Raw genomic sequence first — 43,371 nt, 5'->3', positions numbered from 1 at the left:
TCGGCCACCAGGACACGCTGTACGCCGACACCCGCGGCCTGGCCACCTTCGCCCGGCAGTACTACCGCCGCTGCCACGTCTTCCGGCTGCGGGCACGGGCCGCGCCAAGGTCTTCCACGCCGAAACCCGGCTTCACCATGAACCACGACACAGAACCGACCGGGCCGTGCGGCGGATATCCGCTCGCAGCCAGGCCCCCATCCCCATCCAGCCGACCGGATACCCATGAGCAGTTGTTTCGCCGTGTACGAGCGAGCACGCGAGTCTTTTCCCGAACAGGCCTGCGTGACCCGGGTCAGGGCCGGCGACTCCGACCCGGCTTTCGCCGCTGCTCCTTGGGAGGTCAGGCAAGGGCCTGACGGTAGGGGACGAGGGCCGCGAGCCATGCGTCCAGGGCGCCGGATTCCTGCCACAGTTCGTACAGCTCGTTGTCGTCGGGGCGGGTCGCGCGGTCGATGGTGACCCTGGCGAGGTCGCGGAGTTCGGCGGACGGTTCGAAGGGATTGTGCTCCAGCCAACGGGCGGCGACGGCGTCCGGCTCGGTGCCGATCACGCGGGCGCCGACCAGACAGGCCACCGCCACGGCCCCGCTCATCTCCGGCCCCTCCACGTAGCCGTCCTCGTCGAGGACCTCCCGCATCGCCACGGCGAGCCGGCGCGCCGTGCTCCTGTCGCCTTCGAGGTCGGCCAGACTGTCGAGAGCCCCGTCGTTGTCGAACGGCCCCATGCCCCACGCGCCCATACCGGTCTCCCGCCTGCCCTTTTGATCGGTCGATCGGATCATAGGGACCGCCTGCGACATTTCAGTTCCGGTCGGCCTGTACCCGCAGGATCCAGCCGATCCGCCTCGATCCGGCGACCGCCTTCTCCTGCCTGTGGATGTCCCTGCGACGCGTGCTGAACAGAGGTTGCGAGGTGCATCTCGCCGCGCGTAGCGAGCGTGCGCTGACCGCCGTCCTTGCTCAGGCGCCCGGTGACATCCCGGAACGGCTCGGCCGCCGCCACCACGCCCGAAATCCGTCCGACCACTTGCGAGCCGAGCTGTAGAGGGTGGTGTCGTGCGCTCTACAGGCCGAACATGTTCGGGTCTGCCGCAAGCTCCTTGAGGTGCTGCCGCGGATCGGCGACCAGTCCCCGCGCCTTCAGGTCCATCAGGCCCACGACCAAATCGACCTCGGCCGCGACCGTGCCGTCGATCTTGCGGATCGTCTGCCGGACCCGGATCGTCTTGCCCTCGCCCCATTCGAAGCCGGACGTCACCTCGATATCGTCGCCCGCGAGCAGTTCTCGCCGGTAGCGGATCGTGGTTTCCAGAACGACGGGACCGATGCCTCTGCTGATGAGCTCGGCCTGACGGACGCCCCCAGCTTGGAGCATCGACCAGCGGGCATGCTCGGCGTAACTCAGATACGCGGCCTGGTTGAGATGGCCCTGCGCGTCGGTCTCGTAGCCACGGACGGTCAAGGGCACGAAGAACGCTTCACTCACGGTATTTCCTTGCATTTTTCGATTCGTAGTCCGGAGCGAACGTTCATCGCTCCGGAACCGGGCGGTGACCGCGATCCAGCGGATTCCGTCGACGTTGATTCAGTGGATTCCATCGACGCTGACGCCAACATTAGGGCACCCGACTTTATTTCAAGTTTAAATCGACTGAATCGCGGCGGCTATTCCATGTGAGAGTGTGTCGTGGACGCGGATCGGGTGGCGTTCCGGCAGGTCGGCCGCTTGATCGAGCAACACGCGCACGGCGGCGACCGTTGCCGGGCGCGTTCGGCACGTGGTCGATTCGGCGGTGGTCGGGCCGTTTGCCGCCTGGGCCGCGCGAAACCTGAGCAGCGTTGCGTCCGGCGCGGAAGAAAGGCCGGCGTCTGGTTGGCATGTTGCGGCGTGGTGGCCGGTGATCCGTCGGAGAAAGGCCCGGGTTCACGCGCGGATGCGGTGCGCAATCGCGAGCGGATCATTGACGCCGCCCGGGCAGACGGGCCGAGTGGTCCGTGTCCGCCCGGGCGGCGTGTGGCTGGGGTTGTCAGCGGTTCGTCGCGCGGGCGACCTTGTCGATGAGGTCGGCGACGGCATGGGACTTGGAGACGTGGACAGCATGGGAGGCCTTGACCTCCACGCTGTGCGACTTCGCCCGCTTGGCCATGAAGCGGCCGGCCTCGCCGGGGATGGCGAGATCGCGCTCGGCGTAGATGAACCAGGAGGGAATTGTCTTCCAGGCCGGCTCGCCGGACGGCTCCTCCAGGGCGTTGCTGTTGACGGGGCGCTGGCCGGCGGCGTCCAAGGCCGCCTGCTCGGTCGGCAGGTCGGCGCAGAAGTGCTCGTGGTAGGCGTCTGTTCGGTTTTTTCCGCAAGTACAGTGAGAAGGCCGTCCAGACGCGGAGTAACTTTCTTGATCCCGTGAATCATGCGTGGCGATCATGGGACGGCCATCTGATCAGGTGTGGCACGTGGTGATCTGAGCGGCGGAGGGTTTGCTGTGCCGGCGACCTCGCCAAGGGCACAGCCAGTGAGTGACGCCCAGTGGCCGGATCAGTGGCAGGCCACCAACGCGGTCCGCTGGATGAAACGCACCGGCTCACCGTGGCGGGACCCGTCGGAACGGCCAACCACCCACGGAGACCGCCTGCCATCGATTCACCCAGGGGGGCGGAACGGCGAATGACCGAGATGGAAAGTCGAGCCGGCTGGGCCGAACCAGCAGCAGGGACAGCACCTCGCACTCGTTGTGACTGTTCGCGACCATTCCGCATGCGCCACTGTGTTGAATCGATTCAGGACAAGCATGCAGAGGTCCGTTCGTGACCGGGATGGCCGGCGGCGTTCCGCGCTTGCGGTTCGAGATTCTGGGGCCGGTCCGGGTCCGGCGCCGCGGCGATGAGCTTGACCTGGGCCCGCGCCAGCAACGTTTGATCCTGGCATTGCTACTGGCTCGGGCCGGTCAGCCCGTGGGAACCGAGGATCTGGTCACGCTGCTGTGGAGGGATCGGCCACCGGCCAGCGCCGTCAACATAGTGCACCGTTATATAGGAGGCCTGCGACGTCTCTTCGAGCCGGATATACGACCTCGGGCCGCAGGGCAGTGGCTGGCTTCCGACGCCGGCGGCTACCGCATGACGGTGGATGCGAAAAACCTGGATCTGCTGGCGTTTCGGAGTCTGGCAGAACAGGCGCGCGTGGCGGCTGGTACGGGCAAGCCGGACGCGGCGATGACAGCGTATGTCGAAGCCCTGGGACTGTGGCGTGGGCCGTGCGCGGGTGCGCCCGAGCAGTTCACGGCGTTCAGCGCGGTGGATTACGAATACGCCGACCTGGCTCGTGAGGCCGCCGATCTAGCACTTCGCTCGAACGGCGCACGGTCCATACTCAGCACACTGCGGCGTGTCGCAGAACAGCACCCCTTCGATGAGTCCATACAGGCCAGGCTGTTGCTGGCGCTGTCCGCGGTCGGACAGCAAGCCGAGGCGATCGCCCTCTATCAACGGCTCCGCCGCGGACTCGCCGAGGAGCTCGGGATCGATCCCGGCGACGAGCTTCGAGAGGCTTACCAAAAAGTACTGCGGCAGCAGGACTCGACCACGCCGGTGGAAAAGGTGGAGGTCACTCGGTCACCCGGCCACTACCGGCAGACCCTCCACGACGAAAACCAGGACCCGACCCCCAGGATCGCCGCCAAACCGCAGAACCGTCCGGACCGACCGGCGAACGCGATACACATCGTCATCAGCGGCGACGACATCGGCACCAACGGACACGTCCGCAGCTCGAAGTATCTCGACTACGCGGTGCACGCCCGATGGGCGGCGCTGGCACAGGCCGGGTTGTCGATCAAGGAACTGACGGCGGCCGGCCTGGGACCGGTGGAGCTGGACGTGTCGATCAGGTACTTCCACGAGCTCGTGCTCGGCGATGAGATCGACGTCGAGACCCGCTACGAATACCCGTCACCGAAGATCGTCCGGCTCGTCCAGTCGCTGGTCCGTCACTCTGACGGGGTCTTGGCCGCCGAGGTGACCAGCGTGACCGGTCTGATGGACCTGCGGGAACGCAAGCTGGTCGAGAACGCCGCCGACGTATGGGCGAAGTTTCTGCGAGATCTGTCCGCTGTCGACCTTCCCGACTCCCTGGAAGGCCGGGTGCGCGACTCGATGTCACCGGAGGCCAGGTAGAAGATCACGCAGGCCGCTGAGGGTGATGGCGATCGGTCAGCGTCACCCACCTACCCGACGGGCTCACCGGTGAAGTCCTGGGCGGAGCGGCCCGTCCACCGGGGCATGGCGACCGCGTTCGTCTCCTCGGTGACGGCGGCGTAGCCGTACCGGTGGCGGCGCGACAGGACGCTCTCGTTGACATGGGGGAATTCCTGCGGGCGGTCGTCGATCGTCCGCCGGCGCATCGTCCCCGCCCCCGGGTCGATCGTCCAGCGTTCCAGCACACCTAGCCCAGGCGCCGCAGCGCGGTCACGGCCGACCTGGCCGCCTCGAGGCCCGCCTGTCGCAAGGCGTCGTCGGAGACGGTCCGCAGATTGGCGTAGTGCAGGTCCGCCACCAGGTTGCCGAGTCTGAAGGTGATCACGATCATGCGGACCCGTCCCTCGGCGTTGGCCGCGTTCCAGGAGAACGCCTCGTCCCCCACGTCCGTGAGCGTGCGGGGAGCGGAGCGGGTCATGCGTTGCCCGTCCTCGATCCCGATCTCGTACCAGATCCACTCCATGTCGCGGGTGCCGTGGATCTGCCGCCGCTCCAGGGCGGCGAAGAGCTCGTGCGCGGACCCGGGGTTCAGCGACCACGGGTCCGGGGTGTCGGAGCCGGTGAGGGCGGTCAGTTCCACCCCCGCTCCGCGGATCGTCCACTCGCAGCCGTTCTCGGACGCGCGCCCGCCGGCCGGAGCGCCGAGAAACCTGGTGACCTGTTCCGGTGACAGCGCCTTGCAGAGGTTCACGGCCTTTTCGAACACCGGTGACACCGGTCTGGCCGCCGGTAAGGGCTCTCTCGTGACCAGAATGGCGGCCGCGGCGGAGACCACGGCCGCCGCCACGGCCAGCAGGACCGTCGGGGTCCACCGGCGCGACCGGCGGCCGATCGTCTGGGGCGCGGTGACGCGTGGTGACTCACCGTCCGCGATCTGCCGCAGCAGCCCCAGCGCGATCTCGGCGTCCGGGCGCGCCTCGGGCTCGCGAGCCATCAGCCACTGCAGGAGTGAGGTCAGCGGACCGGCGACCCGCGGCGGGCGGGGGTCCTGGGTGAGCGTCGCCCGGATCACGTCCGCGGGAGAGCCGTCGTAGGGCGGGACACCCTCCAGCGCGACGAAGAGGGTCGCCCCCAGCGACCACAGGTCCGAGGCGGGACCGCCGTTCTCGCCGGCCAGGCGCTCCGGGGCGATGAACCCGGGCGTCCCGATGACCTGGCTCGCGCCGGTCGGCGTGGGCCGGTCCGGGAAACGGGCGATGCCGAAGTCGGTGAGGACGACGCGGCCGTCGTTGGTCAGGAACACGTTGCCGGGCTTGACGTCACGATGCTGCACGTCGTACGCGTGCGCGGCGACCAGCGCCTCCAGCAGGAAGGCTCCGATCGAGGCCACCTGGAGGGGGAGCCGCGGGCCGCGGGCCGCCAGCTCCTCGGCGAGGTTACGGCCGTGCAGCCGTTCCATGACGATCCACGGCCTGCCGTCCTCCACCAGCACGTCGTGTACGGCGACGATCGCCGGGTGACGCAGCCGCGCCATGACCTCGGCCTCCCGCACGACCCCGGCCACCAGCTCGGCGCGGCTCCGCTCGTCGCCGCCCTCCGGGATCCTCACCTCCTTGACGGCTACCTCACGGTCGAGCATCTCGTCCCTGGCCAGCCACACGGTGCCCATTCCGCCGTGGCCGAGCGGGCGAAGGAGAAGATAGCGAAGAGCCAGCTTCGCCCCCATCGAGTCGGCCATATTCCAACAATAGGCAATTATCCTGCGTCAATCGAACTCGAATGCGACGAGGCGGTACCGAAACCCCTGCCGCGACGCCCTCGCGTCGCGTTCACGAAGTATCACGGTCACGAAGTATCGCGTTCATGAATCGAAGAATGGGCAGCCAGGCGCGTCACGCACCTCGAAGGACGTGGCCGGCGCGAAGGTCTCACGGGCGTCACGGCGAGGAAGAACTTTTTGTTTTCGGCCAGCCTGTGATCAATTTCGGCCATCGAATGAAACCTGATGGTCATGCCGATCGACGCGATCGAGCCGGTGCTGTACCTGCTCCTCGGGCACGGGTGGCGTTTGCGGATCTCGGTCTTGGCGCCGGCCTTGGCGCCGTCCTCGACTCCCGGGCCGTGACGCCGGGAAACCCCGGATACCATTCGAGGGCGCGTCCGGGTAAAAGCGCACACTTCCCCCGCCAGCTTGCAAAGGCCATTCCTTTTCCCCTTTCTCCTATCTTCAAACGTGACACCGAAATCGGTGTCCATTCACGGGGAAAAGGATTTTGACCCGTCCGCCGGCCGATGCCCCCGACGCCATCCGGCACCTCCAGGAGGGACACACCCGGGGAAAGGCCGTCATCACCGTCCGAGCCGGGATGAGGCGGGCGCCGGATCCGACCATGCCTCTCCTCACCGCCGGTGCCGGTAGTGGTGGACGATCAGGGCGGCGACGCACGCGAGAGTGGCCAGTCCGAACCCGACGCCGGCGAGGACGTTGTCACCGACGGACGAGAACACCATGTTGAGAACCGCGCTGATCATCAGCAGAAACCACAGCACGGGACGCACCATCCCGGCCCGGGCGCCGGTGGGCCGTACCGGACGTGGCGCCTCGGAGGCCTGCAGAACGTGGTGGGAATCGGTCACGGTACGCTCCTCGCTCGATGAACTCGACAGATCGTCTGTCGCACCTCGACGCTACGAACGATCACCGCCGGCGGCGATCCCGCCCACGGGACAGCCGAGGTACAGCAGGCTGTACTCCTTGGCCGGCGATCTGACGATGCTCCGGATGGTGCCCTATCGTCTGGTCCAGGAGGTTCGTCTGGTCCAGGAGGTGCGGATGCCGGCCCCTGACCCCGCGACCGGCCGGAAGCCGGAACGTCGATGGGACGTGTTCGCCCGCGCCCGCACCACCCTGGACGCGTTCGAACACCTCGTCGGCGGGCTCGGCACCACCGTCCTGGCGCTGGTCGCGCTCCTCCTGGTGGCCGCCACCGCACTCGCCTGCCTCGTCGGCGTGGGCCTGCTCCTGGTGCCCGCCACGCTGCGCGCGCTGCGTGCCGTCGCCGACCGGGAACGCGCACGCCTCTCCCGCTGGGGCCCGGAGATCATCGGCCCGGAGCCGGTGCCGCCCGGCCTGCGTGCCGCCCTCACCGCTCCGACCACCCGCCGGGAGCTGGGCTGGGTGATCGTCCACGCCACCCTCGGGCTGTTCCTCAGCCTGGCCGGTCTCACGGTGTCCTTCAGCGCGGTGACCAACACCACCTTCCCGCTGTGGTGGCGGCTGCTGCCTCCGGAGGAGGCGTCCAGCTCCGCCATGGGGCTCTGGACCGTGCGGGACCTGCCCAGCGCCCTCGGGGTCGGCCTGCTCGGCCTGGGATGGATCGTCCTCGCCCTCCTCCTCACCCCGGGTATGGCGCGGCTGCAGGCGTGGCCCGGCCGGCGCCTCCTGCCGGCCGACCCCGGCACCGACCTCGCGCTGCGGGTCGCGCAGCTCACCGCGACCCGCGCCGCCGCGCTGGACGCGCACGCCGCCGAGCTGCGGCGGATCGAACGGTCGCTGCACGACGGGACCCAGAACCGCATCGTCGCCGTCACCATCCTGCTCGGCGCGGCCCGTCGTACGCTGGCACGCGACCCGTCCGACGCCGATGCCATCCTCGAACGCGCGCAGAGCGCCGCCGAGCAGGCGCTCGCCGAGCTTCGCGCGGTCGCCCGCAGCATCCTGCCTCCGGTGCTGACCGACCGGAGCCTCGCCGACGCCCTCACCGGCCTGGCCACGACCTGCCCGGTCCCCTGCCGGATCGACGCCGACATTCCCGTCCGGTGCGCCGCCTCCGTCGAGGCCACGGCCTACTTCGTGGCGGCCGAGGCGCTCACCAACATCGCCAGGCACAGCCATGCCCGGACCGCCACCGTCAAGGTCCGCCGCGACGCCGACCGGCTCCACCTCCAGATCACCGACGACGGCCACGGCGGGGCGGACCAGCGCAGCGGGTCGGGGCTCGTCGGCATCCGCCGCCGTACCGAAGCACACGACGGGACATTCATGCTGAACAGCCCTCCCGGTGGACCCACCACCCTCACGGTGAGCCTGCCATGCGGATCGTGATCGCCGAGGACGACCCGCTCCTGCGTGAGGGCCTCGCGCTGCTGCTGCGCGCCGAGGCACTCGACGTCGTGGCCACCGCCGGCGACCCCGACGGCTTCCTGGCCGCCGTCGACGCCCACAGGCCGGACGTCGCCATCGTCGACGTCCGGATGCCGCCGACCCACACCGACGAGGGGATCGTCGCGGCCGTCGAGGCGAGGCGGCGCCGTCCGGACCTGGCCGTGCTCGTGCTGTCCGCCTACGTCGAGCAGGCCTTCGCCACCGAACTGCTCGCCCAGGGCAGCGCCCGCCTCGGATACCTCCTCAAGGAGCGGGTCGGGCGCGTCCAGGAGTTCCTGAACGCGCTGCACCGGGTGGCGACCGGAGGTACGGCCATCGACCCCGACGTCGTCGCGCAACTCCTCACCCGCACCCGGCCCGACACGCGGCTGGACCGCCTCAGCCCTCGCGAGCGCGACGTGCTGGCCCTGATGGCCGAGGGGCTGGGCAACACCGCCATCGCCGAACGGCTGTTCGTCACCGACGGCGCCGTCCACAAGCACATCCGCAGCATCTTCGCCAAGCTCGACCTGCCGCCCACCGACCGGGCGGACCGGCGCGTCACCGCCGTCCTGCACTACCTCGAGGACGTCCACCGCCGCGCCTGACCCGTCCCCTGGATGCCCGGACGCCCGGTGCCACATGATCGGGGGCGGTGCCGGGGCGCCTCGTCGCGCTTGCGCCGCTCCTCGGCCTTCCATTCCGGCATCTCGCGTCCCTCCACGTCACCGCGGCCCCCGTCCTCACCGAGCCCGCCGGAGACGTCCGATGAGATTCCCCAGCCGCCTTCTGGGCGCCCCCCTGGTCTACACCGCCTTGCTGTGGGCGGGGTTCTACGTGCTGATCGTCCTGATCACGGTCGGCGTGACGATGTTCGGAACACTCGACGTCAGCGTGTGGGAGGCCGCCACGCAGCTCCCCCGCTGGCTCGTCCTGTTCGTCGGTGTCTCCTTGATGAGGGAGTTCCTCCCGCTCTACATCGCGCACGGACAGACCCGCAGGCAGTTCGGCGCGCAGGCCGCGGTGACCGTCGCGCTGTACGCGCCGGCGTTCTCCGCCCTGATCACCCTCGGCTACCTGCTGGAAGCCCTCCTGTACAACCTGCTCGACCGGCCGCAGACTCTGATCAGCGTCCACCTGTTCTCCTCGCCGGCACAGGTGCCGCTGATCTTCGCCGAGTACCTCGTTCAGGGCCTGGCCTGGGTCGTCGCGGGAGCCCTCATGGGGGCGGCGTTCTACCGCTGGCAGGCCGGTGGGCTGCTCTCCCTGCCGTTCGGCGTCGCGCTGGTCGCGCTGGGCGAGTCGGCCATCGGCGGGAACCTGAGGCTGCCGTTCTTCGGCTCGATACTGGACTTCGACCTCACGCCGAGCGTCACGACGGCCCTGGGAGCCGGTCTTGCCTGCCTTCTGCTCGGCCTGGCGATGACCTGGCCGCTCATCCGCGACGTCCCGCTTCGCAACAGGGCCTCTTGAGCACGGGCCGCTTCCCGGCGGGGCCCGGTGGCGTGGCACCCGGACCTCTGGCTGAGATGAATGAGGCCCCGTCCAGTGGGCGGGGCCTCCAGGCTTCCATCGGGCAAAACGATATCTACAGGCCATGCATCCCATATTGGACAACCGCATTTCTTATTCGGCATGACGTCCCCGGACAGGTCAAGGTCCCAGGCGATCTCCACGCTGAATGAAAATCGCTCATTCTGGAACTAGAGTGAAATAACTGAAAATAGGGCGAGAGGGGCGGTGGAGGCGATGTCGCCGGGAGCGGGGCCCACGTCGCCGGACTTCACCGGAATCGACCCCGAACTGATGCGGGGTTTCGTCACCGCGCTCGAACGCGGTCGCGATGTGATCGGTGAGCAGTCCGAGCGGATCCGGCAGCTGCTCGCGGCGGCCGAGGTCTCTGCGGCGGGGCTGGGGCCGATCAGGGAGATCGACGGCTGGGTCGGCGACGAGCTCCCGAAGCTGCGCGAACGCCTGGAGACGATCGACCAGGACCTCCCCATGCTGGGAGGGGCGCCCCACATCCCGAAGCAGGGCTCGCTGTGGACCGGCGACCCGCTCCAGGACCCGTTCCAGTGGGGGCTGCTGCCCTACGACGAGAAGACGGGAAAGTCCCCGGCGGGCAACGCCAGGAAGGGCACCGACCTCGCCGCCGAGTTCCGCCGTCTTCCCGAGTCATCCCTCGGCCTGCCCAACGCCGCCTACGACCGGATCCTCGAAAAGCTCGCCGACGGGCGGAAGGACGCCTACCTCACCGCCGGGTTCTTCCGGTCCATCGGCCCCGAGGGCATGCTCAGCATGGTCAGCCGCCTGGAGAGGTACGACAAGAAGGCGGCCGACAAGCACCGCAAGGTCATGGGCGACGCCCTGGCCACGGCGGTCGGCGCGCAACCGGCCCTCCTCGGCTCGGCCTGGCAGGCCGGCAATCTCAAGAAGGCGTCGGACCACGAGCTGACGACCCTGCTCCGGCACGGCATGTTCCCCGCCGCGTGGCTCACCGAGATAGCGCGGAGCAGGGTGGGCAAGCCGGTCGGCGCCGGCGACGGCTCCCGCCCCCGGCGCTGGGAGACCGACCTCGCCCCGCTGCTGCCGACCCTGGCGAACAATCCCGACGTGGCCAGGGGCCTGTTCAACGCCATGTCCCGCGAAGACCTCAGGGACCTGTTCACCGAGCTCAACCGCATGAGAAGCCCCGAAGAGCCCTGGAAGCGGGTGGAGGGCATGGACTTCGACGTCAGCGCGGAGTTCGGCCGGATGCTCGCCGCCGGGGGCGGGGCCTACGAGAAGGGACCGCACAGCCCCGAGGCCGCGAAGTTCGCCTTCAACGTCATGACCATCATGGGAGACCTCAAGGACACCGACGGCACCGCGGACTCTCCGGCCACCCCGATGGAGGTCGCGCCGAAAGTCCGGCCCTTCATGTCGGCGCTGGCCGGCGCCTACGCCGCCGAGATCACCGAGGGCGCGAACATCGGCGACACGAACATGATCGAGGAGAGCGCGCTGAAGCCCTTCACCTCGGCCTTCGGCACCACGTCCGCGTTCACCCTGAGCCCGGAGGACACCTACCGCTTCCTGAAGACCTTCGCCGACTCCCCGGCGAACCTCGCCCCGTTCGACCGGGCGATGGGCGGCTTCTCCCAGAAGCTCATCGCCGGCGCCTCGGAGAAGGCCAGGCGCACCGGGGACGTCGACCACCTGGACCGGGTCTTCACCGCCCTGGGCAACGTACGCGGCTTCGAGCTGGCCGCCGTAGAGAAGGTCCAGGGCAACCTGGACATGATCGACAAGCAGCAGAAGGACACGTTCAACTTCTTCCGCGACGCCACCATCGGGCTGGTGAGCATCTACGCCTCCCCCGTAAAAGCCGCGGATTTCGCCTGGTACGCGCTGAGCACCGGCCTCTCCGGCCACGGCGCCTTCATCGACGAGGACGTGACCCGGATGGACCAGGTAACCAAGGACGAAAGAGCCGCGACCCTGGGCCGTCAGCACACCTACGCGCACATCCTCATGGCCAACGGCTTCGACTTGAAGGTGACGCCCGCCGAGTTCCAGGCCACCTGCCCACCGGGCGTGGCCATCGCCGACGCCAAGGGCAACCTCAAGCCGTTCTCCGAGTTGATCAAACAGGGGAACGAAGGGCTTGAGGCGTTCGAGAAGTGGGCGGTGCTCAACGGGATGGGCAGTAGGGAGAAGACGTCCATAGGGAAACTGTCCGATGACACCGCGAACTGGTTCGAGGGCGGCAACAAGCGAGGTAGAGAACGCAGTCTGGCATTCGACAGTTAGCTCATGAGATCGGCAAGCACTCGGTCTCACCGCTGACCGCATACTGTCCGTTACCTGGTGATTCCAACGTCATCCTTGTCTTGTACCTGTCGTTGGCGAGCTTGAGAGGAGCGTCACCACGATCTTCAATGATGCGATAGTCGGCCACTCCAGAGAGTGAGCCCAATAGGAGAGTATTAAGACTGTCCGCTCTCCGCGTCTCCGCTCCATCTTTACCAGTGGCCGCAAAAGTACGCTTAGCCTTACCTTCCCCGCAGGGAATATCACGTCCACCGGAATCAGTGATTCGGACGTCCAAAGCATGACGTTCCTTCATCAACTCGGTGATGTGGACTTTAAGAGTCTCCCCCGCTTCGGCCGCCGTAGGTCCGCTATCCCCGCATCCGGACACCGTCAGCACCACAGCCGCGCCGATCAGAAAGCCGCTCCATGCAAAACGTGTCATGCATTCCTCCGGGGCTGGCCGAGGTGCCATAGATCCAATAATGTCCAATGGATCGCCCCCTGTATCCGCATCCGAAGAGGGATATATGAATCCTGGTCCGGAAGATCTGGTGCCCAACCCGCGGCGTCAGGTGCTGGAACAGACATTGGCGGAGGTCAGGGCGCGGGTCGCCATCCTCGAGGCCGCACTCGATCCGGCCCACGGCCAGTTCACCGGCCAGTCGGTGTGGGTCGGGCCGAAGGCCAGGACGTTCACCGAAGATCTCACCGCCCGCCGCGCCCGACTGCGCCAGGCGGCCAGGGCACTCGTCGAGGCCCTCGAAGAGGAGATCCGGTCCGCCCCGGCGAAGGTCCCGCCTTCGGTCGCACGGCGTTGACGCGTCAGGTTCGACATCCGGCCGCGAGCCGACATCACCTGCGGGGGACCGGAAGGTTCGATCTTCTTGGCCGAACTTCCATCGTCAGGCCCGCTCCCGAGTGAACTGAGTCAACGGATAGGCTGCCAGGAGATCTCCGCGGGAAATCATGGCGCCTGCCCACCTGGGCACATGCCGTCATCGCACCTTCCGGCGAGGTCGCCACCGTCCTGTCCCCTACCCGGAGACACCATGCCTCCTTCTGCCGACCCGTCCGTCTCCGTCACCCTGGCGGAGATAGCCAGGATCGCCGGTGTCGGGCGCGCGGCCGTCAGCAACTGGCGCCGCCGTCACGACAGCTTCCCCGCACCGGTCGGCGGTACGGACACCAGCCCGCAGTTCGCGCTGTCGCAGGTGGAGGAGTGGCTGAGACGGCAGGGGAAGCTCGACGAGGTCGGCAGCCGGGAACGGCTGTGGCCGGAGTTCGAGGCGCTCGGGGACCGCGACACGATGGGGAGGGCGATCGCCGCGGCCGGTGCCCGGCTCGCCCGGGAGGAGGCGGGGCACACGACGGACACGACACACGCGGGTGGTCCGCCGGACGCCGATGCCGCCGAGGGACTTCCGTACGACACCGGCCTCTCCGACGCCCAGCGGTCCTTGGTGGAGCGCGCGGTCGGCCTGGCGAGGAAACACGGGGCCCGGGAGACCTTCGACTTCCTGCTCGGCCGCTGGCTCGACACGCACGTCCGGCAGATCGGCGTCACGCCGCACCCGCTGGCGGCGCTGATGGCCGAGGTCGCCGAGCTGGCGCGCGACGGCGAGGCCGGTGACGTCGGCACCGTGCTCGACCCCGCGTGCGGCACCGGCGGTCTCCTGCTCGCCGCCGCCCGGCAGTGGGCCGGCACGGTGGACGCGCCCCCCTCGGGTGTCCCGCTGAAACTGCTCGGCCAGGACGTCGATCCGACCCAGGCGGCGCTGGCCGCCGTACGGATCCTGCTCGCCGGCCACTCGCCGGGGCGTGAGACCGTCTGGGAGGTGGACGTCCGGGCCGGGAACACGCTGCGCGCCGATCCCCATTCCGAGGTCCGCGCCGACGTGGTGCTGTGCAACCCGCCGTTCAACGAGCGCGACTGGGGATACGAGGAACTCGCCACCGACGCCCGCTGGACGTACGGCCTGCCTCCCCGCACCGAGCCGGAGCTCGCCTGGACGCAGCACGCGCTGAGCCGTCTGGCGCCCGGCGGGACGGCCGTGCTGCTGCTGCCGCCCGGTGTCGCCTCCCGCAGGGCGGGGCGCCGGGTCCGGGCCGGACTGCTCCGCAGCGGCGTGCTGCGCGCGGTGGTCGCCCTGCCACCGGGGTCCGCGCCCCCGCACAGCGTCGCGCTGCATCTGTGGGTCCTGCGGGCACCGTCCGGGGGCGGAGCGGACGCGGGAGCCGGGGTGCTTCTGGTCGACGCGGCCGACGTCCAGCCGGAGCCGTCGGGAAAGACGCAGCGGACGGGCAGGGCCGCGATCGACTGGCCCCTCCTGCGCAGGCGCGTGGTGTCGGCCGTCCGGGTGATCCAGGTGGGGGACGAGGACGGGAACCGGTCGGCCGATCACGCCGTGGTCCCGGTGATCGACCTCCTGGACGACGAGGTGGACCTCACCCCCGCACGGCACGTCCCGAAGAGGGGGACCTCCGCGAACCTGGGCCTGCGACGCTCGTGGAACCGGTTCGGCGCACTGCTCCACGAGTTGCGGAATCTGACCGCGACCCTGTCCGCACTCGAACTGGGCGACGAGGAGCCGGCGGGCCAGGGCACGGTGACCGTGGGCGACCTGCTCCGGGCGGGCGCGGTGACGATGCGGGCCGGGCAGCAACCGGCGGACGGCGCGGTGCGCACCGGGGACGCCCCCGATGACGCCGTACCCATGCTGACCATCGCCGACGTGCTGGCCGGAGGCAGGCCGTCCGGCTGGCTGCCCTCGCGTGAGGCCTCCGCGGGAGAGACGGCGGGCACCCTCACCGTGACCGTCCCGGAGGAGGTGGTGGTCGTCGGCGCCTACCGGGCGTTCGGCGCCTGGGTCGACACCGGCGCCCCCACGGTGCTGGGCTCGCAGCTGTTCGCCCTGCGGGTGGACCCCACGCTGCTCGACCCGTGGTTCCTGGCCGGTTGCCTGCGCGCCCCGGCCAACGCGAGGCAGGCGGGAACCCACGCCTCGACCTCTTCCCGCATCGACGTCCGCAGGCTGCAGGTGCTGCGGCTGCCCCTCGACGAGCAGCGCCGCCACGGCGAGACCTTCCGGCGGCTCATCGCCTTCGAGCGATCGCTGCGGGAGGCGGGGACGGTCGGCGGGGAGCTGGTCGACGGGCTGACCGACGGCATCGCCGCCGGGAGGCTTCCGGGAAACCGGGCGTGATCTTCGCCGGACGACGCCCCGGACCGGACGCGGTCTCCACCGGACGACATCCGAGAGCGGGCGTGGGCGACCACCTGGCCTTTCGCGACGTCGCCGGCCGGACGCGGGCGACACTCCACGTCCCGCCGACATTTCAAGATTCATAACGGGTATCGGGTCCGGCTTGCGCGATCGAACGTGAACGATGTTCGATGTACCGAGTTCGTCCCTGTCACAGTGGTCCGCACCTGCTGTGCCGACCCTAGGTGGTAGGCATGGATTTTCGGGTTCTCGGCCCGCTGGAGGTTCACCACGACGAGGTCCGCCTGGGGGTGGGCGGTCCACGTCAGCGCGCGGTGCTGGCGCGGCTGCTCGTCGCGGGCGGCACGCTCGTCTCCGTCGACACCCTGGTCGACGATCTGTACGGCGACGCCCCGCCGCCGAGTGTGGTGGCCACCATCCAGGCGTACGTGTCCAACCTGCGCCGGGTCGTCGAGCCGGAACGCCCGCCGCGCACCCCGCCGCGGCTGCTCGTCGGACGGCCGCCCGGCTATCTGCTCGCCACGGCCGACGTCGACGCGGTCCGGTTCACCGAGCTGGTCTCCGGGCCGGAGTCACGTCCCGCCGGTGAGACGCTCGACCGCCTGGAGGAGGCGCTGCGGCTCTGGCGCGGGCTGCCGTACGGCGAGTTCCACGGTGAGCTGTGGGCGGCTCCGGAGGTCAACCGCCTCCGCGAGCTGCGCCTGGTCGCGATGGAGCGGCACGCCCAGGCGCACATGGATCTCGGCCGCCCGCAGGCCGTCATCACCGGCCTGGAGGCCGAGGCGGACGCGAACCCGTTGCGCGAGCGGCTCTGGCACCTGCTGGCCCTGGCCCTGTACCGCACCGGGCGGCAGGCCGACGCGCTGGGCGCGTTGCGCCGGGCCAGGGACCTGTTCGCCGACCGGCTCGGCCTGGATCCGGGCCCCGGCCTGCGGGCGCTGGAGGAGGACATCCTGCGGCAGGACGACCGGCTCCTGCTCCCCTCCGTCCCCGCGGTCCCCGTTTCCGTCGCGGTCTCCCCCGCGAGTCCGGTCCCGCACGGCCGGGATCGGCAGCTCGCCGACCTGGAGAGCCTGCCGGCGTGCGGCGGCCTGGCGATCGCCGCGGTGAGCGGTGAACCCGGCATCGGCAAGACATGGCTGCTCGAAGCCTTCCGGGACCGTTGCGCCGGGTCCGGCCACCTGGTGCTGTGGGGCCGCTGCCCCGAGACCGAGGGCGCCCCGCCGCTCTGGCCGTGGCTGCAGATCCTGCGGGCACTCGCCCGCGTCTGCCCCCCGCCGGATTCCCGGGCCCTGGCCGGGCTGATGGACGACGAGACGCCCGCGGGCTCGACCGAGGCGGCCCGGCTCCGCCGCCACCAGGCCGTCGCCGACTGGGTGACGGCCACCGCGCGGACCCGGCCCACGGTGATCGTGCTGGACGACCTGCAGTGGGCCGACACCGCCTCGCTCGGCATGCTCGGCGACGTGGTCGCGCTCATCGGCGACGCGGAGAAGGGGGCCTCCGTCACGGTGGTGACCGCGTTCCGCGAGGGCGCGGACCTCCTTCCCCTCGACGGCGTGCTGGGCCGGCTCGCCCGCCACGACCTGCTTCGCCTGCGCCTGACGGGCCTCGGCTCCGACACCGTGCGGGCCATCGCCGCGGAGATCGGCGTCGAGGTCGACGAGGACACCGCCCGCGCGTTGACCGAACGTACCGGCGGCAACCCCTTCTTCGTCCGGGAGACCGTGCGGACGCTCGCCCAGGGGGGCACCCTGGACGCGGTACCCGGCGCGGTCGCCGACCTGATCCGGCGGCGGGTGGCCGCGCTCGGCCCGCGGGTCGGTGACGTGCTCGGGACGGCGGCGGTGCTCGGCCGGGACTTCGACCCCGACGTCGTCGCCCAGGCGTGCCGGGAGGAGGTGTACGACCTGCTGGATCGGGCCGCGCACGCCGGGCTGCTGCTCCCGCGCGCCCGGCGCATGGCCTTCGCGCACGACCTGGTCAGGGAGACCCTCCTGGACGACATCCCCCCGCTGCGCAGGGCGAGGATCCACCGGGAGCTGATGACCGCCTTGGCCGCCCGGCCCGCCGTGGACGTGGCCGTCATCGCCCATCACGCGATCGAGGCCGGTCCCGCGGCCTACGGCGAGGCGACCGGGTGGGCCCGCGCCGTGGCCGAACAGGCGTCCCTCCGGCTGGCGTACGAGGAGGCGGCCGTGTGGTGGGGCCGGGCGGTGGAGGCGCACGGCTCCTCCGCCGGTGACCCGCTCGACCACGTCGACCTCCTGTTGCGGCAGGTCCAGGCGCTGCTGAAGGCCGGGGACCCGCTCGGCGCCCGCGAGGCGCGGGCACGGGCCGTCCGCGCCGCCGACCGCGCCACCGGCCGGGGTGGTCCCGCGCTGATCGCACGGGCGCTGACCGCGTTGGACGCCCCGTCGGCCTGGACGCTGCGCAACCCGTACGAGGAGGTGGAGCTGCGATTGGTGCACCGCTTCGAGATGGCCCTGCGGTCGCTGCCCGAGGGGGACGGTTCCGAGCGGGCGCTGCTGCTCGGCGGGCTCGCGCAGGAGCTCTACGACGGGAGCGACGACCCGCGCTGCGACTCCTTCTCCGCCGAGGCCGTCGAGATGGCCCGCAGGCTGGGGGACCCGCACCTGCTGATGCGGACGCTCAACGCCCGCCAGCTCTCGCTGCCCCAGGCGGCCCATCCCCACGAGCTGGTGGAGATCGCCACCGAGTTGATCGATCTGGCGTCGCGGACCCGGATGCCGGAGTACGAGCTGCTCGGGTGGCTCCTGCTCACCCACCACAGGCTGCAGCTGTTCGACGTGGCCGGCGCGGACGAGGCCGCCCTCCGCTGCGACGCCATGCTGGAGCGGCTGCCGCTGCCCTGGCCGCGATTCCAGCACACCATGTGGCGCGCCAACCGGCTGGTCCTGGCCGAGTGCTTCGACGAGGCCGAGGCGCTGTACCGCGAGGCGGAGCGGCAGGCCGGACGGCTCGGCATGTGGTACGCGGGTGCGGTGGTGGCCACCGGGCGCATCCTGCTGCACTACCGGCGCGGTTCCCTGGCCGACGCCGGACCGCTGATCGACTCGATCACCGGCATCCACGCCACCATGGACCACGACACCCGGATCCTGAGGCTGTGCGCCCAGGGACGTGTCGAGGAGGCCGCGAGAACGGTGAAGAACGGCTGGCCCAGACCGCCGGGCGACTGGTCCTGGCTGACCATGACCTGCCTGCAGAGCGAGGCCCAGGCCGCCGTCGGCGACCTGCCGGCCTGCCGGGCGAGCTACGCGGCGCTGCTGCCGCACGGCGGGAGCGTCGCGGTGGGCTCGGCCATCGCCCTGGCAGGCCCGGTGGACTGGTTCCTGGCCCGGCTCGCCTCCGCGCTGGGCGAGCACGAGACCGCCGTCGAGCATCTCGCGAGCCTGGTCCGGCATGCGGACCGGAACGGCCTCACCGCCTGGCGGGAGCGGGCGACGGCGGCGCTGTCCCACGGGAACGGCGGGAGGCCGAGGTGGGTCCATGTCCACCGGGCACCGCCCGGCGGCCGGGGGACGCCGCTCAGGCGGTGAGCCGCTCGGCGACGAGGTCCACGAAGCGCTCGCGCCGCAGCCCGGCCATGTCCTGGTCCAGCACGAGCGCGCCGCCTTCCCGCCCGGCGGGGTCGTCGAGCTCCCGGACCATGTTGAGGACCTTGTACACGTTGACGATCTGGTAGACGGCGACGATCTCGTAGACGTAGCCCGCCATCGGCGCGTACTGGTAGGTCACCAGGCCGTTCGCCCGATCGGCGGCCGAGGGGGCGGCCCGGAGACCGAACCGTTCGGCCAGCACGTCGCGGGTGATGTTCTGCGCCGCCGTGAAGGCCCGGTCGATCCGGACCCGGTCACCACTGGTCATCTCCCGGCCGAACGAGGCCAGGAACGCCGGGTCCCTCCTCGAGACCGCCGCCACCACCGCCGAGGCGAACTCCTCCTGCCTGGCCGTCACCCCACCGGCCGGACGCACGATCTCCGGGAACCTCTCGGCCACCGGCCCGATCCCCAGGATCAACCCCCGGTAGACGCTCTCCCCGTCATGAACCGAAACCCCCGCCCCGGCCACGGCGACACCCACCGCACCGGCCGCCTGAACCGGCACCGCCACCGCACCGGCCACCATCCCGGCGACCGCGACCGCCAGAACCATCTTCGATACCCGCATCGAACTCCCTCCACGAACGTGAACGATGAATGAAACCCGGTCATGGAACCGGACCGGCCTCCGGCGGTGAACGCGCTCCGCGCCGCCGCCGAGGCCCGCCCGCCCCCGGCCGGAGGCGTCCGGCTCGGTCATGACCGTCCTTCGCGGCGCGAGCCGTCTCCCGGTGCCGGCCTCGCCGCCGGACCGGCCCGCCGTCGCGGGGTGTCCCCGCGTACCGAGCACAGGGGGGTGCCGCCGGGCAGGCGGTGCCGCGTCCGGGCCACCACCGCGTAGACCGGTTCGGCCGCCCAGGACACCGGGGGGACCGACAGGAGCCTCCCGAGCACGCGCCACCCGCGGGAACGCTGCCAGACGAGCAGCGCGGCGAAGGCCCGCGCGCCACCGGCCGGAGCCCTGCCCCGCTCGATCCACCACGCGGCCCTGGCCACCTGTTCCGGTGAGAGCCCGTGGTGCGCGAGGTCGAGGGTCTGCCAGGCGAAGGTCTCCGGCCAGTCCGGGAGGACGCGGCGCAGGGCGCGCAGCGCGTTCGCGCAGAATCCGCAGTCGCCGTCGTAGACCAGGAAGCGGGCGGGCGTTCCGGCGGGCGTCACGGGTGCCTCACGGAAGCCGCCGGACCGGCGTGCGCCGGAGCGGGAACGGCCGGACCGGGAACAGGAAGGGGGACGGGGGGAACGGCGACGGGGACGGGGACGACGGCCGTCGCACCCGTGATTCCGGAAGCGGCCGGCGCGGTCGCGCCCGCACGGCGGGCGAGGGCCGGCCACACCGCCCGTACGCGGTCGAGCCGGGCGGAGACCCGCGAGCGGCGGGGCAGCCGGACCGGGACGTCGACCGGGCGCAGATGGAGCACCAGGCAGGCGATCATCGCGAACATGAAACTTCCGAGGCCCATGAGCAGGCCGATCGAGATGTGGAAGGCGACCCCCGCGGCCAGCAGGTACGGCCGGACCGGCCGGCGAGCGATCATTCCGAACGCGAGCGCGAGCTCGATGGCGAGCGGCCCCCACGTCATCACGGTGACACCGATCGGGTTGACCAGGATCGGGGTGAGCCAGGGCTTGGTCCAGCCCGGCATGCCGAAGAACGGGTCGCTGAGCCAGTACCACAGTCCCGTGCCGTCGGCCCATTCCGCGTGGCTCAGTTTGGCCACCGACGCCTGGAAGTAGAGGCCCGCTACCTGCAGGCGGATCACGAAGAAGGTCGTCCAGGCGAAGAACGACCGGACCGGGCGGTCACTCACGTCGACGGGCGGGCCCCAGTGCCACCTGCGCCCGTCCAGCAGCGCGACGGGAAGCAGCAGCAGGGTGATGACCGCGCTGATCTGGTCGCCCCCGTCGGGGATGGTGGCCGAGGCCATCAGGCTGACCGTGACCCACCAGTGCCCCAGGGCGGTGAACCGCGGGCGCCAGCCGATGACCACGAGCAGCAGCAGGCCGATCGAGAGGAACCGGGCGACCTCCAGCTGGTCGCCGGGGACCACGCAGTAGATGCCAAACCGGGCGATGCCCGAGCAGTTGGGGAAGTCCGGCATTCCCTGCGCGGGGCGGAAGAGCGAGGTGCTGTGACTGAACAGGATCGTTCCCAGCGTGCCGAGCGCCATCAGGGTACGGGCCAGGCCGTACACGTTCGTCCAGGGCGACACCCGCGCGAGGCGTGCGACGGCCAGACCGGCTCTGGTCAGCATGTGACCTCCAATCGGGCGACCTTGGCGGGCATGGCCGTGCCGCTCCCGGCCCACGCCCACGGCAGCGGCTCGCGCTGGACCAGGCCGACCGAGCCGCAGTGGATGGGGTTGGGCGCGATGTTGCGTATCGTCACGGCGCTGGGGACGCGTTCGAGGCACGAGGCGACGTCGCCGCCGTCACACGACGCCCACCCGCCGGCGGGGACCGAGGTCTGCATGATGCCCAGCTCCAGGCCCTGTGCCCGGGACCGCCGGTTGAAGCCCAGCACGTTGCGCGGTTCGGAGTGCGGGCCGAGCCGCGCGTCCCGCCAGCCACCCGTGCCCGCGGTCTGCCATACGCCGATCTGCGGCTCGCGCGGCGATTTGGTGAAGAACGCCCATCCTTGCGGGGTAAGAGTGGTGATGGTCAGCCTCAGTTGCTCCTGCCCCGGAAGCGACAGGGCGTTGCTCGGCAGCTGGGTGTGCACCACGTAGAAGATCACTGATCCCCAGAAGGCGACGATGCCGGCGAGTGCCCATCCGAGGCGCCTCGCCATGGCGTTTTCGGTCAACGGAATCTCCGTGGATTCGTAGGGCCGGGTCCGGTTCCGCGCCGGGGTCCGGCGTGGAACCGTGCCCGGGAGCCGGAGATCAGGCGGCGAGCCGCTCGGCGACGAGGTCCACGAAACGCTCGCGATCGAGCCGGGCCAGGTCCTTGCTCACCAGGGACTCGGTCCAGTTCTCGATCTCGTAGACATTGGACTCGCGGACCGCGTTGGCGACCTTGTACACGTTGACGATCTCGTAGACGTTGCCGAGATAGACCATGTACACGAAGAACGCCAGGCCGGCCGCCTGGTCGACGGCCGAGGAGTCGGCCTTGAAGCCGAACCGTTCGGCCAGCACGTCGCGGGTGATGTTCTGCGCCGCCGTGAAGGCCCGGTCGATCCGGACCCGGTCACCACTGGTCATCTCCCGGCCGAACGAGGCCAGGAACGCCGGGTCCCTCCTCGAGACCGCCGCCACCACCGCCGAGGCGAACTCCTCCTGCCTGGCCGTCACCCCACCGGCCGGACGCACGATCTCCGGGAACCTCTCGGCCACCGGCCCGATCCCCAGGATCAACCCCCGGTAGACGCTCTCCCCGTCATGAACCGAAACCCCCGCCCCGGCCACGGCGACACCCACCGCACCGGCCGCCTGAACCGGCACCGCCACCGCACCGGCCACCATCCCGGCGACCGCGACCGCCAGAACCATCTTCGATACCCGCATCGAACTCCCTCCACGAACGTGAGGCGGTGCGCGAAATCCGGGCCTGAGCCCGTGGGATGGATTCCGGCCACCGTCCCCGCGGACCTTTCGCCGCTCCGGCGGAGAGTGCCACGGGCGATTTGCCGTGCGCTTGGAACGGCGCCGCCCCTCACCAGTGAACGGCTTGGAGCCCAGCCCACAGGGCCGTCCCGGACGGTACGGCCCTGTGGCACTCCCCGGCACGGCGACCATCCCGGCTACGGGATCGGGGGCGTGAGGCGCTTCCTGAGCGGGCCCGCCTACGCCTGGAGGCTCGTGCGGCATGTCACGGGTCAGACGACGGCTCGTCGAACAAGCGACCCTTCAGCCCGCTAAACAACGAACATGATGCACAAAACATCGCATTAATGAATTTTCACCAATAGTCGGCCACCCCGATTCGGGGCACCCCGGACGGGCGGCCTTCATCCGGCCGGGCCACGCGCCCCGGTACGCCGCCAATCGCCCGCCCCGCGGAAACAGCCGGACGGGTTCCCGTCGCCCGGAGAGGCCGGCCGCCCTGGACGGCGGCCGAGCGGTGATCTCGAGGAAAGACCGCGACACCAGGCCGGCACGTCGGCACACTGGGGTGCGACGAAGTCGGCCGATCGCGGCAGCACCCCGGCCACTGAACCCGATTTATGTCTTATACGAGCTTAATTCAGCACTAAACACCATTTATGGTACACAAAGCCCGGCCGCTGGAACCGGCGGAGCCCGGCTGACATCCAACCCCGTATGACTGGCGTCCATTTATCGGACGTGAGCCGTACATCCCCCAGGTTGATGACATATGAGGTGTCGTGACTATGGCGTCGAACGTGACGCGGTTATATCAGGCGGTGCTGCGCGACCCCGCCGCCCCCATCTCGATCCGGCTGCGCCGCACCTTCTCGGAGTGGGTCGAGCGGAAGGGGTTCCCGCCGCCGGGCGCGGCGCGGGCGATGGTCGAGGCCGAGGCCGGCCGGGCACGGCTCACGATGGAACGGCGCGGTGACTGCGGCCGCTACACGCTGGACGAGCCGCACGGGGAAGGGCACCTGCGGACCCGGGTGACCTACACGGAATCGGTGCCGGGCATGACCGGGTGGGTCATCGTCACCGTGGACCGGCACGAGGGGCGCGAACCGGAACGTCAGCGGCGGGAACCGTACCGGCGCGGAAGGCGCGAACCGGAGCGGCGAGAACGGCGGGAGCGGCACGAACCGGCCGTGGTGAGCGTGCCCGGTTTCCTCCCGGCGTACCTGCGCACCGCGCGCATCAGCGACGGCGGCATCCAGGTGGAGGACGGCCCGGTGGTCCTCGACGAGGAGGGCATGGACCGGTTCGTCCCCGTGATGACCGAACCCCGCCGAAGGATGCCGATCCTCGTTCTCTCCGTGGACCCCCAGAACCCGGAGGCGGCGCGGGCCCGTGCCGACTATCTGGCCGGTGCGGTCACCGGCGCGGGCCTGGTGGTACGGCTGGCCGACCTGCGCGCCCAGAACCGGTTCAACAAGGCGATGGGCAAGGAACTGGGCGTGTTCGGCGGCGGGATCCGCACCTACCTCGCCCCTTTCGACCCCGCCGAGGAACGCCACCCCCGCAGGCACCCGCCCATGGGCGCCGCCATGATCCGGGACCAGGGTGACGCCGCCCTGGACCGGATCGTCGTCGGAGCGGTCGGCGACACCGTCCATCGTGAGTTTCCCGCGGACGTCCAGCGGACGCTCCACGTCGTCTACCGGGTGCTCGCCGGACGCGCCGACCTGGGCGAGATCGCCGAGGCCGCGCGCCGGCCCGCGAAGACCGACTCCGCCCGTGAGGAGCTACGACGGCGGATGATGGCCATGACCCGGCGCCCGGCGCCCGCCCCGGCCGGCGGAACCGGCGCGGCCGGCGCGGTCTCCGCCGGGAAGCAGGGGCCGCCTCCCTCGGAGGAGGCCGCCGTCGTCACAAGGAACACGGGGAACACGGGGAACAGGGAGGGGAAGGAGGCCGGGAAGAAGGAGGAGACCGGAGAGAACGAGAGGAACGGGCAGGCCCTCTCCGGGGGCGGCGGCCCGCTCTCCGGGGTGGAGGAGATCGCCCAGGTGGTGGCGGACATGGTGGTCAAGGAACTGCGCGGTGACCTGGACACGGCGCTCGGACTCGCCACGTCGTCACAGGCCTCCGCCGGTGACCTCGCCAGGGTTCTCCGCGAGCTCCACACGCTCCGCGCGCACCTTTCCGGCCTGCGTGACATCGTCGCGGAACGGCGCGGCGAGGCCCCCCTCGCGGCCGAGGGAGGCGACCGTCCGGCCGCCGACACCGGGAGCCTTCGCGAGGAGTACCGGCTGCTCACCGAGGAGTACGCCGAGACCGTCACGAGCGCCAGGAAGCTCACCGAGCGGGTCCGCTGGCTGGAGGGCAGGCTCGCCGCGGCGGGCCAGCCGGTGTACGGCGTGCCCGAGGAGAGCCCCGTCTTCGAACCCGCGAGCCTGGTCGCGGTCCTGATCGAGGCCCGCGAGAGCCTGCGCCACATCGTCGTCGGCGACACCGACGGCGCCGCCGCCCGGCTCGACCTGGCCCACCCGGCCCACTCGCGTACGTGGGCGGCGAAGGCGTGGGACTCCCTGCGCGCCCTGGAGGACTTCGCGAGGGCGCGGTCCGGCGGGGAGTTCTCCGGCGGCTTCTACGAGTGGTGCTCCCACGGCTCCTCCGGTCGCCTCACCATCCCCACCGGGATGCTGTCCATGCGCGAGTCGAAGAGCGTGGTCACCCGCGCCAAGTTCAGCGACCGCCGGACCTTCGCCGTCCCGCCCGAGGTGAACCCGGGCGGGCAGGTCCTGATGGAGTCCCACGTCAAGCTCCGGCCCGTCGGCTACCCCGCGCCCCGGATGTACTTCCACGACGACTCCGGCGGCGCCACCGGCAAGATCTGGATCGGCTATCTGGGAGAACACCTCCCCAACACCCGTACGAACTGATCGGTGGTATCGAGGATCCGCGCGGCCTTGGGTCCCCTGTCGCCTGATTTGCGGAGTCGTCGATCTTCCCGCCAAGCTGTGGGACTACACCAGGGCACGGAGGTGGGAAGTGCGGATCGAGCGTCACCAGGTGGGTGAAGACGTGGTCGCGGCGGCCCGCGAGGATTTCCCGAACAGGATCGGCGGGATGGTCCACTCCATGTCGAAAGCCGGGCCGGTGACCGATGAGGAATGGTCGCTGATCTCGCACGAGTTCCTGGACTATCTCGGAGCGCTCTCGGTCGAGACGCCCGATCTCGACACTCCTGAGGCCAAGGCGGCTCTGGACGACGCCACCGAGGCCGCCGCGGGCGCCGTGGCCTACGCCGCGTACTACCCGATCGCCCCCTTCCAGGTCTTTCTCAACTACGCCAACTTCGGAATCAGCTACGAGCGCGAACCCGAGGGCCGCCGGACGTCCATCACCGCGGACGAGTGGCTCGACGCGTTCTGCCTGGCGGTCCTGGCGGACAAGGCCCAATGGCATGGAGAGGCGTTCCACTTCGCCCGCCAGGCTCCTCAGCGGGGCGGGGCCGGGCGTCCGGCCGTCGAGCTCATCAACGGCTTGATGGCGTACGTCATCGGCGATACCGGGGACGACGAGGCGGACTTTCCGCCGTCCGGGGAGCAGCGGCTGACCGCGATCGACGCGGCGCTGGGCCGGGTGCGCACCCTGGCCGGCGAGCTCGGCGCAAGCCTCGTCGATCACCCGCACGGCATCGCGCTCCGCGCGTTGCGTGCCTTGAGCGCCGAGGACCCGGAGACCTTCCGCGCGGAACTGGTCAACCTGCTCCTCTCCCACAGCACCAGGCCCCATCGCGCCAGGCCCCGTACTCTGCTTCCTCTCCTCCCGCTCGCTCTCGCCGCTCTCGCCCACCACCGGCACGGCTGGCCGCCGATGATCGAAACCGGCTATCTCCCGCGCGCGCTGGTGACCGGATTCGAGACCCGGGGGCCACGGGTGCAGGAGTACGGCCGTAACCGGCGTTCGGACGCGGTCGCCGAACTGGTCGCCGGACCCGTGACAGTGCGGCGGCCCGAGAGTCCGCGGCCCATCGATCCGGAGAGCGAGGCCCTGTTCGAGCAGTACACCCGGGAAGCCATCACACCGGCGGCCGGAGACCCCCTGCGGCCCTGGCAACTGGGGCACGCGATGGGACACCAGAGGCGTCTCTTCCAAGCACGTGCCTCGCTGTCGGCCGACGTCACAGACCCGCAGCGGAAGAATCTGCGCCTTGCCTCCCGACTCGGCGCCGCGTTGTTCCGCGCCGCCCTCGCCGAGCCGGGCACCGACGTTGAGATGACGGTCGACGACCGCACTCTCACCGTGCCCGCCCACGACGATGCCGAGCCCGGCCTCTGGGACGCCGCCATGAACTTCGCCCTGATCACCGGTGATCGTGAGGACCTGGCCCCCGTCGTCCTGGCCGGCGCCGCCGTCCTCCGCGACGACGCCTCCGCCTTCGCCTCCTACCGCCGCGCTCTCCACGACTACCTGCGCGGCGTCGAGCCGAAACCCGCCACCGACCGCGCGCTGCTCGATTGCCGGAAGGCGAAGAACTGGGGCTTCCTCCCACCACCGGCGGTGCTGTTCTCCCAGTTGGTCGAAGGCGACGAGGAAAGCTTCAACCTGGCCCTCCTCGACGCCCTCGAGGCACACCGTGATCACTACAGCGTCGCCACCCGCGCGGACGATCTCGAAGCCGCGATCAACCTCGACATCCTGGCGCTGGCCTGCCATGCCCGCCGCCGGGGCTGGACCGTCCGAGTCACCTCCCCTTACCTGCCGGCCGGTGTCCTTCGAGGCGTATGAGCCGATCTCAGGACGCGATCGGCAGGCGGTGCCACCCGCCACCTCGCGGCCGCGTCGGCACCGGCGGGACCACTCGCTCGAACGACTCCCACGACTCATCGGGCACCAGCCGTTGAGGGAACGCGTCCGCGATCGCTTCAACGATCGATCCGCGGACGAGTCATGCTCCTGATCGCCGGAGGCCCGCGCCGCGCGATTCCGTGAACCTTCTCCCCGCGTCGTCGCAGCCCGGTGACGACACCCTGGCCGGCGAGCCCGTCAGCGGTCGGAGAGCCCTTGGAGGATCGCGCGGACCTTTCCGGCGTTGTGGTGGTACGGGCCGTATCTGCGTTCGAGGTCCGGCAGCAGCTCGCCGAGCAGCCGTTTGGCCCGCCCCTTGTTGCCCGCGTCGAGTTCCACCATCCCGATCTGGCGCCGGATCTCCAGGATCCGTTCCTCTCCCGCGCCGAACCGCCTCTCGTCGGCCAGCAGCCGCCGGAGCTGGGTCAGGGCGAGGTTCGTCTCCCCGATCGCCGCGTGGCACCCCGCCTCCATCAACCGGCACCGCAGGGCGAGGTTGTTGCCCGGCCCCTCCACCCTGGCGACGTCGGCCGCGAGCCGCTGGAACTCGGGCGCCGCCCGGCGGTAGTCACCGCCCAGGAAGAGGGCCTCGGCGAGCTCGATCCGCAGGTCGACCACGGCGGAGCTCGTCGAGCCGAAGGAGCCCGCGGCGGGCCCGACCACCTCGGCCAGGAGGTCCGCCGCCTGGCCGAAACGGGCTTCCGCCTTGAGAAGATCGGCCTCCTTGCGAGCGCGCTCGATGTCGGCCCGCTCGATCTGCACCAGTCCCGTGGCACGCCTGATCCGCGCCGGCCGTACCGGATGGGAGGGCCGCCGGTCGTCGGCCCGCGTGGAGGAGATCCGTCCGAGGACGGTGGCGTACATGCGCACCGAGTGGGACGCGTCCAGGTCGACGTAGCCGGTGAAGGGCGGCAGCTCGCGGCAGAAGTCGAGCAGCCGCTCGTAGACGACGTCCGCGCTCGCCGGCCGCTCCTCGGGTGTCTTCGCGAGCAGCCGCAGGACGAGCCGTTCCAGCCCCTCGGGGACGTCCTGCCGTCTCGCGCGCAACGGCCGGGGGGCGGCGTCGGTGTGGTTGCGCATCGAGGCCAGCGGGGTGGGCGCGGCGAACTGGTTGTTCCCGGCGAGCATCTCGTCCAGGATCACGCCGAGGGAGTAGAGGTCGCTCCGTGGTCCCGCGGTCCCGGCCATGGCCTGCTCCGGCGCCATGTAGGCCGGGGTGCCGAGCACCTCGCCCGTCCTCGTGAGGTTCGTCGTGTCCGTGGGGGCGAGCGCGGCGGCGATGCCGAAGTCGAGGACCTTGACCGTGCCGTCGGGGCAGAGCATCAGGTTGCCCGGTTTGAGGTCGCGGTGGACCAGAGAGTTGGCGTGGGCCACGGCCAGGACCGAGCACACCTGGGCGGCGATCGCCGCGGCCCAGGCCACGGGCACCTCCGTCTCGTCGAGCAGCGTCGCGACGGAACACCCCCTGACGAGTTGCATGACCATGTAGAGGTCGTCACCGTGCGGCCCGCAGTCGTAGATGGTCGGCACTCCGGGGTGTTCCAGCCGGGCGGTGATCCGCGACTCGCGTACGAAACGCCTGACCAGTTCCTCGTCCCGGCGACCATCGGGAAACCTGTCGGCTTTGATGAATTTGATGGCGATCTGCCGATCCAGGCGTTTGTCGTAGCCGAACCAGACCTCTCCCATTCCGCCGGAGCGACGCGACGTGGGATCCAACTCGTATCGGCCACCGATGATCGTTCCTCTGCCCAAAACGATCCGCCCTCCAGAAACGCCCCGTCTTCCCCAGGAAAATGTAGCGCTCCCGGAGTCCCGTCGTCGTGGACGAAGGTTTCTCCAGGTCACCGCCCCGCGATCGGATCGGTTCGCGCCGGGCGAGGTCGTCGAATGCGTCACGTGTCCGCGACCCGGCTTTTCCCACGCGCACGTGGTACCGGTCAATTCCCGTGTCACTTCCGGAAGCAGGGCTGAAGCGTTCTCATGTTGTGAGACCGAGTAGCTGGAACACGTCCTCCGGGTGGCTGCGGTAGTGGTCGGTGGCGGCGATGTCGGTCCAGCCGATCGGACGGGCCAGGCCGATGGCCGGGTTGCGCGGGCTCGCCACGATCGGGGGCGCGGCGCCGATCCGCGCCCGCGAGGCGTCCTCGCGGTAGGTGACATCGCCTCCTTCGATGTCTCGACGAACACGCTGCCGTCCAGCGGTCGGCGCAGGTTCTCGTACACCGGGATCGAGGAACGGCCCGGCGGCGCACCGCCGCCGGGCTTGATGACGCTGAGCTGGTCCGGGGCCGGCACGGACGGTGGCCAAGGCCGGTCCGCCGCAGCCGGTGGGCCGCCTCGGACCGGCGTGCGTGGTGTCCGGTCTCAGCCGATCTCGACCGAGCCGGTGTCGCAGACGGCCGAGCCGTTGGCGTCACCGTCGCGGGGGCGGGAGACGCCTCGCTGGTCGGTCGCGGGGCAGTTGAACAGCGCGCCGGAGGTACCCGAGTCGGCGAAGTCCACGGCCGGGCTGCCGCTGAGCGGCGGCCGGTTCGTGGTCGTCCCGCCGTTCTGCGCCATGGCGCCCACCCGCGGGTCGAGCGGGGCGGCGGGATCCCGGCTGACCCGGTCGAAGTTCAGGCTCTCGCCCCAGAACGTGTCGCGGACGACACACGTTCCGGTGAGGAGCCCGATCACGTTGTTGCGGAACGAGGTGAACCGGAAGGCGTCAAGACTGTGGCAGTCAGGAGTGAAGGAGGCATCGAAGTGGGAGCGGTTGTCGGTGTTCCCCGCCAGAATCGTTCCGCCCATGTTGACCTGACCGCCGGCGTTGGCGATCCCGCCGCCCAACTTCTCGTCGTCGGCCCCGGACACGTTGGCCTGGTTGCCCACGATCGTCGAGAACCCGATGTTGAGTGTGCCCTTCGGTCCGGTGCCGTAACCCCGGTTGAGGATTCCCCCGCCGCTGTTGCGCGCGGTATTGCCGGTGATGGTGCTGTTGCTGATCGTCATCTGACCGAAATTGTTGGTGATACCGCCGCCGCGCAACGAGAAATTGTTGCTGATCGTACTGCGGTCGATGGTGACCGAGCCGGTGCTGAAGTTGTGGATGCCGCCGCCCTCGGCGGTCACGCCTCGACCACCGAAGCTGGACAGGTTGCGGTTGTTGTCGACGGTACTCTCGAGCAGGTTCAGTCGCCCCGCGTTGGCGATGCCGCTGCCCTGCTCTGTCGTGACATTGTCACGCACGGTCACTCGCGTCAGCGACACCGATCCGGCCCGGATCAGCAGGCCGCCGCCGCTGCCGAAGCTGGAATGCTCCTCCTCGCCGCCGTTGGTCACCGTCAGGTTGCGGATGTCGACGACGGCCGACACGTTGTCGACCTCGAACACGCTGCTGAACCGACCACCGTTGACGGTGGACCCGGTTCCGCTGGGCGTGGCCCCCCCGAGGATCGTCACGCTGTCGGTGATGTCCAGGTCCCGGGAGCTCGGGCGGCCGGCCGGCTCCGCGGGGTCGACGGTGGCGGCCGACTGCTGCACTCCACCGGCGAAACCCAGCCGGTAGGTGCCGCCCTGCAAATGGATCGTGTCCGCGCCCGCGGTCGCGTTGGCCTGCTGGATCGCCGCCCGCAGGGAGCAGTTTCCGGCTGAGGTCAGGCAGACGTTGTCAGCGAGGTTGGTGTCACGACGGTCGTCGAAGCTGTTGACGTTGAAGGTGACCGCGGCCTGGGCCGGGAGCGCGAGGACGGTCGCCTCGAGCGTGACGCCCACGACGGCGACGACAGACGCCACCAGCAGCACGCCGAGCCGCCGGGGACCTGTGATGACGGTGCCCCTCATCGCCTTCCCTTTCGTCGCGAGAACGCGCGATCCTTCCAGCGCCGGAATGCCGAGGAGCGCAGAACCTCTCGGCTCGTCCGCTCAGGATCGGCGCCGAACCACTGCCGCACGAACGGGCCATGCAAACGGAGGTGGAGTTGCCCCGTTTTGATGGACACATCAGGGCTTTCGGCTGCACGACAGCGCAGTCGTCTTCGTGAATGGGCCTGAGGACTTGGTGTCGCCGATATTCGGCGGGGCTGAGCTGTCCGTTCGCGGAATGGCGGCGTCGTGGATTGTAGGACCATGTCCTGCACCGTCATCTCGTTTCCTTCTCCCGATCGGGAACCGACTCTTGCGTCCCCAGCATCGGTAACCGGTGGCCTGTGCAGGTAGAGCAGTCATTACTCATTCAGCCGGCCCGGCACTACTTACGCTACTCATTCGATCTCTGACCTTTGATGCCGTCCGCCTGTTCTCTGTGATCTCTGCTGTGTGGTCCTGGCCGCTCACTCCTTCGTGTTCTTCGGCCTTGGTTCTCCGCGTCCTCTGCGACATGCACGACGATCCGGGTTGTGGCCGGCTGTGCGGCCTCCGGCGAGGCGGGGCCGTCCTCGGACCGGCGATACGCCACAGGCGATCTACGACAGAATGTCGTTCGTGGAAGCCCGCATCGCGATAGCACCCTCCGCGGAGGCGAGGACGTCCCCCGGGCAGCCCGACTCCGCCGATGTCGATCTCGACCGGCTACGGCTCGGGATCGAGGAGGCCGTGTCCCGCGGCGGCGGGGCCAACGTCCCGCTCGCCGACGCCGACGGCCTGGTGTGGCTCGTTCCCGGCGAGCCGGAGCTGCTCGTGGCGACGCTGGACGCCCACCCCCGGATCGGGTGGGTGCAGTTCCCCTGGGCGGGAGTGGAGAGGTTCGCGTCATCAGGGGTGTTCGACCGCCCCGTGGTCTTCAGCTGCGCCAAGGGGTCGTTCGCCGGGCAGGTCGCCGAGCACGCGCTGATGCTGACGCTGGCCTGTCTGCGCGGCCTCTCCCGCCAGGCGCGGACGCCCGGCTGGTGTCCGGTGGAGCCCCGGTCGCTGCACGGCCGGCGGGTGACGATCCTCGGCGGCGGCGGCATAGCCACCGAGCTCGTCCGCCTCCTGCGGCCGTTCGGGTGCCGGATCCGGGTGATCCGTCGCCACCCCGGGAAGGCCGAGGGCGCCGACGAGACACCGGAGACGCCGGAGACGCCGGAGACACCGGAGACGCTGCCGCCCTCGGCCCTGCCCGCCGTGCTTCCCGAGACCGACATCCTGGTGCTGGCTCTCGCCCTGACGCCGGAGACGAGGCATGTCGTCGGCGCCGCCCAGCTGGCGCTGCTGCCGCCACACGCCGTCGTCGTCAACGTCGCCCGCGGCGCGCACATCGACACCGGCGCGCTCGTCGAGGCCCTCGGCGCGGGAACGATCTCCGCCGCCGGCCTGGACGTGACGGATCCCGAGCCGCTCCCCGACGGGCACCCCCTGTGGGCCGACCCACGGGTGCTCATCACCTCGCACTCCGCCGACTCCGCCGAGTACGTCGCGCGGATGCTCTGCGAGCGGGTCGAGCGCAACGTGGGCAACCTGCGCGCGGGCCGCCCGCTGGAGGGAGTGATCGACCCCGCCACGGGATACTGACCGCCGCCCACACCTCCTCCGACCTGTGGGCGACGGGCGTGACGCCGCACGAGGCGGCGGAGGGGCCCAGGCCGTTCGACCAGCCGCCCGCGCCCGCCCGGTACGCGGACCGGCTCCTTCCCGTGATCGAGGGCCTGCTCAGGAAGGATCCGCCGGGCGGCTGACGGCCCCGCAGGCCACGGCGCTGCTCACGCCGATGCGCCCCGGGTCCGGAGGGTGAGGCACGTGATTGCCGTCACCAGCGCGAAACGCCTGCTCAGCCGCCCGCGCCGATCACCCGCGTGGCGGCGAGGTAGGCCGCGAGCAGGCTCTCGGCGACCGCCGTCACGGTCTCGTCTCCGGGCAGGAAGTACGGGCTGTGCAGTCCCGACGCCGTGTCGGTGCCCACGAACAGCATCAGCGACGGCACGACCGACGCGAAGTGGGCGAAGTCGTCGGCACCGCAGGAGCGCAGCGTGGCGGGCATGTGGTGGGCGACGTCGACGAGGATGCAGCCGGTCTCCTCGGCGAGGCGGGCGTCGTTGACGAGCACCGGCTCCCCGTTCGTGATCCGCACCTCCGCCTCGCAGCCGTGGACGCGGGCGACGCCCTCGGCGACCTCGCGGAAGCGGTGGTGCAGCTGGTGGCGCCACGACTCCGACATCGTGCGGAGGGTGCCCCGGGCGGAGGCCTGCCCCGGGATCGCGTTGGGGGCGCTGCCCGCCGACACGGTCCCGAAGGTGACCACGGTCGGCGTCATCGGGTCGGCGTCGCGGCTGACGAGCTGCTGCGCGGCCACGATGATCTGGGCGAGCGCCAGGACCGAGTCGCGGGACAGGTGGGGGTAGGCCGCGTGCCCGCCCTGTCCCCGGACGGTGACGGTGAACTCGTCGGAGGAGGCGTTGACCGCGCCGGGTGTGCAGGCCGTCTCGCCGGCGCCGAGCACCGGCTGGACGTGTGCCGCGATCATCGCGCCGACCCGGTTCCTGCGGAGCGCGCCGGAGGCGACGATGTCGCGAGCACCGGAGGGGTGGGTCTCCTCGCGCGGCTGCAGCACCGCGACCATCGGCGCCGGCGCCCGTACCCGGTCGACCGCCCTGGTCAGCGCCACCAGCGCCGCGAGGTGCACGTCGTGGCCGCAGGCGTGCATGGAGCCGTTGCGCGAGGCCCAGGGCACGTCCGTCTCCTCCCGGATCGGCAGGGCGTCCAGCTCCCCGCGCACCCCGACGGCCAGGCCCTCGCCGCCGACGCGAAGGAGCGCGCCGGTCCCGGCCACCCGCTCCGTCGCGTCACCCTCGGGCAGCGCGTCCAGCACGCGCTTGAGCGTGGGCTCCTCCTTTCCCGACACGCACGGCTCGGCGTGCAGTTCCCGCCGCAGCTGGAAGGCCGCGGGCAGCTCGGCGTGCAGAGCGGCGCGGAGCCGCTCGTGGATCTCGTTCATCGCCGCCCCCCGAGCAGGCGGGCGTCGCGGTTGCCCCTCACGCGTCCTCCTCGGCGGGTGCGGCGAGTGTGCGGACGTGAGTGCCGATCATGGATCTCCCTCTGGCTGTGCGTGGTGCCGTTCCGGTGGTACGTGGGTGACATGGGCGCCGTTCTCGTCGTACGTGATGGTCGTTCTCGTCGCCGGCCTCGGGGCCGGTCACCCGGTCTCTCCGAGGCCGTAGACGCGGCGGGCGTTCCGAGCGCCGATCATGGTGGCGACCCGGATCGCCTGCGGCTCGCTCCACTCGCCGTCCGCGACGAACCCCCCGAGGACCCGGGCCGTCGCGCGGCGCCAGAGCAGGGCGCCCAGGTGGTGGAGCTCCGCGGGGCCCCAGGCGTCCGAGGAGAAGAGGATCTTGGCGAACGGCGCCAGCTCCAGGCTCTCGGCCACCACGGCCACGCTGCGCGCCCCGGTGTGGTTCACCCCCAGCCCGACGTCGAGGTAGACGTGCGGGTAGGCCTGGGCGAGGTAACCGGCGTTGCGGTGGTACGGGTAACAGTGCAGCAGGAGCAGGGGGACGCCCCTGGGCTCGGCGAGCTCGACGAGGCCGCGCAGCAGCAGGGGGTCGGAACGGCGCAGGTCGAGGTCGGGGTCGCCGTATCCGACGTGGAACTGGAGCGGCAGCCCGCGCTCGATGCCCGCCCAGATGAGGTGGCGCAGCAGCACCGGGTCGTCGACGCGGATCGTCCCGGTCCGCTCGGACTCGCGCAGCCAGCGTCCGGCCGCCGCCGTCACCTCGGCCGGGGCGGGCGGGGCGGGGTCGAGGTCGAGCCCGTACCGGTAGGCGGCGACGCTCTTCAGGCCGCGCGCCGTACGGCTGCGCTCCCACAGGGCCGCCTCGAAGCTGGCGGCGAACCCGGCGGCGTCGGTCCCCTCGGCGACGACTCCCTCGGCGACCGACTCCAGGCGGACGATCTCCTCGACGGGCCGCCCCGTGAGGGCCGCCATCGGCGCCGGGCCGAGGATCTCCTCTCCCCCGTAGCCGGTCTCCAGGAGGAAGTGACCGACCCCGGCAGCGGCCAGCAGGCGCCGGTTCGCCTCCCCGGCCCCGAGCTCGGCGCGGCGGGCGAGGTAGGTCTCCGGGTCCGGGTGCGGGTCGAGACCGAGGACGGGCGCGCAGTGCCGCAGGACGGCGAAACCGAGCTGCGAGTCGAACTGGGTCATCCAGCCGGGCACCGGCCGGTCGGACTCGGTGATCAGCTCCTCGAACCGCCTCCGCGGCAGGTCGCCGTCCAGGGCGCCGTGGACGTGATGATCCACCAGCGGTATCGCCTCGATCGCACGCTCCAGGGTCCCGGCCCCCGCCGTCACGGCCGCGCGCTCCGGAATTCCGGCCTCCCCCGCCCAGGCCGAGTGTTCCGGGGGCCCGCCCCCCGGCGTCCCGTCCGCGCCTTCAGCGGACCCGGCCCTCACCGGAGAGTCCATGGGTGCCGGGGTCATGGTGGAACGCTCCTCGAGTGTGCGGTGTCGCTGGGATACGAGGTGCCCATGAAAAGGGGATGTCATGCCCCGATGTCCCATCCGGCTCACCCGCCGATCGGACGCTCCACCCCGCCCGCCGCCTCATCGGGCGTCCCGTCTGCCGCCGTACCCGCCGTACCCGCTGTGCTTGCCGCGCCCCTCGCCCGGATGCCGTACGCGAGGGTGAGGGCGACGACGGCGAGCGGGAAGGCGGTGGCGACGAGGATGCCGGTGCGCAGGCCGGAGCCGCCGTCGCCGGGGAGCGCGGCCGACAGGGTGGACAGGAACCCGCTCGCGGTGGCGGAGGCGTCCGCGGCGGCCCCGGCGATCCAGGGGCCGGCCGCGCCCCCGGCGTCACCGAAGACGGCCAGCACGCCGAACATGGCCGCGCCGCCGAGGGGGAAGCGGGCCGCGGCGAGGCTGAAGGTCCCCGGCCACAGGAGGCTGACGGCCAGGCCGCACACCGCGCAGCCGACGAGGCTGACCACCGGGTCGGAGGACAGGCAGACGACGAGGTAGCAGACGGTCGCCAGCGCGCCGCACGAGGCCATCGCGGGTACCAGCGGGATCCGCTCGCCCCACAGGCCGTAGACGATGCGGCCGATCCCCATCAGGACCGCGAACAGGCACGGGCCCGCCAGGTCGCCCCACACCTTGGAGACGCCCAGCCCCTCCTCCGCGAAGAGGGAGGACCACTGCGACATGGTCAGCTCGGCCGCGCCCGCGCAGAGCATCAGCACGACGACGGCGGCGAAGGCGGGGGCCCCGAAGAGCGCCCGCAGGGAGGTACGGTGCTCGTCCGGCACGGTCGCGGGCAGCGGCACCCTCAGGAACGCCACCATGTTGACCAGCGGGACGAGCGCCCAGGCGACCGGCAGGACCTGCCAGGCGTCCTGGCCGATCCAGGCCAGCAGCAGCGTGCTGCCCGCCACCACCGCGACCTGCCCCCAGCAGTAGAAGGAGTGCAGCAGGCTCATCGCCGCGGCCTTGCCCTCCTGCGGGCTGGGCAGCGCGTCCACGACGGGGCTGACGAGCACCTCCAGCAGGCCGCCGCCGACGGCGTAGACGACGATCGCGACGCACAGTCCCAGGTACGGGGAGGGCGACACCGCCGGGGCCACCGCCAGCAGCACCAGCCCCAGCGCCGACAGGATGTGAGCCAGCACCAGCGGGACGCGGTAACCGGTCCGGTCCACGAACCGCACGGCCACGATGTCGGTGACCAGCTGGGTGGCGAAGTTGAGCAGCACCAGGCGCCCGAGCATCTCCAAAGGCAGCTGGTAGCGGGTCTGGAACACGATGAACAGCAGGGGGGCCAGGTTGTTGACGATGGCCTGGGTGACATATCCGGTGTAGCAGGCGCGGCGGGTGTGGTCGTACGTCATGGGCGATGCGTTTCTCTCCATGAGGGGTGGCCGTCCCGCACACTACGGGGCCGGACGGCACGGCGGCACACCCACCCCCGGCGGCGATCACCACCGGGTCACCGCGACACCGTGACGCCGTGACACCGGATGCCGGGGAGCCCGCTTCCGGCGGACGTGACCGCTCAGGCCCTTTCCGGCCTCCCGGCGCCCTCCCTTTTCAGGCGCTGCCGCCCTTCCGGCGCTTCCCCTTTTCCGGCGCCTTCCCGGTCCGCCTCTTCAGGCGCCTTCCCGCTTCCTGCCCGCGGACCTCTCAGGGCCCCGGACGGCCACGCGATCCCGGGCCGGGTGACACCGGGCGCGCCGGACGATCGGGCGCCTCCCGGCACGCGCCTACTTGAACTGCAGGACCGGGGCGACGGCGGGACGGAGGTGGGCGGGGGCGGGGAGACCCAGGACGAACCAGACGATCTTTCCTCCGGAGGGAGGATGGGCGACACCCCAGTCGTCGGCGAGGGAGTCGACGATCTGGAGGCCCCGGCCGCCGGTGGCTTCCATGTCGCGGGCGCACACGCGGGGAGCCCCCTCCCCCGGGTCGAAGAGCTCGCCGCGGACGAAGCTCCCGCCGCCCCGGATCCGCAGCGCGCACGCGGCGCCGCCGTACCTGACGGCGTTGGTGACCAGCTCGCTGACGATCAGCATGCAGTCGTCTATCAGATCGTCCGCACCCCACAGGGAGAGCTCCCGGCGGACCAGCGAGCGGGCGTCGCGCACGCTCGTGGGAACGGCGGGCAGCAGGCACTCGCCTTCGTACTCGTGGGCGACCTCGAGGGACGCCGCAGATGAGTCGTGCTGGAGAGACACTGCGCCTCCTTCTGATGGGAGCGCTCCCATGACAAATGTAGAACATTCACCTACGTCTGTGAATTGATTCCTCCCGAATTGTTTCCATCACATGTCGCGAGAAGTGAGGAAGATCCGATTCGTGCCATGGCCTCCGGCGGCTGAAGAGGCCGGTCACCGGCCGGGCACCCGCCCTTACCGTTCAACCTCCCCGGCCGGAAATCCGCCCGCGCCGTCGTCCCCTCCAGCCGGAAATTCGCCTGCGCCGTCGCCCCCTCCGGCCGGGACGCCGTCCGTACCGCCCCCTCCGGCCGCGCGCCGACGTCGGCGCGACGTCAGCGCGGCCGGGGAGGCGGGAGAGGCATCCGTCAGCGCAGCTGGGGAAGCACCTTCGCGCCGAAGGCGTCGATGTAGGCGGCCTGCTCCTGGCCCACGTGGTGCAGGTAGATCTCCTCGAAGCCCAGGTCCGCGTACTCGTTGATCCTGGCGGCGTGCCAGCCGAGGTCGGAGGAGACGTTGACGGCCTCGGCCACCTTCTCCGGCGAGACGTCCGCGGAGACCACGTCGAAGAGCTCGGCGGTCTCGAGGTCCCAGCTGACCGGCGGCGAGAAGACGTTGCTCCGCCACTGGTCGTGGGCGATGGCCATCGCCTCGTCGTCGCTCTCGGCCCAGCTGAGGTGGACCTGGAGCGCCACCTTGCCCTTGCCTCCGGCGTCCCGGTAGGCGCCGACGACCTCGCGCAGCCGGTCGACGGGCCCTCCCACCGTGATCAGGCCGTCGGCCCACTCCGCGCACCAGCGGGCCGTCTCGGCACTCACCGCCGCGCCGACCAGCTTCGGGGGGACCTCCGGGCGGGTCCACAGCCGGGCACGGTCGACGGTCACCAGCCCGTCGTGGCTGACCTCCTCCCCCGCCAGCATCGCCCGGATGACGTCGACGCACTCCCGCAGCCGCCGCTTGCGGAGCTCCTTACGCGGCCAGCGGTCGCCGGTGATGTGCTCGTTGCTCGCCTCACCCGTGCCGAGGGCGGCCCAGAAGCGCCCGGGGTACATCGCGCCGAGGGTGCCGATCGCCTGGGCGATGATCGCGGGGTGGTAGCGCTGGCCGGGGGCGTTGACCACACCGAACGGCAGGTTCGTGGCCTGGAGCGCCGCGCCCAGCCAGGACCAGGCGAACCCCGACTGCCCCTGACGCTCGCTCCACGGGGAGAAGTGGTCCGACGACATCGCCGCCCCGAACCCCGCCTGCTCGGCCCGCGTGACCGCCTTCAGCAGCTCTGCCGGATGGATCTGCTCGTGTGAGGAATGAAAGCCATAAGTCGCCATCGTCTCCGGCTACCCGGGAGAGGGACGTCCATTCAGGTGAGCGGCGCGGTACCGCCCGGGACACCGGACGGTACCGCGCCCCGGCCTTCGCGAGGCCGAGGTGGCCTTTTAGAAGGCCGAGGTGTAGGTGACCAGCGACTGCCGGTCGACGCGGGTGGTGGCGTTGTAGCAGATGACGTTGCGGACGAACGCGTTGCTGCCGCTGGTGTTCCAGATGGTCTGCAGGTTGCAGAACTCGGGGCCGGAACCGTACGCGGTGACCTGGACCTGGTCCTTCAGGACCCCGACCCTCGGGAAGATCACCAGGCGCTGGCCGGGTCCCGCCACCTGGATGGTGTTCGTGCCTCCCTGGGAGTTGTAGTTCAGAGCCGAGGGCACCGGCGCGTACGGGCCGGGGTTGGCCGGGGTGGTGTCGAAGGTGTAGGCGAAGTTCTTCGGCGGGATCGCCGCGCCGGTGATGGCGCGCTCACGCTGGTAGGTCAGCGTCCATCCGGTGTTGAGCGGCACGTTCGTCGCGTTGTGGCAGCGCACCTGGACCGCCTGCGCGCCCACGCCCGGGGCCCAGGCGCCGACCTTGCAGCGGGCGGGCTGGCTGGGATTGACCGCGGTGACCTGGAGGTTCCCGGCGAAACCGGACGAGCCCAGGCCGGGCAGGGTGACCGTCCAGACACCCCCGCCCCCGGCGACGGTGTTCACGCCCCCGGCCGAGTTGAACTGGGTGGCGATGGCGGCGCCGTTGTAGTGCACGTAGCCGAACGCCTGCGGCGCGGGCAGGACGCCGGTGCTCTGCTCGAAGACGATGCTGTACGGGGTGAAGACCGGAGCCCCTCCGTACCGGTAGCACTGCACCGCCACCACCAGGTCGGTGCCCGACGGGCCCCAGTTCTGCGCCTGGCACCAGTAGGCGGTCTCGGAGATCGCCGTGACGTGGACCACGCCGCCGGTGATCGCGATCTGCGGGAACTTCACGAACGTCTGCCCGACCCCGCCGGGAGTGACGCTGACGTTGAAGCCCACCCCCCAGCTGCCCGCCTGGTGGTTGACGTCGGGAATGCCGGAGGTCACGTTGACCACGGCGAAACCCCACCGGTTGGGAACGGAGGCCTGCGCGCCCGTGGCCGTCGCGGTGATACCCGCGGTGAGCATCGCGATGACACACAGGATCCGCAACATCGCTCTTCGTAACTGACGCATGCCGTACTCCATCGGCTCGGGGGTTGGGCGATCGGACGCGACCGCGATGCCGGCGCGGGAAAATGTCGGAAATCACAGTTCGTCCTGAGCTCTTGATAACCCGCCCGTCCCCCCTTGAGAAGACCCAACCTGACGGGTGAGATGACTCCGTCTTCCCAGATCAGGTCAGGGTTCGGACCAGATGGCGGCTCTCTCGTCGAGAGATCGTCCGGCCGTTCCGCCGAGTACCGTATGTACATGCACAGCCGATCCGCCAGGATCCACGAGACGGGGTGTGAGACCGTGCCGGAGCCCGAACCGAACGTTCCGCGTGTCATGTGGCAGTTACTGGAGCCCCTGCACGCCGTCACCTATTTCGCCCCCGAGGCTCGGGCGGCGGCCGACGCGGTCGGCATGCGCGGCTTCTGGATGGGCTACTTCGCGGCCAGGGCGGCACCGCTCGGGCCGGTGGGCCCCGGCGTCGTCACGGCGGCGTTCCACGGCTTCCCTCCGGCCAGGGTCGCCAGGGCGCTCCCCGACGCGTGGACGTTCGCGACCCCCGGCGACGTGCTGCGCGCCCGGCTCGACGGGGCGGGAGCGGCACTGCGGAACCTGCTCTCCGACAAGGTGACCGGCTCTGACGACCTGCGCGCGGCGGCGGACCTCGCCTGGGAGGCCGCCGGGCTCGCCGACACCGCCGGCCGGGTGCTCGGCGCGGCCAACCAGGCGCTGCCCGCGCCCGACGAGCCGCACCTGCTGCTCTGGCAGGCCGCGACCACGCTGCGCGAGCACCGGGGCGACGGGCACGTGGCCGCCCTCGTCGCCCACGGCGTCTCCCCCGTCCAGTCCCACCTGCTCAAGGTCGCGGCGGGCGAGACGGACATGGACCAGCTGCGTCTGGCACGGCGCTGGGACGACGAGGAGTGGGAGGCCGGTGCCGCCGCGCTGCGCGAGCGCGGGTGGGTCGACGGTTCCGGCCTCCTGACGGCCGAGGGCGCGCGGGAGCGCGAGCGGATCGAGCGGCTGACCGACGAGGCCGCGGCCGCTCCCTGGCGGGCCCTGGGAGACGAGCGCACCTCCGAGCTCGCCCTGCTGCTGCACCCGCTGACCATGGCCGTCCTGGAGTCGGGCATCATGCCGCCCTCGAACCCGATCGGCCTGCCGCCGCCCCCCGGGGAAGGCGGGAACGGCCGGGGGCTCACGCTCCCGGCCGTCCCTTCACCGATCAGCTGAGGGGGGTCAGCCGAACGGCAGCCTCACGGTCGACTGGTTGCCGATGCCGAGGCTGACGGCACCGTTGCCGATGGCGTTCCAGACCTCGACCCTCACCCGGCCGTTCGACAGGTTGCCGAGCGTTCCCGAGGAGGACTGCGGGCCGGCTCCCTGCGTGTAGTGCTCCCAGCCCGTCACCGGGTCGGTGGCGAAGTAGGCGTAGGTCTCCACCCTGTCCCAGCTCCCGTTGCCGGTCAGGTCGTAGGAGACCCGGACCTGGGTGCCGTTGGCGACCGAGGTTCCCGCGTCCACGAAGAGGTCGAACGCGGTGGTGCCGCCGTTGTGGCCGGCGGTGAGACCGGTCGCCGTGAAGACCTGGGCGTTGGTCGGCACGCCGTCGTGGTTGCCGTTCGCGGCGGCCACCGTGACGCTGCCCGCCGCGCCCGCCGTGCCCGGCAGACCGCCGCCGCTCTGCAGGTAGCGCGTCGCGGTGAAGCCACCCGGGTCCGGGGTGGGCGTCGGGGTCGGGGTGGGCGTCGGGGTCGGCGTGGGCGTGGGATCGGGGTTCGTGGTGCCACCGCCCGCGTTGCCGCCGCTCCAGGTGAAGGCGCCGGAGGTGACCGTCTTGCCCGCCGGGACGTTGAGCACGGTCCCGTTGGAGAAGGTCACCGTGAGCGCGCTGCCGGTGATGTTGGACGCGACGTAGGTGCGGGCCCCGTTCTTGCTGAACACCTTGGCCAGCGGGTGGTTGGCGGTGATGGAGGTGTCGACCGTGCCGAGGGCGGCCAGGTTGCGGATCCAGTGGAAGGTGTGCGCCCTGCTCTCCCCCTCCTCGGGGGTGTAGGCGCCGGCGGCGCGCAGGTTCGCCAGGGCCGCGTCACCGTTGCCCAGCGCCTGGAACTGCCAGAGGATGTCCCGCCACACCGTGGGCGGGCCTCCGTTGTTGCGTACCAGCTCGGCGTAGTTGGTGTTCACGTAGGCGGGGTTGTCGCCCATGTAGAAGTGCCCGCCGGTGACCGGCAGCATGTTGATGCCCTGGATCATCTCCGGCTCGCCGCTGAACCAGGTGGCGTACGCGCCGCCGCTGCCCCAGACCATGCCGACCGTGCTGTGGCCGAAGGCGGCGGGGAAGTTCTGGTCGCGCGAGTCGAACCAGTACTCCTGGATCGCCGCGGCCTGGGTCGTGTAGATGAAGATGCCCGCGTCGCGGACGGCGGTGTTGCCGGTGGCCTGTCCCCACTGGATGAGGGCGTTGGCGAAGTTCTGGCCCTCCGACGACGACTCCTGGTTGTTGCCCGAGCCGAACGCGCCGTGCCCGGACGCCCAGTCGTGGCCCGCGTAGATGTCGAAGTCGCGCAGGTACGGGAAGCGGGTGTCGTTGCGGTCGTAGTTGTTGGCGTCGCGGATCAGCAGGTCCACCATGCCGCCGTACTGGCTGGTCTTCGCCCAGTTGGGGTCGAACTTGGCGAGGGTCGCGGCCGCGGCGATGTAGTAGCCGTAGTGGAAGTGGTGGTCGTTGAGCTCCAGGTCGGAGCCGTACGAGGCCGGGTAGCCGAGCAGGGTCCCCCAGCTCGGGTTGTAGTAGAAGACCCGGCTGGTCTTGCCCGGTGAGGCGGTGAACCAGTCGTTGAGGCGGGTGCGGATGGCGTTCAGCGCGGCGGTGCGCACCGACGTCAGGTTGAGCTGGTCGGCG

The 43,371-nt window shown here is 70.8% G+C and carries 36 protein-coding genes (1 of these 36 cut by a window edge); 14 read left to right on the top strand and 22 right to left on the bottom strand.

What is annotated here, in order from left to right:
* Positions 1-343 precede the first annotated feature (343 nt).
* Positions 344-784, bottom strand: a complete 441-nt coding sequence (locus ACVCAG_RS05150) for a DUF4259 domain-containing protein (RefSeq protein WP_440081614.1) — start codon at positions 782-784, stop codon at positions 344-346.
* 95 nt (positions 785-879) lie between these two features.
* Between ACVCAG_RS05150 and ACVCAG_RS05145 the strand changes: the two genes are divergently transcribed.
* A complete protein-coding gene (locus ACVCAG_RS05145; RefSeq protein WP_447189530.1) occupies positions 880-1,047 on the top strand; it encodes a hypothetical protein in 168 nt (55 codons plus the stop codon).
* Positions 1,048-1,065: 18 nt separating this feature from the next.
* Here the strand turns inward: ACVCAG_RS05145 and ACVCAG_RS05140 are convergent, their stop codons facing one another.
* Together ACVCAG_RS05140 and ACVCAG_RS05135 are read right to left on the bottom strand one after the other, a co-directional pair.
* A complete protein-coding gene (locus ACVCAG_RS05140) occupies positions 1,066-1,488 on the bottom strand; it encodes an acyl-CoA thioesterase (RefSeq protein ID WP_447189529.1) in 423 nt (140 codons plus the stop codon).
* 541 nt (positions 1,489-2,029) lie between these two features.
* The gene (locus ACVCAG_RS05135) at positions 2,030-2,425 is read right to left on the bottom strand and encodes an alpha/beta fold hydrolase (protein ID WP_440081617.1); all 396 of its coding nucleotides are present in this window, start codon (positions 2,423-2,425) and stop codon (positions 2,030-2,032) included.
* Positions 2,426-2,813: 388 nt separating this feature from the next.
* Here ACVCAG_RS05135 and ACVCAG_RS05130 point away from each other — a divergent pair, with 388 nt between their 5' ends.
* Positions 2,814-4,172, top strand: coding sequence for a BTAD domain-containing putative transcriptional regulator (locus ACVCAG_RS05130; protein WP_447189534.1), 1,359 nt, complete (start codon positions 2,814-2,816; stop codon positions 4,170-4,172).
* A gap of 50 nt (positions 4,173-4,222) precedes the next feature.
* On the opposite strand, the gene ACVCAG_RS05125 is transcribed toward ACVCAG_RS05130, so the two are convergent.
* From ACVCAG_RS05125 to ACVCAG_RS05115, 3 genes are all read right to left on the bottom strand, one after another.
* A complete protein-coding gene (locus ACVCAG_RS05125) occupies positions 4,223-4,438 on the bottom strand; it encodes a carotenoid oxygenase family protein (protein ID WP_440081619.1) in 216 nt (71 codons plus the stop codon).
* Positions 4,439-4,440: 2 nt separating this feature from the next.
* The gene (locus tag ACVCAG_RS05120) at positions 4,441-5,931 is read right to left on the bottom strand and encodes a protein kinase domain-containing protein (protein WP_440081621.1); all 1,491 of its coding nucleotides are present in this window, start codon (positions 5,929-5,931) and stop codon (positions 4,441-4,443) included.
* 662 nt (positions 5,932-6,593) lie between these two features.
* The gene (locus tag ACVCAG_RS05115) at positions 6,594-6,830 is read right to left on the bottom strand and encodes a hypothetical protein (protein WP_440081622.1); all 237 of its coding nucleotides are present in this window, start codon (positions 6,828-6,830) and stop codon (positions 6,594-6,596) included.
* A gap of 145 nt (positions 6,831-6,975) precedes the next feature.
* On the opposite strand from ACVCAG_RS05115, the gene ACVCAG_RS05110 reads away from it, so the two are divergent.
* The 4 genes from ACVCAG_RS05110 (at position 6,976) to ACVCAG_RS05095 (ending at position 12,129) form a co-directional block, all read left to right on the top strand.
* Positions 6,976-8,298: a sensor histidine kinase gene (locus tag ACVCAG_RS05110; protein ID WP_447189528.1), complete on the top strand. Its 1,323-nt coding sequence runs from the start codon at positions 6,976-6,978 to the stop codon at positions 8,296-8,298.
* Positions 8,286-8,945 (top strand): response regulator, encoded by a 660-nt coding sequence (locus ACVCAG_RS05105; RefSeq protein ID WP_447189527.1) that lies wholly within the window; start codon positions 8,286-8,288, stop codon positions 8,943-8,945. Before ACVCAG_RS05110 ends, ACVCAG_RS05105 begins: the two co-directional genes overlap by 13 nt.
* 160 nt (positions 8,946-9,105) lie before the next feature.
* The gene (locus ACVCAG_RS05100) at positions 9,106-9,810 is read left to right on the top strand and encodes a hypothetical protein (RefSeq protein WP_440081626.1); all 705 of its coding nucleotides are present in this window, start codon (positions 9,106-9,108) and stop codon (positions 9,808-9,810) included.
* Between the two features lie 276 nt (positions 9,811-10,086).
* Positions 10,087-12,129 (top strand): hypothetical protein, encoded by a 2,043-nt coding sequence (locus ACVCAG_RS05095; RefSeq protein WP_447189526.1) that lies wholly within the window; start codon positions 10,087-10,089, stop codon positions 12,127-12,129.
* A 1-nt stretch (position 12,130) separates the two neighbouring features.
* On the opposite strand, the gene ACVCAG_RS05090 is transcribed toward ACVCAG_RS05095, so the two are convergent.
* Positions 12,131-12,574 (bottom strand): hypothetical protein, encoded by a 444-nt coding sequence (locus ACVCAG_RS05090; RefSeq protein WP_447189525.1) that lies wholly within the window; start codon positions 12,572-12,574, stop codon positions 12,131-12,133.
* An 85-nt stretch (positions 12,575-12,659) separates the two neighbouring features.
* Between ACVCAG_RS05090 and ACVCAG_RS05085 the strand changes: the two genes are divergently transcribed.
* From ACVCAG_RS05085 to ACVCAG_RS05075, 3 genes are all read left to right on the top strand, one after another.
* Positions 12,660-12,950, top strand: a complete 291-nt coding sequence (locus ACVCAG_RS05085) for a hypothetical protein (protein ID WP_440081629.1) — start codon at positions 12,660-12,662, stop codon at positions 12,948-12,950.
* 231 nt (positions 12,951-13,181) lie between these two features.
* Positions 13,182-15,335: an N-6 DNA methylase gene (locus ACVCAG_RS05080; RefSeq protein ID WP_447189524.1), complete on the top strand. Its 2,154-nt coding sequence runs from the start codon at positions 13,182-13,184 to the stop codon at positions 15,333-15,335.
* Positions 15,336-15,589: 254 nt separating this feature from the next.
* On the top strand, positions 15,590-18,919 hold the full coding sequence (locus ACVCAG_RS05075; protein ID WP_447189523.1) for a BTAD domain-containing putative transcriptional regulator: 3,330 nt from the start codon (positions 15,590-15,592) through the stop codon (positions 18,917-18,919).
* On the opposite strand, the gene ACVCAG_RS05070 is transcribed toward ACVCAG_RS05075, so the two are convergent.
* The 5 genes from ACVCAG_RS05070 to ACVCAG_RS05050 form a co-directional block, all read right to left on the bottom strand.
* Complete coding sequence (locus ACVCAG_RS05070; protein WP_447189522.1) at positions 18,909-19,550, bottom strand: hypothetical protein; 642 nt, start codon at positions 19,548-19,550, stop codon at positions 18,909-18,911. The two genes, ACVCAG_RS05075 and ACVCAG_RS05070, sit on opposite strands and share 11 nt — an antisense overlap.
* Positions 19,551-19,678: 128 nt before the next feature.
* Positions 19,679-20,140, bottom strand: coding sequence for a thiol-disulfide oxidoreductase DCC family protein (locus tag ACVCAG_RS05065; RefSeq protein WP_447189521.1), 462 nt, complete (start codon positions 20,138-20,140; stop codon positions 19,679-19,681).
* Entirely contained in the window at positions 20,137-21,234 is a 1,098-nt protein-coding gene (locus ACVCAG_RS05060) for a sporulation-delaying protein SdpB family protein (protein WP_447189520.1), read from the bottom strand. Before ACVCAG_RS05060 ends, ACVCAG_RS05065 begins: the two co-directional genes overlap by 4 nt.
* Complete coding sequence (locus ACVCAG_RS05055; protein ID WP_447189519.1) at positions 21,228-21,785, bottom strand: SdpA family antimicrobial peptide system protein; 558 nt, start codon at positions 21,783-21,785, stop codon at positions 21,228-21,230. Before ACVCAG_RS05055 ends, ACVCAG_RS05060 begins: the two co-directional genes overlap by 7 nt.
* Before the next feature lie 79 nt (positions 21,786-21,864).
* Positions 21,865-22,488 carry a hypothetical protein gene (locus ACVCAG_RS05050; protein WP_440081637.1) on the bottom strand — a complete coding sequence of 208 codons (624 nt, stop codon included), beginning with the start codon at positions 22,486-22,488 and terminating at the stop codon, positions 21,865-21,867.
* An 839-nt stretch (positions 22,489-23,327) separates the two neighbouring features.
* On the opposite strand from ACVCAG_RS05050, the gene ACVCAG_RS05045 reads away from it, so the two are divergent.
* Entirely contained in the window at positions 23,328-25,454 is a 2,127-nt protein-coding gene (locus ACVCAG_RS05045) for a hypothetical protein (RefSeq protein WP_447189518.1), read from the top strand.
* A 109-nt stretch (positions 25,455-25,563) separates the two neighbouring features.
* A complete protein-coding gene (locus ACVCAG_RS05040; RefSeq protein WP_447189517.1) occupies positions 25,564-27,306 on the top strand; it encodes an Imm49 family immunity protein in 1,743 nt (580 codons plus the stop codon).
* A gap of 258 nt (positions 27,307-27,564) precedes the next feature.
* Here ACVCAG_RS05040 and ACVCAG_RS05035 read toward each other — a convergent pair whose 3' ends face one another.
* From ACVCAG_RS05035 to ACVCAG_RS05025, 3 genes are all read right to left on the bottom strand, one after another.
* Positions 27,565-29,055, bottom strand: a complete 1,491-nt coding sequence (locus tag ACVCAG_RS05035; protein ID WP_440081641.1) for a protein kinase domain-containing protein — start codon at positions 29,053-29,055, stop codon at positions 27,565-27,567.
* A 292-nt stretch (positions 29,056-29,347) separates the two neighbouring features.
* A complete protein-coding gene (locus ACVCAG_RS05030; protein WP_440081642.1) occupies positions 29,348-29,473 on the bottom strand; it encodes a hypothetical protein in 126 nt (41 codons plus the stop codon).
* Between the two features lie 260 nt (positions 29,474-29,733).
* Entirely contained in the window at positions 29,734-31,191 is a 1,458-nt protein-coding gene (locus tag ACVCAG_RS05025) for a choice-of-anchor Q domain-containing protein (RefSeq protein WP_440081643.1), read from the bottom strand.
* A gap of 639 nt (positions 31,192-31,830) precedes the next feature.
* Here ACVCAG_RS05025 and ACVCAG_RS05020 point away from each other — a divergent pair.
* Positions 31,831-32,838, top strand: a complete 1,008-nt coding sequence (locus ACVCAG_RS05020; RefSeq protein WP_440081644.1) for a D-isomer specific 2-hydroxyacid dehydrogenase family protein — start codon at positions 31,831-31,833, stop codon at positions 32,836-32,838.
* A gap of 38 nt (positions 32,839-32,876) precedes the next feature.
* Complete coding sequence (locus ACVCAG_RS05015; RefSeq protein ID WP_440081645.1) at positions 32,877-33,002, top strand: hypothetical protein; 126 nt, start codon at positions 32,877-32,879, stop codon at positions 33,000-33,002.
* Between the two features lie 92 nt (positions 33,003-33,094).
* Here the strand turns inward: ACVCAG_RS05015 and ACVCAG_RS05010 are convergent, their stop codons facing one another.
* The 6 genes from ACVCAG_RS05010 to ACVCAG_RS04985 all read right to left on the bottom strand — a co-directional run bounded on the left by ACVCAG_RS05010 (position 33,095) and on the right by ACVCAG_RS04985 (position 40,487).
* The gene (locus ACVCAG_RS05010) at positions 33,095-34,258 is read right to left on the bottom strand and encodes an amidohydrolase (protein ID WP_440081646.1); all 1,164 of its coding nucleotides are present in this window, start codon (positions 34,256-34,258) and stop codon (positions 33,095-33,097) included.
* Positions 34,259-34,456: 198 nt separating this feature from the next.
* Positions 34,457-35,740: an amidohydrolase family protein gene (locus tag ACVCAG_RS05005; RefSeq protein WP_440081647.1), complete on the bottom strand. Its 1,284-nt coding sequence runs from the start codon at positions 35,738-35,740 to the stop codon at positions 34,457-34,459.
* Positions 35,741-35,826: 86 nt separating this feature from the next.
* Positions 35,827-37,146: an MFS transporter gene (locus ACVCAG_RS05000; protein ID WP_440081648.1), complete on the bottom strand. Its 1,320-nt coding sequence runs from the start codon at positions 37,144-37,146 to the stop codon at positions 35,827-35,829.
* A gap of 372 nt (positions 37,147-37,518) precedes the next feature.
* Positions 37,519-37,989 (bottom strand): ATP-binding protein, encoded by a 471-nt coding sequence (locus tag ACVCAG_RS04995; protein WP_440081650.1) that lies wholly within the window; start codon positions 37,987-37,989, stop codon positions 37,519-37,521.
* A gap of 347 nt (positions 37,990-38,336) precedes the next feature.
* Positions 38,337-39,293 (bottom strand): TIGR03885 family FMN-dependent LLM class oxidoreductase, encoded by a 957-nt coding sequence (locus ACVCAG_RS04990; protein ID WP_440081651.1) that lies wholly within the window; start codon positions 39,291-39,293, stop codon positions 38,337-38,339.
* A 108-nt stretch (positions 39,294-39,401) separates the two neighbouring features.
* Positions 39,402-40,487 (bottom strand): hypothetical protein, encoded by a 1,086-nt coding sequence (locus tag ACVCAG_RS04985; RefSeq protein WP_440081653.1) that lies wholly within the window; start codon positions 40,485-40,487, stop codon positions 39,402-39,404.
* Positions 40,488-40,802: 315 nt separating this feature from the next.
* On the opposite strand from ACVCAG_RS04985, the gene ACVCAG_RS04980 reads away from it, so the two are divergent.
* A complete protein-coding gene (locus ACVCAG_RS04980) occupies positions 40,803-41,699 on the top strand; it encodes an SCO6745 family protein (protein WP_440081654.1) in 897 nt (298 codons plus the stop codon).
* A gap of 6 nt (positions 41,700-41,705) precedes the next feature.
* On the opposite strand, the gene ACVCAG_RS04975 is transcribed toward ACVCAG_RS04980, so the two are convergent.
* On the bottom strand, positions 41,706-43,371 hold the 3' portion of the coding sequence (locus tag ACVCAG_RS04975; protein ID WP_440081656.1) for a glycosyl hydrolase. Its footprint extends 1,163 nt past the window's final position; the window shows 1,666 of its 2,829 coding nt (coding positions 1,164-2,829); its start codon lies off the right edge, out of view; the stop codon is at positions 41,706-41,708.

The sequence above is a fragment of the Streptosporangium sp. G12 genome, from assembly GCF_052983175.1.
Note: the sequence above shows the minus strand (reverse complement) of the source record. Positions and strands in the feature narration are given on the sequence as shown.

Bases quoted from the DNA above. Each gene is read 5' to 3' on its own strand.
- ACVCAG_RS05000 (WP_440081648.1), bottom strand. From the start codon at position 37,146: ATGACGTACGACCACACCCGCCGCGCCTGCTACACCGGATATGTCACC.
- ACVCAG_RS04990 (WP_440081651.1), bottom strand. From the start codon at position 39,293: ATGGCGACTTATGGCTTTCATTCCTCACACGAGCAGATCCATCCGGCA.
- ACVCAG_RS05110 (WP_447189528.1), top strand. From the start codon at position 6,976: ATGGTGCCCTATCGTCTGGTCCAGGAGGTTCGTCTGGTCCAGGAGGTG.
- ACVCAG_RS05100 (WP_440081626.1), top strand. From the start codon at position 9,106: ATGAGATTCCCCAGCCGCCTTCTGGGCGCCCCCCTGGTCTACACCGCC.
- ACVCAG_RS05060 (WP_447189520.1), bottom strand. From the start codon at position 21,234: ATGCTGACCAGAGCCGGTCTGGCCGTCGCACGCCTCGCGCGGGTGTCG.
- ACVCAG_RS05035 (WP_440081641.1), bottom strand. From the start codon at position 29,055: ATGGGAGAGGTCTGGTTCGGCTACGACAAACGCCTGGATCGGCAGATC.
- ACVCAG_RS05075 (WP_447189523.1), top strand. From the start codon at position 15,590: ATGGATTTTCGGGTTCTCGGCCCGCTGGAGGTTCACCACGACGAGGTC.
- ACVCAG_RS05095 (WP_447189526.1), top strand. From the start codon at position 10,087: ATGTCGCCGGGAGCGGGGCCCACGTCGCCGGACTTCACCGGAATCGAC.
- ACVCAG_RS05080 (WP_447189524.1), top strand. From the start codon at position 13,182: ATGCCTCCTTCTGCCGACCCGTCCGTCTCCGTCACCCTGGCGGAGATA.
- ACVCAG_RS05150 (WP_440081614.1), bottom strand. From the start codon at position 784: ATGATCCGATCGACCGATCAAAAGGGCAGGCGGGAGACCGGTATGGGC.
- ACVCAG_RS05010 (WP_440081646.1), bottom strand. From the start codon at position 34,258: ATGAACGAGATCCACGAGCGGCTCCGCGCCGCTCTGCACGCCGAGCTG.
- ACVCAG_RS05105 (WP_447189527.1), top strand. From the start codon at position 8,286: ATGCGGATCGTGATCGCCGAGGACGACCCGCTCCTGCGTGAGGGCCTC.
- ACVCAG_RS05025 (WP_440081643.1), bottom strand. From the start codon at position 31,191: ATGAGGGGCACCGTCATCACAGGTCCCCGGCGGCTCGGCGTGCTGCTG.
- ACVCAG_RS05090 (WP_447189525.1), bottom strand. From the start codon at position 12,574: ATGACACGTTTTGCATGGAGCGGCTTTCTGATCGGCGCGGCTGTGGTG.
- ACVCAG_RS05085 (WP_440081629.1), top strand. From the start codon at position 12,660: ATGAATCCTGGTCCGGAAGATCTGGTGCCCAACCCGCGGCGTCAGGTG.
- ACVCAG_RS05145 (WP_447189530.1), top strand. From the start codon at position 880: ATGTCCCTGCGACGCGTGCTGAACAGAGGTTGCGAGGTGCATCTCGCC.
- ACVCAG_RS05120 (WP_440081621.1), bottom strand. From the start codon at position 5,931: ATGGCCGACTCGATGGGGGCGAAGCTGGCTCTTCGCTATCTTCTCCTT.
- ACVCAG_RS05135 (WP_440081617.1), bottom strand. From the start codon at position 2,425: ATGATCGCCACGCATGATTCACGGGATCAAGAAAGTTACTCCGCGTCT.
- ACVCAG_RS05005 (WP_440081647.1), bottom strand. From the start codon at position 35,740: ATGACCCCGGCACCCATGGACTCTCCGGTGAGGGCCGGGTCCGCTGAA.
- ACVCAG_RS05130 (WP_447189534.1), top strand. From the start codon at position 2,814: ATGGCCGGCGGCGTTCCGCGCTTGCGGTTCGAGATTCTGGGGCCGGTC.
- ACVCAG_RS05070 (WP_447189522.1), bottom strand. From the start codon at position 19,550: ATGCGGGTATCGAAGATGGTTCTGGCGGTCGCGGTCGCCGGGATGGTG.
- ACVCAG_RS05050 (WP_440081637.1), bottom strand. From the start codon at position 22,488: ATGCGGGTATCGAAGATGGTTCTGGCGGTCGCGGTCGCCGGGATGGTG.
- ACVCAG_RS04985 (WP_440081653.1), bottom strand. From the start codon at position 40,487: ATGCGTCAGTTACGAAGAGCGATGTTGCGGATCCTGTGTGTCATCGCG.
- ACVCAG_RS04980 (WP_440081654.1), top strand. From the start codon at position 40,803: ATGTGGCAGTTACTGGAGCCCCTGCACGCCGTCACCTATTTCGCCCCC.